This window comes from Hafnia sp., assembly GCF_036648275.1.
Lineage (GTDB): Bacteria > Pseudomonadota > Gammaproteobacteria > Enterobacterales > Enterobacteriaceae > Hafnia > Hafnia alvei.
Genome location: NZ_JAVXIQ010000026.1, coordinates 1 through 52,498, shown reverse-complemented (window position 1 = coordinate 52,498; position 52,498 = coordinate 1). Strand labels below are relative to the sequence as shown.

Below are 52,498 nucleotides of genomic sequence, written 5' to 3'. Positions count from 1 at the left end.
TGTACACCATGTCTCCAAACATCCGTCTACTATGTCTCCGGTCTGAACACCCTTCACAGGGGAGGGAACTGTTCGGCGGTGCTTAGAAGATCCTCGATCTGCCCCTCCCCCTGCGAAGGGGGAGGTTGGGAAGGGGTCAATTCCCCTTAGCAGGGGAGGGAACTGTTCGGCGGTGCTTAGAAGATCCTCGATCTGCTCCTCCCTCTGCGAAGGGGGAGGTTGGGAGGGGGTCAGTTCCTCTTCACAGGGGAGGAAACTGTTCGGCGGTGCTTAGAAGATCCTCGTTCTGCTCCTCCCCCTGCGAAGGGGGAGGTTGGGAGGGGGTCAGTTCCCCCCTCACAGTTCCCATTCAGATCGGACACTCCTGCATCTTATCCGCATCCGTCATCTTATCGACCTGTAGCAATTCCAGCATACTGTTCGCAATTTCGCGTTCACCCATTACCACCTGATTGGCGCCACGATCTGAAATGTAGGCCACTTCATCGTCGTAGTGCGCACGGGCAATAATATCCAGCGTATCGCGTTTAGTTCGGGCGAAGGCCACAATCTCACCGGCTTCATAGCCGTTTGGAATGGTGAGCAGCAGCCAGCGCGCGCAGTCAATTCTCGCCAACTCCATAATTTCAGGATTAGCCGCATTCCCTAGCACGGCATGAATACCTTGCTCACGCAGCGCTTCAACGCGTGGACGTGAATTCTCGATAACCACCAAAGGAACGCCGGCATCGTGTAGCTTAGCCCCAATTAGGCTGCCTACGCGCCCGTAACCAACCAACAGCACGTGGTTGCATAGGTCAACGGGGATCTGCTTCTCTTCTTCCTCTGTGACCTCTTGCAGGCTCTGGTCTTCGATAGTCTCGGTTTTGGCGAGATAGCGCTCTAACAGTGTAAAGAGCAGCGGGTTGATCATGATGGACAGGATCGCACCCGCCAGCACCAAATTCCGTCCTTCTGGCGATAGCATATTCAACGAGATGCCTAATCCCGCCAAAATAAAGGCGAACTCACCGATCTGCGCCAAGCTCACTGAAACGGTCAGGGCAGTACGCTTGGAGTGACCAAACATTTTTACTAAGAAGAATGCGGCAAGGGATTTACCAAAGACGATAATCGCCAAGCAGCCTAACACCGCCAACGGCTGTTCAACCAGAATCATCGGGTCAAACAGCATGCCCACGGAAACGAAGAACAGAACCGCAAAAGCATCGCGCAACGGAAGCGTGTCGTGAGCAGCACGATGGCTAAGCTCAGATTCGTTCAGAACCATCCCGGCAAAGAACGCGCCCAGCGCAAAGGAAACGTCGAAGATCGCCACGGCACCATACGCCACGCCCATCGCCAGCGCTAAAACGGAGAGCGTGAACAGTTCGCGTGAACCGGTACTGGCGGTTTTCGCTAAAATCCACGGCACCAAACGGCGACCCACCACAATCATAATGGTGATAAAGGCAACGACTTTACCCAGCGTAATACCCAGCTCGATCAACAAGTCTTTGAGCTGCATATCTTGGCCTTCGCCCATAATCCCGGCAAAAGCAGGTAGCAGAACCAGCGTAAGCACCATGGCCAGATCTTCAACGATCAGCCAGCCAATAGCTATTTGGCCACGTTGGCTGTCAATCAACTGCCGCTCTTCCAGAGCGCGCAGCAACACCACGGTACTCGCGGTGGATAAACATAGGCCAAACACTAAACCGGTGACTAAATCCCAACCCAACAACGACGAAAGCCCCATACCCAATAACGTCGCCACTGCAATTTGTGCAATAGCGCCGGGTATGGCGATGTTTTTAACCGCCATCAAATCTTTTAGAGAGAAATGCAAACCAACACCGAACATCAGCAGGATGACGCCAATTTCGGCCAGTTCAGGGGCAAGCGAGGTGTCTGCCACAAAACCGGGGGTGAATGGGCCAGCAAGCACGCCTGCGACGAGATAGCCCACCAGTGGGGATATTCGCAGACGATTCGCCAGCATACCTAAAAGAAAGGCGAGAACTAAGCCTCCAACGATTGTCGTAATAAGCGGGGTTGAGTGATGCATCTAGACTCCTTCTAGCACTGCACGAACAGCTAAATAATTAATACCCTTCTTAACTTGAAGCAGCGCTGGATAGCTCGCCGCAACTTCAATTAATGTGTGTATAAATCCGGCATTTTCCACTCTTTTATTGCAATCAATGTGTATTGGTTGAGTGAAACCCACCGGTATCTGTAATAAGTTTATTGTATTTATCGGAATTCTGCTGAGTTAATTTTGGGAAATAGGTCTGAATTTAGAAAAAAAACGCGCCAACGGCGCTAAAGAGAGGTTTTGTGATACAACCGCATGCAGCACGCGGCTTTGAGGAAAAGCAAACCCGACCAATCCTACAGGATAAGTCGGGTTATTAAGTCTAATTAGCGTCTTTATGTTCTATATTTGGCAATAACGCAGTCAAGATGCCGAGTAATGGTAGGAATGCGCAGATCTGATAAACCAAGTCAATGCTGGTTAAATCGGCAACATAGCCTAAAACTGCGGCACCTAAGCCACCCATACCAAAGGCAAAACCAAAGAAGAGGCCTGATACCATCCCAACTTTGCCAGGAATCAACTCTTGCGCGTAAACCAAGATGGCTGAAAACGCCGAGGCCAGAATCACACCGATGATCACGGTTAAAACCCCAGTCCAGTAAAGCGATGCATAGGGTAAAGCCAGCGTAAACGGTGCGACACCCAGAATAGAGCCCCAAATAACATATTTACGCCCTATCTTATCGCCCAGAGGCCCGCCAATAATGGTTCCGGCGGCAACGGCAAACAGGAAGGCAAACAAATGTATTTGCGCACTTTGTACCGAAACGCCGAACTTATGGATGAGATAAAAGGTGTAATAGCTACTAATACTGGTGAGATAGAAGTATTTCGAGAAAATCAGCACTAGCAGTATGGATAAAGAAACCACTACGGTGCGGCGTGGAAGCACTTTCACGTTGCCGTGGCCTTTAGGCTTACCTTTGCTTTGTCGGGTTTGCTGCTGATACCACTTGCTGACCTGAAGCAAAACAACAATTGCCAACAGCGCCGCCAGAGAGAACCACGCAATATTTGCCTGACCATAAGGTGCAATGATCGCTGCAGCTAGCAAGGGGCCGAGCGAGCTACCGAAGTTACCACCCACCTGAAACACCGACTGCGCGAGGCCGTGGCGTCCACCTGAAGCCATACGCGCGACACGGGAGGACTCAGGATGGAAAATAGACGACCCCGTACCCACTAATGCGGCGGCGATCAGCACAATTTCAAAACTAGGCGCAACGGAAAGCAGTAAAAGCCCCGCTAAGGTGAATCCCATACCGATTGGCAGAGAGTAGGGTTTCGGATGTTTATCGGTGTACATACCGATCAACGGTTGCAGCATAGAGGCAGTCAGTTGATAGGTCAGAGTGATAAGACCTATCTGTGCAAAATTCAGTGAAAACTCACCGCGCAGAATAGGGTAGATCGCCAGAATCAGCGATTGGATCATATCGTTTAGCAAATGGGACACGCTGATAGCGCCCAGTATGGAAAACGAGGTGCGATTGACAGGCTTTTGTGTCACGTAGTCGGACACCGGATCGATGCGGTCAGTCATAGTCTGTTTTTATGATTTAGTCAGTTAAGGAGCTATTTATGCAGGCAGATAAATAGGGATAGACATCACGCTAACAATGACAAAGTTTATCATTCTTGGTCAACCGTTGTTTTGCCTTCATATGGACTATTTACCGGTTATTGACGCAAAACGGACTGCGTAATTTGAAATGGCTCGCAAAAAAATGAAAAGATCTCCTTATCTTGCCGTTAGAATTTTAGACTTGGTATCAAGCACAGTGATTTGAATTTGATAATCATAATAATGAGAAAGTCTTTGGGATGATGAATATGACGACACGGAGAATCCGTATGAAATTGGCTTTAAAGGGTAGCGCATGTGCGTTAGCGGTCACTTTGGCACTGGTGCCTACGTGGGCGGCAGCATGGGAAAAAGATAAAACCTATAACATCACCATTCTGCATACTAACGATCATCACGGCCATTTTTGGCAGAACGCCAACGGTGAATATGGCTTAGCGGCACAAAAGACGCTGGTGGATCAGATTCGCCATGAAGTGGCTGCGCAGGGCGGCAGTGTTTTATTGCTTTCTGGCGGCGACATTAATACCGGTGTTCCTGAATCTGATTTACAGGATGCCGAGCCTGATTTCCGTGGCATGAACCTCGTGGGTTATGACGCGATGGCTATCGGTAATCATGAATTCGATAACCCACTGTCGGTCCTGCGCCAGCAGGAAAAATGGGCTACGTTCCCATTACTTTCCGCCAATATTTATCAGCAAGGCACGGAAAAGCGTCTGTTTAAGCCGTATGAAATTTTCGATAAGCAGGATATCAAAATTGCGGTAATTGGCTTAACGACCGACGATACGGCCAAAATTGGTAATCCTGAACTGCTGAAAGGTATTGAGTTCCGCGATCCCGCCGTGGAGGCCAAAACGCTGATCCAGCAGATCAAACAAAACGAAAAGCCGGATGTGATTATTGCCGCCACCCATATGGGACATTATGACAACGGCAACCACGGTTCGAATGCGCCGGGCGACGTTGAAATGGCGAGAAAATTGCCAGCCGGGTATCTTGATATGATCGTCGGTGGTCATTCACAGGATCCCGTGTGTATGGCATCCGAGAACAAAAAACAGGCTGATTATGTACCGGGAACGCCGTGTGCGCCCGATCGTCAAAATGGAACGTGGATCGTACAGGCGCATGAGTGGGGGAAATACGTTGGGCGCGCTGATTTCAGCTTCCGTAACGGTGAGCTGACTTTGCAACACTACCAGCTCATTCCGGTCAATTTGAGTCAGAAAGTGACGAAAAACGATGGCACTACGGAACGCGCTTACTACACCCACAAGATTGACGAAAACCCGCAGATGCTCAAGCTGCTAACGCCGTTTGAAGAGAAGGGTAAAGCGCAGTTAGAGGTTAACGTTGGCAGCGTAGACGGCAAATTGATGGGCGATCGCAGCAAAGTTCGCTTCGAACAAACCAATATGGCGCGTTTACTGCTTGCCGCTCAGATGGAGCGCACACAGGCAGATTTAGCCGTGATGAGCGGTGGCGGTGTGCGGGATTCAATTGAGCCGGGCGATATCACCTACAAAGATGTGCTGAAGGTTCAGCCTTTTGGCAATTTGGTAGCCTACGTCGAGTTGAACGGCCACGACCTTGAAAAATATCTGGCGGTAGTTGCCAATAAAAAAGTCGATTCTGGTGCGTATGCGCAGTTTGCTAACGTGAGCCTCGTTGCCGACGGGCAAGGCGTAAGCGATGTGAAAATCAAGGGCGAATCTTTGCAGGCAGACAAAACGTATCGTTTAGCTTTGCTGAGTTTTAACGCCACCGGCGGTGATGATTACCCGATTGTGAGCGATCGACCAAGCTATGTGAACACGGGGTTTGTCGATGCAGAAGTGCTAAAACAGTACATCGAAAAACACTCTCCGCTTAAAGTTGCTGACTATGAGCCGAAGGGTGAGATTGTTTATAAATCGGCGAATTAATCTGTAGAAACTACGCTGATTCAGAGGGCAGATTTCTGCCCTCTGAGCGGTGCAAACATCGTCCTCATCTAAACTTCCACCAGTCTAGCCGTCTAGATGAGAAAATTATTATTTGAAAATAGTTCTTGATAAGCAAGGGTGGGTGTGAGTAAATAGCGTCATCGGTTTGAAACACAGACCTTATGAACGCAGTTTTAGTAAAGCAGTCCTCAGTTCAAGCGTTATCCGCATAGATACCTCTTCTTCTTGTGAGTCTTCTCCTAAGTGCTAAGTAAGAACTTTTCAATAAGTAACTCTTTGAAGACGACCACCTTCGCTGCACGATTTATTTGAATCATGGCGGCACACAAAACAAATAAAGGAAGTATCTATGTCTAATAAAATGACTGGTTTAGTAAAATGGTTTGACGCTGGTAAAGGTTTCGGTTTCATCTCTCCTGAAGATGGCAGCAAAGATGTATTCGTACATTTCTCTGCAATCCAGAGCAATGATTTCAAAACTCTTGATGAAGGCCAAAAAGTTGAGTTCTCTATCGAGAACGGCGCTAAAGGTCCATCAGCAGTAAACGTTGTTGCGCTGTAATAGCCAACAGCCATCGCAGTAACCTCTGAGTTACCGCGAACCAAAAACCCGCCTTGTGCGGGTTTTTGCGTTTCAAAGGATTGTACTCTTCTGTTCAACGGTACTTTTACTCTAGTTATCAAATATCTATTCTCATTTGTGGCGCAAATGTTATCGCTGTCACGGTCAGACAATAGAAGAGTGATTAAGATGCCAAACAGGAGGAAACACACTGATGAAGAAAATTGTTTTAGCGACGTTAGTTGGTTTATTAGTTTCTGGTTACGGCATGGCTGCCGACGATCACTATCTTAAATATGAACAAGCCCCTGACAGCTTAAAGCTGTTACCACCGCCGCCGTCTTATACCAGCATTGATTTCTTGAGCGATAAAGCTCATTACGATGAAGGTAAGGCGCTGCGTAGCACCGAGCGTGGTAAACAGGCTTATGATGATGCTGATGTATCTAAAGATAGCTTGGCGAGAAATTTCTCCACCGCTTTTGGCATTCCTATTTCTAAAGAAAAAACACCTGAAACGTTCACGCTGATCACGACGATGAAAGAAGATGCGGGTGAATACGCAACGCGTTCTGCGAAGCAGCACTATAATCGTGTGCGTCCTTTTGCTTTCTATAAAGAAGCAACCTGTCGCCCAGAAGATGAAAAAGAGCTCTCCACCAATGGTTCATATCCTTCGGGCCATACCACGATCGGCTGGTCAGTGGCGCTGGTGTTAGCGGAAGTGAACCCAGCAAGACAGAATGAAATTCTCAAGCGTGGCTATGAGCTTGGGCAAAGCCGTGTGATCTGCGGTTATCACTGGCAGAGCGACGTCAATGCTGCGCGTGTAGTTGGAAGCGCGGTTGTTGCCACTCTGCATAATAATCCAGCGTTTGAAGCTCAGTTGGCGAAGGCCAAGGCTGAAGTGCAAAAGCTAAATACTCAAAACTAATCCTGCCTTAAATATTTAACGAGCCTTGCCGCATGCGGGGCTCGTTAATCTCGCTTGGCAATCTCCGCAAAGCTGCCGCTGGTCATACGGCTAAGATCCTGAGCTGCAAGTTCGATATCCAGACCGCGCTTTCCGCCTGAAATAAAGATCGTGGCAAACTCTTGAGCGCCGCTGTCGATCACGGTAGGCAAGCGTTTCTTTTGCCCAAGTGGACTAATGCCGCCGACCAGATAGCCTGTTACGCGCTGAGCAATCTGAGGATCGGCCATGTCAGCCTTTTTAGCCGATAACGCTTTGGCGACCTTTTTTAAATCCAGCATTGAAGCAACCGGTGTTACCGCCACGGCTAAATTCTTGCTATCACCGTTGAGCGAAACTAACAGCGTTTTGTAGACTTGTTCGGCGTTTAAACCCAATTTACGGACAACTTCATCGCCGAAATTAGTTTCGTCGCTATCGTGGTGATACTGATGGAGGGTAAAAGGAACCTTGTTTTTTTCAAGAAGAAGAACTGCGGGAGTCATTTTCTAAGCCTCTACGATGACGAATCACGCAATGATAGCGCTGTTATTTCGCGGAGTCAGTTTCGGAGAGTTATTTATTCGTGCGTTATATGCATACGCGAGACACCATCTGGCGAATAACCATTGCCAGAATCACTGCTGGATTGTTAATCTATGTGTGAAACTGTAAGAGTAAACGCCATGTTTGCGCTTACAGCATAACGATAATAATGAAATTCCTCTTTGACTGGCCAATAGAAATATTGGCCATTTTTTTCGTCTAATGAATCACATACGGCGTCAGCAGCTCGGGCAGGTTTCCTTCACTGTAAAGATGCAATGCGCCTACCGCCACCACATAATTTCCTGCCGGTAGGGCGAGCAACATTTTTTGCCATTTGCGATTTCGTTCGCCCATCAGAACCTGATAAAGATCGTCACTAAAGGTCGCGGGTAGGTCTGTCGTTGCTATAGATTCCGTCGGTGAAATCCACCAGCCGATCAGCGTTTGCAGCAGGCGAGCGTTGGTATGCCAGTGCGCCAAGGTGTCTTTTAACAAGACGATCCCGTTATCGGGCAGCGCATGCAGCAGGGCCATTTGAGTATCGGCGCCTTCCAACTCAATGGTTTTTAGCGACGTTTGCTGGGCAAAACGCAGCATTTGATAGTCGATACCATATTCAGAGCGCAAACCGAGCTGATGTGCCTGCTGTGCCTGTAGGGTCAACGCCGTACGCCACGCCGGATAATGTTGAATCGCGTTAGCGGGAATACCGGTTTCCTGACAGCGCTGTAAAACTTGCTGCCAAAGTTCAGGCGAAAGCTGTGACTCCAAAGCCTCAGCAACTTCAGCAGTATCAAACGAAGGTGATGCTTGGGTTATGTCTGCTTCAACAATCAGCGCATCCGCGCGTTTAAGGCGCTGAATTAATGCCGCGGGCAGGGGCGACATGTTTTCAGTGCCCATATGAATACTTCCCACCAGATGCAGATGAATGCCGCCTTGCAGATGGATATCAAGCGCGGGATAGGCATAGGTGGTCGTCGGAATAATTCCCAACCAGAGAGCGAGTTTTCTCAGCCATTGAGTCATAAGTCACCTTTGCCTTTTTTTTCTATGCTACGTGCAGTGTGGAGGTAAAGGCAAAAAAAAAGCACTGAAACTTCGGTGCTTTTTGTGTCTTTTCATTGCCCCCGTTCCTTTTCATTGTCCTTTTCATTGTCCATTTCATTGCCCATATAGTTGAATCGTGAACTGGCCAAAAAAGGTGAAAGACCTCGCGTCAGACTCAACGTGGTTACAGCGGCTACACAAAATGTGAAGCCCAACTAGCCTGAATATGATAAAAGTTATCATTATCAAAAAATGTTCAGAGAGGGAATATTATGCCTGGATACCGCTATCGCATCACCGTAGAGCCGATCGCCGACCGCAAAGGCGATCCGATTGATAAAGCGCCAATCAGCTTTGAAGTTGAAAACCATGATGAGATTTTATCTATCGTCGAAAGATTGGGTGCCCGAGACGATTTGCCGTTCACCGGCGATAAATCGAAGGCCTTTGCCGTTGGGTTAAAACTGTTTTCTGAATCGCTGTTGGAGAACCGCAAACATCCGCTGTTTGACGATTTGCGTGATTCATTCCGCGCTTTTATGATGACCTTAAAAGGCATCAAGCGCGGTGAGAGCCCCGAAGATGCAAAAGAAGAGCAAAAAGAAGGCTAAAAATTACAGCATAAACCGGTAACCCACGCCGGTTTCAGTCAGTAAATGCTTGGGGCGTGCTGGTTCTGCTTCTAGTTTCTGCCGTAAATGCCCCATATAGATCCGCAGATAGTGGCTGTGCTCAACGTAGTTTGGCCCCCAAACCGTGCTAAGCAGTTGGCGCTGAGTAAGCACTTTCCCCGCGTTGGCAATAAGCTCAGTCAGTAAACGGAACTCCAACGGGGTGAGATGCAAATCCTCACCGGCTCGAGAGACTCGACGGTTAATCAAATCCACCTCAACGTCTGAGAATTGAATCAGCGGACTTTCCTGATTTTGCTGAGCATGGCGGCGCAAAGAGACGCGTACGCGTGCCAATAATTCCGCAACGCCAAAGGGTTTACTCAGATAATCATCGGCTCCGGCATCTAGCGCCAGCACCTTGTCCGACTCCTCGCTGCGCGCAGAAAGCACAATCACCGGAATTGAACTCCACTGGCGCAAATCGCGGATAAAATCCAGACCATCTCCATCCGGCAGGCCTAAATCGAGAATAATGAGGTCCGGTTTGCGTGTACCCGCTTCGATCAGCCCACGCTGCAATGTATCGGCGTCAAAAACCCGCCAGCCCTCACTCTCAAGCGCAGACCGGACAAAGCGGCGGATCTCTTTTTCATCTTCAACGATGAGCACATTTATCGGAGTCTGATTCACGTTATCTCTCTGTTTTGCCGCTCTCTATTTCTCAAGAACTGGGATGATTAAGCTCATCTTCAATATCAGGCGGTGCTTCGAGCGGTAGGGTGAAGTGGAAGCAGGCCCCGCCTTGGGCAATATTTTCCGCCCATATTTTACCATCATGTACTTCTATAATGGCACGACAAATGGCTAAGCCCAAACCTACTCCAGGAATCGCCGACTCTTTATCGCCGCGGGTAAATTTATTGAATATGAGCTGTAGCTGCTCGGCAGGAATACCGTTGCCGCGATCTTCAATTTCGACTTCTAACCAATCTTCTGAGGCTCTGGCCCGAATCGCCAACGGTGATTCTAATCCGGCATATTTGCCCGCGTTTTCTAGCAGGTTTTGTATCACTCGTTCAATCAAGCTGCCGTCGCAATTCACCAAGGGAAGATCCGCGGGTAAATCAATCGTGAGTGGGTGCGAATTCAACATTGGTTCCAGCGTATTAACGGCGCTGCCCACGATTTCTTCCAGTGATTGCCACTCTTTGCGCAGGTTAAATCCGCCGGACTGAATGCGCGCCATATCCAGTAAATTATTGACCAGCCGCGTGGTATTAAGGATCTGCTGGCGGATTTGATTAGCCTGCTGGGCATGCGGCGATTTTTCAGCGGCCAGATCGAGCGTTAGAATTTCAGCCTGACCAAACAACACGGTGAGCGGAGTACGCAGGTCGTGCGAAAGGGCGGCCAACAGCGAGTTTCTGAGCTGTTCGCGCTCGGTGTCCATACGAGCGCTCGCCGCCGTTTGGGCCAGATGCAAACGTTCAAGCGCGCTGGCAATCATCACCGCATAGGTTTGTAACAGACGTTGCTGTTCCGGCACCATTAATTGACGCATATTCATGGGTTCGATAGCTAGCACGCCAAAGGTCTGTTGTGAGGTGCTCAGGGGCAATAGCTGATAAGGAACACCGGGTAGCGTATCGGTGCCTGCTCCTGCCGGTTGCTGCTTATCGAAACACCAGTGCGCAATAGCAAAGTCAACGCCTGATACCCCTTCCTGCGGCGGCGTCACCTGAACTAACGGCGTATCATCGCTGGGAATTAATACTGATGTCCGTGCGTTGAAACTGCTGTTAAGAAAATAGCTGCCGCTGCGAGCGATATCTTCATTAGTGATGGCATTGCTCAGGGCTTTGGACAGTTCATACATATGGCGCGCACGTTGCTCGCGATAACGTGCAACCCGCGCCTGATAGCGAACACCGGCGGTCAGATTACCAATCACGATCCCGACGGTCAGCATCACGCCAAAGGTCACGAGATATTGAACGTCGGTAACGGCGAACGACCACTGAGGTTGGATGAAAAACAGATCGAAGCTGGCAACGCTAACTACGGCGGAAAGCACAGAAGGCCAACGGCCATAAAACAGCGCCACAATCACGACCCCCAGTAGATAGACCATGACGATATTGGCCTGATCGAAATTGGGGAAAATCATTCTCGCCAGCAGTGTAATTAACGCACATAGAGCAATGGCAACCAGACATCCGCGAATTTGTATCCGCCACTTTTCGCTGAAAGGGCGGTTATCGGACTCTTTGCTGGTGGTGCGAGGCTTATCCTCAACGGCGACGATAATTAAATCCAGATCCGGCCCGAGTTTAGCTAGCCGGTCAGCAAAGCTTTCATGCCACCACCAACGCCGCTCTTTCTTATTGCGTCGGCCAATAATAATTTTGCCGAGATTATGCTCACGGGCGTAGCGCAGGATGGCTTTTTCTTCATTGGGATCGGATAGCGTGGTGGTTTCTGCACCTAATTCTTGTGCCAGCTTAACGCTGCGCAAAATAGCTCGTCGCTGATTTTCAGGTAATCGATGCAGGCGCGGTGTTTCTACATAAACCGCATGCCAAATACAGCCAAGGCGAGCCGCCAATCGAGACGCGGTGCGAACCAGCTTGTCGTTATCAACGTTGTGACCAATACACAGTAAAATGGCATCTCGAGTATGCCAAACGCGTTCTTTATCTTGGCTATTACGAAACTCGCGCATTTGCTCATCAACGCGGTCTGCGGTGCGACGCAGCGCCAATTCACGCAAGGCAATCAAATTCCCTTTACGGAAGAAGTGCTCGATGGCGCGTTCTGCCTGCCCGGGGATGTAGACTTTTCCTTCGTTGAGACGTTGACGTAAATCGTCTGGCGGTAAGTCCACCAGCACGATTTCGCTGGCGTCATCGAAGATGCGGTCGGGCACGGTTTCGCGCACGCGAATGCCGGTGACGGAACCGACGACATCATTAAGGCTTTCAAGATGCTGCACGTTCACGGTGGTGAGTACGTCAATGCCCGCATCCAGCAGCTCTTCGACGTCTTGCCAGCGTTTAGGATGACGCGAACCGGCGGCGTTACTGTGCGCCAACTCATCCATCAGGATCAGCGCAGGGTGGCGAGCCAGCGCCTGATCGAGTGCGAACTCCCGTACTTGACGCCCACGATGATGAATCCGCTTGAGGGGCAGGATATCCAGTCCCTCAAGCTGCGCGGCCGTTTCCGCTCGGCCATGGGTTTCCACCACGCCAACCAGCACGTCTAAGCCTTGTGCACGAAGACGCTGCGCTTCTTGCAGCATCGCGTAGGTTTTTCCAACGCCAGCGCAGGCGCCGAAAAAGACTTTTAGTTTTCCGCGTGGCTTTTCACAAACCTGAGCCAGTAAGGTATCTGGATCGGGGCGGCGCAGCTCTTCATCGTCTAGCATGTCGTTCTCTTTATGATCGGGCTGGTGGCGTTATGAATGCGTGTTAGATGCATTGTGGGGCAATAATGCATCCAGTGCCATGTTCAGTTCTAATACGTTAACCACCGGCTGACCAATAAACTGCGGCAGGCTGTATTTTGTGTTAGCGGCGATCAGCTTCTCAACGCTGGCCTGCGGCAAATTGCGAACCTTGGCGATGCGTGCTGCCTGATAATAAGCTGCCTGCGGTGAGATGTGGGGATCTAATCCACTGGCTGAGCTGGTCATTAGATCGACCGGAATCGCCGTTGGCGCTGAAGGATCTGCCTGACGCAATAACGCTGCACGCTCCTGCAAATTTTTATCCAACTGCGGATTGGATGCCGCCAAATTGCTGCCGCCGGAAGCCTGTGGGTTATAGGCTGCGTCAGCGGTCGCTGATGGGCGATCCCAAAAGTATTTAGGCTGAGTAAAGTTTTGGCCAATCAAACGGGAACCCACGATGACGCCATCGTGTTCGATCAACGATCCTTCAGCCTGAGAGTGAAACATCACCTGCGCTAACCCCGTGGTTAGCAACGGGTAGGCAATGCCGGTGATGGCGGTCAATATCAGCATCATCATGATAGAGGGGCGTAGTAACGACATTATTCATTCCTTAAAACATTATGTACTTCATATGCTTAGCTAAGAATGTCTTCAGCAAATAATAGAACTTTCTGAAGCCTGATTTTAGGGGAAGTACACCGATGGGGTCGTAGCGGCGAAGCCGCCGGAGCGCCCCGCGGTGTGCTAGCCCCGTGTATCTCGATCTTATAAACGGCTGGCGTTAACTCATGAGCGTATTAAGCCAAACCACAAACGGTCAGCAACATATCGATCAATTTGATCCCGACAAACGGCACTAACAGCCCGCCTGCGCCATAAACCCATAAATTTCGACGCAGCAATGCGCTGGCGCTTAGCGGTTTATAGCTCACGCCTTTCAACGCCAGCGGGATCAAGAACACAATGATCAACGCGTTGAAAATGACCGCTGACATAATGGCCGACGCCGGTGACGTTAGGTGCATGACGTTGAGCGCATTCAACTGAGGATAAGTGGCTGCAAAGGCCGCAGGAATAATGGCGAAATATTTCGCCACGTCATTGGCGATGCTAAAGGTGGTTAGCGAGCCACGCGTCATCAGCATTTGTTTGCCGATATGCACCACTTCAATCAGCTTGGTTGGGTTAGAGTCTAAATCAACCATGTTGCCCGCTTCTTTGGCGGCCTGAGTACCTGAGTTCATGGCGACCGCCACGTCAGCCTGTGCCAGCGCTGGCGCATCGTTGGTGCCGTCACCGGTCATTGCCACTAAGCGGCCTTCGGCCTGATACTGGCGGATCAGCGCCAATTTGGCTTCGGGCGTCGCTTCCGCCAGAAAGTCATCCACGCCCGCTTCGGCCGCGATAGCCGCAGCGGTTAAGCGGTTATCCCCGGTAATCATGACCGTTTTGATACCCATGCGGCGTAGCTCAGAGAATCGCTCTTTAATACCGCCTTTGACGATATCTTTTAGCGCCACCACGCCAAGAATGCGGCCATCTTCTGCAACCACCAGCGGTGTGCCGCCGGTGCGTGCAACGCTTTCCACGCGTTCATCAACCGCACGTGGGAAGTGGCCTTGGTTAGATTCAACGTGGCGGCGTATTGCGTCCACCGAACCTTTACGAATCATTCTTCCCTGCACGTTAACGCCGCTCATGCGGGTTTGCGCCGAGAAGGGCACAAAGGTTGCACCTAGGCTTGCCAAATCACGTTCGCGTAAATTAAAACGCTGCTTTGCCAGCACCACAATGCTGCGGCCTTCAGGCGTTTCATCTGCTAGCGAAGCGAGTTGCGCCGCGCTGGCAAGCTCTTCCTCACTCACGCCGGGGACGGGTAAGAATTCGGTAGCCTGACGGTTACCCAACGTGATGGTGCCCGTTTTATCCAACAGCAGCACATCGACGTCACCGGCGGCTTCCACGGCGCGCCCGCTGGTAGCAATGACGTTTGCGCCCAGCATGCGGCTCATACCCGCCACGCCAATGGCTGACAGCAGGCCGCCAATGGTGGTTGGGATTAAACAGACCAACAGGGCAACCAGCACGGTAATGGTGACCGGAACCCCAACGTGGCTGGCCTGCGCGCTAAATAGCGAGAAGGGGTAAAGCGTTGCCGTTGCCAGTAAAAACACCAGCGTTAAGGCAATAAGTAAAATGGTTAGCGCGATTTCGTTCGGGGTTTTGCGCCGCTTAGCGCCTTCAACCATCGCAATCATGCGGTCGAGGAAGGTTTCACCCGGGTTAACGGTGCATTGGATCACCAGCCAATCCGACAGGATACGCGTGCCGCCGGTGACGGAAGAAAAGTCGCCGCCAGATTCGCGAATGACCGGCGCGGATTCACCGGTAATCGCGCTTTCGTCAACGGAGGCACCGCCTTCCAACACTTCACCATCGCAGGGAATAGTGTCACCGGCTTCAACCAGCACAATATCGCCTTTGCGCAGAGAGTCCGCAGACACTTTTTCCTGCTGTGAATCATGTTGCTGTGAGGCCAGTTTTTTAGCCCAGCTGGTTTTTTTCACTCCTTTCAGGCTTTCGGCCTGAGCTTTACTGCGCCCTTCAGCCAGAGCTTCGGCAAAGTTAGCAAACAGAACCGTGAACCAAAGCCAAATCGTCACGCTTCCGGTAAATGCGGCGCTACCATCACTTTGCCCGCTGAGAATGGAGGCCCAGATAATGGTGGTGAGAATGCTGCCCAAATACACCACAAACATTACAGGATTGCGCCACTGCACGCGGGGATCGAGTTTTTTAACAGCATCTTTGATAGCGGTACGGACCAGTTTTGGTTCGAACAACGCGCGTTGTTTACGAGTCATTATTTTATCTCTCAACGTGTTAACCAAACTTGCAGGTGTTCAGCTACCGGCCCCAGCGCCAGCGCCGGAATAAACGTTAATGCGCCGACCAATAAAATGGTGCCAACCAATAGTCCAATGAACAGTGCACCTTGAGTCGGTAGCGTTCCGTTTCCGGCGGGTTGGCGTTTTTTCGCGACTAAAGAACCCGCAATCGCCATCACCGGAATGATGACGCCGAAGCGACCAAGGAACATGGCAATCGCCAATAGAACGTTATAGAACGGCGTATTCACACTTAGACCCGCGAAAGCACTGCCGTTGTTGTTAGCCGCTGAAGAAAGGGCATAAAGCACCTCGCTAAACCCATGCGCGCCTGGGTTAAGAATGCCGGCGCGGCCTGCATCGCTCATCAGCGCGATGGCAGAGCCAATCAGCACCAGCGCAGGGGTAACCAAAATGGCCACCGCGGTCATTTTCATATCGAAAACTTCGATTTTCTTGCCCAGATACTCAGGCGTACGGCCAATCATCAGACCGGCAATAAATACCGTCAGCAGCACGAAGAGCAGCATGCCGTAGAGACCAGAGCCCACGCCGCCAAAGACGACTTCACCGATCTGCATCAGCCACATCGGCACCATACCGCCGAGCGCCGTGAAGGAATCATGCATGGCATTCACCGCACCGCAGGACGCGGCGGTAGTGACAACCGAATACATCGCCGTTGCCAGAATGCCAAAGCGAGTTTCTTTCCCTTCCATGTTGAAATTGCTGGTTGCGCCAAAGTCGGATAAATGCGGGTTTCCCTGCAGCTCGGCGTACATCACCACGATAACCGCCACCACAAAAATCAGGCTCATGGCCCACAGCAGCGTATGGCCTTGGCGGTTTTCTCCCACCGCTTGTCCGAAGGCAAAACAGAGCGCGGCGGGGATCAAGAAGATCGCCAGCATTTGCACCATATTGCTCAGTGCGGTTGGGTTTTCGAATGGGTGCGCTGAGTTTGCACCAAAGAAACCGCCGCCGTTGGTGCCGAGTAATTTAATGGCTTCCTGTGAAGCCACTGGCCCCATAGGTAGCAGCTGAGTACCGCCTTCCAGCGTATGCACTGTGATATAGCTATGCAGGTTTTGCAGCACGCCTTGGCTGACGAAAAACAATGCCAGAATGATCGACAGCGGCAGAAGAACGTAAAGCGTCACGCGGAACAAATCGACCCATGCATTTCCTAGCGTGCTTGCCGAGTGACGAGCAAATCCGCGGATCAACGCAAAGACCACGGCAATTCCCGTTGCGGCAGAAAGGAAGTTTTGTACGCTCAATCCAACCATTTGGCTGAAATAGCTCAAGGTGTTTTCGCCGCTGTATGCCTGCCAGTTAGTGTTAGTCACGAAACTGACCGCGGTATTAAGCGCGAGGTGCCAAGACATCCCCGGCATCTGCTGTGGGTTCAGCGGCAATATGCCTTGTGCCATGAGTAGAGCGAAGAGCAGCAAAATGCCCAGTAGGTTGAAGGCGATTATCGCGAGCAAATACTGTAACCAGCTCATTTCCTGCGGTTGAATCCCACAGCAACGCCAAAAACCATTTTCCACGCCGCGCAGAGCAACAAAGGGTTCGCCATCGATTAGGCGAGCCAATAGTCTTCCCAAAGGCAATGCCAAGGCAAAAAGCACCAGCAGAAATACCGCGATCATCAGAAACGCAGAAGCAGCCATCAGAATTCCTCCGCGTTAAATAATGCATAAATCAGATAAGCCAGCAGTAATACAACTAAGACTGCACAGGCAATCACCCCGATATTCATACAACCTCTCCAAAGGCATTTTTGATACTGCTTAGCCTAGGTAACTTAGGGAATAAATAGCGTAAAAAGGTAGGGGATGGGTGTAAAAAAAGTATAAAAATGATGGAAAAACAGTCGATATCTGAGTGTTTTGCAAGCGCAGTGTCGTTAAATGAAAAAGCGTGGAATGCGTTTCGCAAATCTTATTGGAGCCGCTGGCATCGCTTTTCATCTGCTACTAGGGTGATGCAAATTCGTGGAGTGATGAGGAAAGAAGGGATGCTGCCGGTTTATCAGATAAATACATTTTTATATGCGGTGTTGCAGCAGGCGCAGGCTGCTCTTCAACAACAGGATATCCAACGCTTTGTGTGTGATGCTGCGGAGGCTTCTCGACATGGCGCTGTTGCTGAACGTTCGCCAACGGCGCAGTTGCTGTCTGCGTTACCTTTTAACCGACAGCTGAAAAGGCTACAGGCAAGCGGCAAAGAGCAGGCCTTTTTTGTATGGAAAATGCTGTGTCTGCCTTTGAAGCAATTCCCGAGTTCAGGAAGGCTGGTTTTAAATCAGCAAACGAATGAACCTGAATTAAATCGGCGGTTAAAAAATCTTGCGGCAGAGCTGGGACCCGTTGAGTTACGTATCCTCCGGGGCTATCCATGGCTCGTGCTGTATTTATTTAATGGCCGCGAAGTGTGTTTGCTGCGTTTGCTTGATGCGTCGTTGTTTAGTGAAGCTTTTCTGAATGGCTATTTTTCATAGTGAAATAAAAAGCGAAATAAAATGTTAAATAAAAGTATTAGTAAAATAACTAATGTTAAGTTTTTATTTAACTATAAAGTAACAAAATTACATAAAGGCACAATAAAGGCGAAAAAAACAGCAAATATAGTGGTCGGATGAGTGGTAAACTTTCAGCGGATGGGGTAATATTTTGTTCAGATTACAGGCAAACTTAAATTTGAATCATTTTAATTTATAACGTCCGCTGCTTTAGTGATCCCTTTGGGGAAACAGCTACGTTTTAAGGAGGACTCAATGTACCAACAGTATTCATTATCTCGCATTCTCCTGCGTCGTTGTGGCGTTGTTATTGCCGGTGTTTTGGCACTGCCAGTGATGTTATTCCGCAGCGATCGCGCACGTTTCTATAGCTATCTGCACCGCGTTTGGTCTAAAACCAGCGATAAGCCGGTTTGGTTGGCGCAGTCGGAGCAGGTCACCGCTGATTTTTATTAATCGCTGCTAGCGAAACGGTAAACGTGAAGAAACCACCTCAATGCAGGTGGTTTTTTGCTATCTGGAACCATTAAAAGCAATTTTCTGCATCTGGTTTAACTTCGATTGTCCATATCCCTATCTTTTCTTGGTGTAATTCCTTCTCTTCTGCACCTACACTGAAAGTGCACAACCCATAAATATCAATAAATAGAGGTGCGCGATGTCAGATAAAATACCCGTTGGTGTGAGTGCCTGTTTGCTGGGCGAAAATGTTCGTTTTGATGGTGGCCATAAACGATTACCGTTTGCGGTGGATGAGCTGTCACCCTTTGTGCGCTTCGAAGCCGTGTGCCCTGAAATGGCGATTGGTTTACCGTCGCCGCGCCCAACGCTTCGTTTGATAAAACAGGGCGATGATGTGGCACTGGTGAACAGCCGCGATGGGGAAGGGGATGTGACGCAAAAAATGCGTGATTTCTCCAAACAGAAAGTGGCGAGTCTTGAACATCTGTGCGGCTATCTGGTCTGTGCGAAGTCGCCCAGCTGTGGCATGGAAAGAGTGAAGGTGTATACCGAGCATGACGCGCGTAAAAGCGGGGTGGGAATTTTCACCCAGCAGCTGATGGCGCATATGCCTTGGCTGCCGGTAGAAGAGGACGGCAGATTATATGACCCCGAACTACGAGAGAATTTTGTTGAACGTATTTACGCGCTACACGAGTTTAACCAGCTTTGGAAAAGCGGTTTAACCCGTGGTGCGTTAGTGGCTTTCCACAGCCGCTATAAGCTCTCTCTGCTGGCTCATTCACAGCCAGAATATCGCGAACTGGGGCGTTTTGTTGCGGCGATGGAGCAGTGGGAATCCTTAGATGAATACGCGCACGAATACCGAAATCGTTTTATGGCTTTGCTCAAGCATAAAGCCTCGCGTCGTAATCATACCAACGTGTTACAGCACGTTCAGGGCTATTTCCGTCGCCAGCTCACCAGCAGTCAGCGACAGGAGCTGGCCGATCTGATCCTGCGTTATCGGCAGGGAACCCAACCGTTGTTGGCACCGATCACGCTGCTACGCCATTATCTCAAAGAATATCCAGACAGCTATTTAGCCGGGCAGCGTTATTTTGACCCTTACCCTGAAGTACTGCGTTTGCGGTATGGCCACTAGCATTGACAAGGAAAGGTAATGACTGCCACACATTTAGTTTGGTTTCGTAACGATCTACGGATAACGGATAATCGTGCGCTGCATGCGGCCTGTCAGGATATTCACGCTAAGGTGATCGCGGTTTATATCGCGACGCCTGAGCAGTGGCAGCAGCATGATATGGCACCGCGTCAGGCGGCGTTTATTCAGCAAAATCTGCACTGCCTAGACGCCTCGCTAGCAGAAAAAAACATCACTCTTTTCTCTCATCAATGCGCTGATTTTGCCGAGAGCGTTGAGTGGCTCAGTGATTTTTGCCAGAAAAACCACGTCACCGACCTGTTTTACAACCGCCAATATGAACTGAATGAGCGACACCGTGACGACCGTGTAGGTGAGTTATTGCAGGGAAAGTGCACGCTACATGTCTTTGATGACAGTTTGCTTCTGCCACCCGGTAGCGTGGTGACCGGTAGCGGCGAAATGTATAAGGTGTTTACTCCCTTCCGTAAGTCTTTCCTACAACGCGTAAGCCATTCAGATACACGCTGTTTGCCTGTCCCCAAACCGAGAGCAGATAAGGCTGAACGGTTGCCGGTCGTGCCTTTTGGTTATCCCTTAGAGCAACCCGACCCGTCACTATTCCCTGCGGGAGAGGACGCCGCGTTACAGCGTTTGCGGAGTTTCTGCCGAGAACGCGTGCAGGATTATCAGCAGCAGCGTGATATTCCGGCCATTGATGGCACGAGTTGCCTATCGCCTTATTTGGCTATCGGCGTGCTGTCGCCACGTCAGTGTTTTAACCGGCTTTTGGCTGAGTGTCCGCAAGCGCTGGAAGACGATCAAAGCGGTGCCTTTGTTTGGCTCAATGAGCTGGTTTGGCGCGAGTTTTATCGCCACCTGCTGGTGGCTTATCCCAAGCTCTGTCGGCATAAGACATTTATTACGTGGACCGACAATGTGCGCTGGAGCGGTGACGCCGATCATTTAGCGGCATGGAAAGCAGGGAAAACCGGTTTTCCGATTGTGGATGCTGCGATGCGGCAATTAAACCAAACGGGGTGGATGCATAATCGGCTGCGCATGATTGTCGCGAGCTTTTTAGTTAAAGATCTGCTGATAAACTGGCGGGCGGGAGAGCGTTACTTTATGTCTCAACTGCTGGACGGAGATTTGGCGGCGAATAACGGCGGTTGGCAGTGGGCGGCATCTTCGGGAACCGATGCAGCACCCTATTTTCGTATTTTTAACCCGACTACGCAGGGAGAGCGCTTTGACAAAAAGGGCGATTTTATTCGTCGCTGGCTGCCAGAGCTTGCGGATGTACCAGACAGTGATATTCATCACCCCCATCAATGGGCGATTAAACAAGGTCGCGTGTTAGACTACCCTGAACCACTGGTGGATCATGCCGTTGCGCGTAAGCAAACCCTTCAAGCTTTTGAAGAGGCTAAGCGAGGCGCGGGCTGATATTTCCAGCCGCTTTTACTGCAAGGAGCACATAACAAATGCGAAAGACACTCATAGCTGTGGTGCTGGCGGGCTATTCCGCATTTACCTGGGCCAGTTTTGACGTAGTCGCGTTAGGCACCCAGGGAGGATTATCGGGAGATAACCTGACTTCCTACCTTATTCGCACCGAAGGGGATGCCCGCTATATTGCGTTAGATGCGGGCAGCACTTTACCCGGCATTGCGAAGGGTATTGAAAAAGGGAGTTTCCCAGACGTCACGCCAGAAAAAGCCGCACCGCTCACGCCGCAGGGCTACATTTTCCGTGAGCAGATTAACGCTTACTTCATCAGCCACCCTCATCTGGATCACGTTGCCGGTCTGATTTTGGGCTCGCCCGATGACAAAAAGAAGACTATCTATACCCTTGCCGACAGTGCGAATACGCTGCATAACCACTATTTCAACTGGAAAAGTTGGCCAAATTTCAGCGATGCAGGCAACGGTGAACGATTAGGCACTTATCGAATTAATTCGCCGCGCGTCGGTCAGACCTTTACCCTAGGCGTAACGCCGATGCGCGGAGTAATTTATCCGCTGAGCCATAATGGAACGGCATCGTCGATGCTGTTGATTAGCGCGCGCGGGGAGTCTTTTGCCTACTTTGGCGATACCGGCGCTGATGCCGTAGAACGCTCTAAAAATCTAGATGCAATTTGGCGTGTTTTAGGGCCTCTCATCCAGCAAAAAGCGCTTAAAGGGATGATTATTGAAACGTCCTATGATGACGCGCAGCCTGACAATAAACTGCTTGGACATCTGACGCCAAAATTACTGCTTTCCGAACTGACTCAGTTGGAGAAATACAGCGGCGGCGCAGGTTCGTTGAAAGATTTACCGATTGTGATTAGCCATATTAAACCCACGCTGGTGGCGGGGAAGGATCCGCAAGCGTTGATTCAGCAACAGCTGAGCGCAGGGAATTCATTAGGCGTGAAGTTTATGTTTATGCAACAGGGCGACAAAGCCGTTTTCTAATGATTAATCAAAATTTTTGTGACTAGACACTATGAATAATATTGAACTGGAAAAACTGCTCGATCAGCATCTTAGCGTTAATGATTTCCGTGACTATGCACCCAATGGTTTGCAGGTTGAGGGGCGACAGGAAATTAAGAAAGTCATTACCGGTGTGACCGCCTGTCAGGCGTTGCTCGACGCCGCCGTGGCAGAGCAGGCCGATGCTATTTTGGTGCACCACGGTTATTTCTGGAAAAACGATGCGCCAACCGTGCGCGGTATGCGTCGTCATCGTTTGAAAACTCTGCTGATTAATGACATTAACCTGTATGGCTATCATCTGCCGTTGGATGCCCACCCGGTGCTGGGCAACAATGCGCAGCTGGCGCGTGTGATGAACATTAAGCCATTAGGGATGATCGACCCTTTACTGCCTTACGGTGAGTTTGAGCAACCGATGAGCGCGGGTGAGGTGATTGGTCGCTTAGAGCGTAAGTTACAGCATGCCGTGTTACACAGTGGAGACAATGCGCCACAGGAGATCCGTCGCGTTGCGTGGTGTACCGGCGGTGGTCAGAGCTATATTGAACAAGCCGCTGAGTTTGGCGTTGACGCGTTTATTAGCGGTGAAGTTTCAGAGAAAACCATTCATATCGCACGTGAGATGGGGCTGCATTTCTTTGCGGCGGGTCATCATGCGACAGAACGTGGTGGCATTCGTGCGTTAGGCGAGTGGTTAGCGGCGGAACATGGATTAGACGTGAAGTTTATTGATATCCCTAATCCAGCGTAAAAGCGTTATGCAGTAATGAAAACACTCCGTTGCTATCGGTATTTGTCTGATAACAACGGAGGTAATAATTTTAGCTCTTTTTCACAAACTCAGATTTCAGCTTCATTTGGCCGAAACCGTCGATTTTACAATCGATGTTGTGGTCGCCTTCAACCAGACGAATTCCCTTCACTTTGGTGCCGATCTTCAGCATAGACGAGCTGCCTTTTACCTTCAGATCTTTGATTACGGTGACGGAATCGCCATCAACCAGCAGATTGCCGTTGGCGTCTTTCACCACCAGTTCATCGCTTTCTTCTGCCGGTGCGCTGTCATTCCATTCGTAAGCACATTCAGGGCAAATGTACATATCGTTGTCCTGATAGGTGTATTCAGAGTTGCACTTCGGGCAGTTTGGTAATTGCATGCTAAGGTCGCCTTTAACAGAAAATAAAAAAATGCAGCGCTGCTATTGTGATGATTGATACCCACGGTCTTGGTGTCGTCTCAAGTCGGCTAGGGATCTAACAGTGATTCCGCAGGGCGGATCTGCAAAGCGCGCGATCATACAACTTTTGACCAATATCGAAAATGATTTATGTTAAAAAGATCGCAATTAGAGCACTTCTTATAACCTAAATAGCGTAAAGAGTCTATTTTATCGCCGTTAGGCCGCAATGTGTCCGAGCGCCTGCAGAAAGGCGTGCGCAATCGGTGATTGGAGTTCGCGATGATAGAGCGCATAGAGATCGGCGGGGATCGGCTGTTTTAGGGGAACAAACGTTACGCCTGGCCAGTGAATAAGCGAGCAGGTTTCCGGTAATAGGGCGATGCCCAAGCCTGCGCTGACCAGCGCCAGCACCGTTTGCGGCTCCATGGCCTGTTGGGCAATGAGCGGATAGAAACCAGTTTGTACACAGTAATCATAAAGCTGCTGGGCAAAATCGCTGTGGCTGAATGAGAGTGAGATAAACGGACGTTCGGCAAGCTGCATAAGGTCGAGGCTAGGAAACTGGCATAGAGGATCGTGCTCGAGCAACGCAACCATGACTGATTCGCGTGCAATATGCTGGTAGCAGATATTGGGCGTGGACTCTACGGCTACATTTCGGTTGATGCCGATATCAATGGTGTGCTGCATGATCTGCTCAATTTGGCGCTGCTGTGGCAGTTCATGTAACGTCCACGTGGCGTGGGGATAATCAGTGCGAAATGATTTCAGTGCGGGTAGCAGTGCGCCCCACAGTGCGGTACCGATAATACCGATATTCAAGTGTTGGTTTTCATTGCGTCCGATCTGACGCACATAGTTCAATGAGGTTTCGGTGGCATTCAAAATGCGATCGACCTCGGTCTTGAGCACGCGCCCAGCGTGCGTTAGCGCCACTTTTCGGCTGTTACGTTCGAGCAGCTTAACCTCAAGAATATCTTCCAGCTCTTTAATCTGCGTGCTGAGCGGCGGCTGGGAAATATTCAGCAGTGCGGCAGCGCGGCCAAAATGCAGTTCATCCGCCAACACCTGAAAATAGCGCAACATGCGCAGACTGATACGGCCGTTGCTGTGTACGTGATGGGTAAGTTGAGCGATGGGCGTGGTTGGCATGAGGCACCTGAAGGAAAAAAGGCAGTACTGCATGATGCAGACCGCCTTGGAGGGAGTCAAATAATCAGAAAAATATCGTTAAGCCGAGGCTTGGGTTGCTTTGGCATGAGAGATTTTTTCAGCACGGCTGAGTGCGATGGCGGCCAATAACGCAATCAGCAATAAACCATATGAAATTGCCGCAGTTCCCAATGCCCAATGCAGCCCGTAGTAGGAATTCATCAGCGATGACACGGTTGCAAACAGCAATGTCCCCACGGTGCCACAGGTGAGTAGGGCAGAGATAAGGGTTGGCGGGCTGTGGCGCACCTGAAGTGAACCATAGCTCATCAATCCAGAGAATAATCCGGAGTTGAAGAAGCCAAATACGCCGCAGGCCACCATGATGAGCTGGGTATTAGTGCTGGTGGTAATCACTAAAATGGAGGCCATTCCGATCAGCGCGCAAACCAGCAGGAAGGTGCGTAGCTTCATCAACTTGACGGTGAACTGATTAACGAACAGACCCGTGGCTTTCGCCCACCAGTAGCAGGCCGTGAACAGCGCAGCGTTTTCCGGCGTGATGTGGAAGCGATCTTGCAGATAGGTGGGTGTCCACATGGTGAAAATAGGTTCAGCCAATAAGAAGGCGAACAGCGCAAAGCAAAGCAGATAAATAGCAGCTCCCCAAGGTTCTGCCGTGGTTTGGACGGCGTGTGTTGAGGTCTCAGCCGGTGCTTCGGTGGTTGGGAAGCGGCTGCGCAAGGTGATGGACAACATTAAGGCACCGATTGCGCCCATAATCGCGTACATGGCTAACCAGTTTGCACCGAGTTTAAACATCCATGCGAGCACGACCGAGAGCGTTGCCCCCGCTAAACTGAAGAAAAAATCGGTAAAAATCAGGCTGGAAGAACGTTTTTTCTCTTCAGGATTGATACGAACCACCAAATAACTACCGATAGTCATAAATACGCCACCACAGGCACCAATCAAGGTGACGGCGACGCTGAATACGGTGAGCGTTGGGCTGAGAAATAGCACGATGCTGACGATCACGGTGATGGCAGAGGCGATCACCAATGGCTTTTGCAGACCCCATTTTTTCATCAGGATCCCGCCGAGCATGATCGGTAGGAACATCCCCAGATTCATCAGCGTAAAAACCTGACCAATGAAACTGTAGTCTTTGTGAAATGCGTCGCACAGCGGGCCGAGAACGATACCCAAGGTAGAAACCAGTGCGCCCACAAAATAGTAACTGAGGTAGGAAATCGCGTTCATATTCACGCGAGAGAAAGATGACTCTGTCATAGCGAAACTCCAAGCAGGAGAATGAATAAGGCGGGCTTATGCTGCCCGCTATTGGCCTAAATTACTGCGCATAGCCCGCAACAAATGTGCCGATCAGGCGGACAAAGTCGTCTGTCACCATCGCCGCGCATTTCAACGTTTGTTCGTGCGAAAGCTCGACGTCGCTCAGACCCTCTGCCATGTTAGTGATGGCGGAAACCGCCAGCACTTTCAGGCCGCAGTGACGAGCAGCAATCACTTCAGGCACCACCGACATCCCTACCACGTCGCCGCCGATCATTTGCATCATGCGTATTTCAGCGGCGGTTTCGAAATTAGGCCCCGGATAGGAAACGAATACGCCTTCGTGCAGTTTTAGTGATAAAGACTCGGCGGTTTGATGTAAGCGGCTACGCAGGTCGGCGTCATAGGCGTTGGCAAGGCTGAAGAAACGTGGGCCAAAGCGCTCATCATTGGGACCCACCAGCGGCGTAGAAGGCATGGTATTAATGTGATCGTTGAGTGCCACCAGACTCCCTGCTGCAATCCCCGTATTCAGAGAACCGGCCGCGTTGGTGCAAAATAGGAATTCACACCCCAGAAGTTTGAAGGTACGTACCGCTGGCGTCATGATCCCCATGCCTTTGCCTTCATAGAAATGGCCGCGCCCTTTCATACAGACAACGTCTACGCCGTTGATGGAACCCAACACTAACTCTCCGGCATGGCCGACGACGGTGCTCACGGGAAAACCAGGCAGATCCTGATAGGAAATAGCAACTTTGTTATCAAGCTGGTCGGCAAATACGCCTAAACCAGAGCCGAGAATGAGCGCAATGCGTGGTTTGAATCCGGGCTTAGCCGCGCGGATGATCTCTGCGGCATGAAAAGGGAAATTATCACAATGTGAGAAAGACATAGTCGACTCCAGAACAGGAAAGGTATGCCCGCATTGTGTGTATGGCTTCGATTGGCAATCCAATATTAAAAATGCTTTGATTGATACGAAAATCGAATTGATAGTGCGTTTAGGCAATTTATATTTCAGATTCAGCGCATTGTGAAAGCGCCGAGGAAGAGGTGCTCGCGGATGGGTGCCAACTCAAATTGCCATTCTGTGATCGGAATCTCACTGGCGGATTTATTGACGGCAGTGTTGTCTTTGCGCATAAGTTAACGTAGTGATTGATTATTTGTGGGTGAAATCCATAGGGAGGCGGTCTTGCAAAAAGCACGATGTTATCTGTTAGGTGAACGCGCGGCGGTGTTAGAACTTGAGCCCCCTTTGTCTTTAGAGAGTCAAAAGCGTATTTGGTCGTTAACCACGCGTCTGCGCGAGTATCCGAACGTAGCGGAAGTGATCCCCGGCATGAACAACATTACGCTGCTGCTATCGGTACCGCAGGCCGATCCGGTTGAAGCGCTGGAAAAACTACAGCAGTGGTGGGAAGAGAGCGAGTCTGCCCAGCCAGAGGTGCGCCACATTGATATTCCCGTGATTTATGGGGGAGCAGAAGGGCCCGATCTCGAAGAGGTGGCTCGGTTGCATAATCTGACCGCACGTCAGACCGTCGAGCTGCACAGCAGCGCCGAATATGTGGTCTATTTCCTCGGTTTTCAGCCGGGATTTGGCTATTTAGGCGGTTTGCCTGAGGCGTTGCATACGCCACGGCGCGCTGTTCCCAGAGTTAAAGTACCGCAGGGCTCGGTGGGTATCGGCGGCAGCCATACCGGCGTTTATCCGTTAGCCTCTCCCGGTGGTTGGCAGATTATTGGCAATACGCCGCTGGCGTTATTTGATCCTCAGGCTTCGTCATCAACCTTGCTACGTCCCGGTGATAGCGTGCGCTTTGTACCGCAGAAGGAGGGAGTATGTTGAAAATTATTCGTGCGGGTCTACAAACGACGGTACAGGATCAGGGGCGTCATGGCTTTCGTGGACAAGGCGTGAGTTTAGGCGGTGCCTTGGATGCGCCCGCGCTGTACGCCGCGAATATCTTGGTAGGAAATAAAGGCACTGACGCAGGGCTTGAGATCACCCTAGGTGAATGTACGGTGGAGTTTGCCCGTGATGGCTGGATGGCGTTAACCGGTGCGGGGTGCGATGCCTATCTGGACCAGCAGCGTATTTGGACCGGCTGGAATTATCCGGTTCGGGCAGGACAGCGTTTGGTGTTACACCGTCCTAAGCGCGGCATGCGCAGCTATCTTGCCGTCAGCGGAGGGATTGATGTGCCCGAAGTGTTGGGATCGCGAAGCACCGATCTCACTGGGGGATTTGGCGGATTGGAAGGGCGTAAATTAAAGGATGGCGATAGCTTGCCTTTAGGTGACATTCACTTTGTGCCGAAAAAATCCCAAGGTATTAAGCAACTACTTTTCAACAACTATATCCGTGTGTTGCCGGGGCCAGAGTTTCAGGAGTTTAGCCCGCAGGAGCAGGACTTTTTCTGGCGTACACCGTGGCATCTGAGTCCGCAAAGTAATCGTATGGGCTATCGCTTAACCGGACATTCGTTGAAGCGCGAGAGTTCACGCGAGATGTTTGCACATGGTCTATTGCCCGGCGTTATTCAGGTGCCGCACGGCGGTCAGCCGATTGTGCTGATGGCTGATGCGCAAACCACCGGCGGATATCCGCGTATTGCCTGTGTGATCGAAGCCGATCTCTATCATTTGGCACAGATCCGCCTCGGTGAGCCGATTCACTTTATTCGTTGCACGCTGGCACAGGCGCAGCAGGCGTATAAAGAACAGAGAATTTATCTGCGCCAGCTTGAGCGAGGGATTCAGGGTGATTGATCTCAATGCGGATTTAGGCGAAGGCGGGGCGAACGACTACGCGCTGCTAAAGCTGGTTAGCTCAGCCAATATCGCCTGTGGATACCACGCCGGTGATGATGCAACCATGCGACAGTCGGTTATTTGGGCCAAGGAGTTGGGCGTCGATATCGGCGCGCATCCGAGTTTTGCTGACCGAGAAAACTTTGGCCGCAGCCGTCAAAATCTGCATCCCGATGAGGTTTATCAGTTGGTCACTGAACAGCTTCATGCGCTCAATCGACATTGTTTGGCGCTGGGTGCCACCCTGCGGCACGTTAAACCCCATGGCATGCTCTACAACCAAGCTGCGGTTGACCCCGCGCTGGCGCATGCCATTGCGCGTGCCGTGCTGGATTTCAACCCCGCGCTGCGGTTGGTTGGTCTGGCGGGAAGCGCGCTGATAAGTGAGGGGCAAGCATTAGGCTTAACCACATGGCAGGAAGTTTTTGCCGATCGCAACTATCAGGCTGATGGTAGTTTAGTTCCGCGTAGTGAACCTGATGCGCTAATCACCGACGATCAACAAGCGCTGCGCCACACCCTGATGATGGTGCAGCATCATCAGGTTGTTACCCCTCAGGGCGATATTGTGCCTGTTCAGGCTGACACCGTGTGTTTGCACGGCGACAATGCACATGCGTTGGATTTCGCACGTTTGTTACGCGCCCATTTTTCACAGCAAGGGATTAAGGTCAGCGCTGAGTGAGGTTTGGCACGCTATGCCGATCGCGCTATTCTGGCCTTAGGTTTTAGCCAGATTAAGAGAGTTCAGATGCCAGAAGGCCCAGAGATTCGTCGCGCTGCGGATAAGCTCACCGATGCCGTAGTAGGCAAAACGCTGACCGAAGTATGGTTTGCGTTTCCGCAGTTAAAGCATTATCAATCACAGCTGGTCGGCGAAAAAATAGAAGATATTGAAACGCGTGGCAAAGCGCTACTGACACACTTTTCCAATGGCTTAACCATGTATAGCCATAATCAGCTGTATGGGGTGTGGAAAATCGTTGATGCGGGCGAAACGCCGGATACCAAACGCGATCTGCGCGTTCGTCTTGAAACTGAAGATAAAGCCATTTTGTTGTATAGCGCGTCGGATATCACCATCGCACCGCGCGAGGAGATTGCGCAGCATCCGTTTTTACAACGCGTTGGACCGGATGTTTTAGATTTGCGACTGAATGCGGCGCAGGTCAAAGAGCGTTTGATGCAGCCTGCGTTTCGCCGCCGTCAGTTTGGCGGGTTATTACTGGATCAGCGTTTTTTGGCGGGCTTAGGTAACTATCTGCGGGTTGAGATTTTGTGGGATGCTGAACTGGCTCCAACGCATAACGCTCAGTCGCTGCGTGAAGATCAGCTTGAGCACTTATCCCATGCGCTGTTGGATATTCCTCGCCTTTCGTATAACACCCGTGGAACGATGGATGACGACGTGCATCATGGTGCACTGTTTCAATTCAAAGTCTTTCACCGCGCCGGTGAACCTTGTCTGCGCTGCGGTGAGATGATTGAGAAAACGATGATTTCGTCTAGACCGTTTTATTGGTGCCCGAATTGCCAGCGGTGATGGTTAGGAATAATACGCCATCCCAGTCCTCCCCTTGGTCGGGGAGGGAGCAGATCGAAATAGGTTCTCGGTATGCTTATCCCCCTGAAAAGGGGGAGTCTGGGAGGGCGTTTTAGCTAAATTATTTCTTCAACTGAGACGCAAACGGACGTTTGTCGTAACCGGTGTACAGCTGACGAGGACGCGCAATTTTAATGCCGTCGTCGTGCATTTCGTTCCAGTGGGCAATCCAGCCTACGGTACGTGCCATAGCGAAGATAACGGTAAACATTGAAGACGGAATACCCATAGCTTTCAAAATGATGCCTGAGTAGAAGTCGACGTTTGGATACAGTTTTTTCTCGATGAAGTACGGGTCGTTCAGCGCGATGTGTTCCAGCTCCATCGCCACTTCCAGCAGGTCATCTTGCAGGTTCAATTCTTTCAGCACTTCGTGACAGGTTTCACGCATGACGGTAGCGCGTGGGTCATAGTTTTTATAAACACGGTGACCGAAGCCCATCAGGCGGAAAGAGTCGTTTTTGTCTTTGGCACGACGAACAAACTCTGGAATGTGATCAACTGAGCTGATTTCTTCCAGCATCTTCAGTGCCGCTTCGTTTGCACCGCCGTGCGCAGGTCCCCACAGCGAGGCAATACCCGCAGCGATACAGGCAAATGGATTAGCGCCGGAAGAGCCCGCGGTACGAACGGTTGAGGTTGAAGCGTTTTGTTCGTGGTCAGCGTGCAGGATCAAAATACGATCCATCGCGCGCTCAAGAATTGGGTTGACCACATATTCTTCACATGGCGTTGAGAACATCATGTTCAAGAAGTTGCCGGAGTAAGACAGGTCATTCCTCGGATAAACAAACGGTTGGCCGAGTGAATACTTGTAGCACATCGCCGCCAGCGTTGGCATTTTTGACAACAGACGATAAGCCGCAATCTCACGATGGCGCTCGTTATTAACGTCTAAGGAGTCATGGTAGAACGCCGCCAGAGAGGCGGTAACACCGCACATCACCGCCATTGGGTGAGAGTCACGACGGAAACCGTGGAACAGACGGGTAATCTGTTCGTGGATCATGGTGTGGCGAGTGACCGTGGTTTTAAAGGTTTCGTACTCTTTTGGCGTTGGTGCTTCGCCGTAAAGCAGGATGTAGCAAACTTCCAAATAGTTGGAGTTTTTTGCCAGCTCATCGATAGGGAAACCGCGGTGTAGCAGGATGCCTTCGTCACCGTCGATATAGGTGATTTTAGATTCGCAAGAGGCCGTGGAGGTAAATCCTGGGTCAAACGTGAAGTAGCCCTTTGAACCGAGGCTACGAATATCAATCTCATCCGCACCTAACGTGCCCGAAAGTACATCAAGTTCAATTGTTTCGGAATCGAGCGTCAGCGTCGCTTTCTTGTTAGCCATTACAGTCTCCTTAGCGCCTCTAGATTTAAGAACCATTAACGACCGACACACCGTTAGTGGGTACCAGCCTCCCTGTTAGCGGTTCTTCGCGCTCTGTTGACCACCGTCGAATGTCGTGGGGGTCTTAAATTATAGGGTACAGAGTGCAATTTATCCTGCTAACGGCCAGTTTGTCGTTCGACGACTACTCGCTCGTCGATGTTTAGAATGTTAATGATTCGTTGGTATTCTTTATAACATAATTAATTATTGCCTACGCTAAACCTATGGGTATTCACATATCCCACTGTTGCATAACTTTGCATTTGGGGAAAGAGTTTGCTCATCAATAGTACAACGTAGGTCTATTTGCCACCCTGTTGTAACGGAAATGTTGATTCCTTGTCAAATCATGTAATTAATTTTGGCGTATTTGTTACTTTCGTGACTCATGTCACTGTTCCGGTCAAATGTCTTTAATCAGGTTGTATTCGAATTGTAATCAAATTGTGATACTTCTATACTGCCGCCAGGTCTCCGGGACTTATTGTTTTTTAGGGTTGTACCCTCTAAGAAACTGCCCTGAAGTAGGAGCACCCAGCGTGAATATGAAGCGCGCCGTTTTAGCACAGTGGAAGCTGTAGGCGCGTGACGTGATGGATTACCCAACTTATTGGGTTGCGATAGGTAAACGCCGAAGCAACTTTAATCAGACAGGTAAAGCGCTGCTTGACCCCGCCCAGGCCCGGAGGAAGGAAAAATAATAAAAGAGCTGTGTGGGCGCTATGATAAAAAATGTCAAAAAGCTTTCAAAAAAACAAAGACCCGTCAATCTGGATCTGCAAACGATCCGATTTCCCGTCACTGCGATAGCCTCCATATTACACCGCGCTTCAGGTGTGATTACCTTTGTATCACTCGGTATTCTGCTTTGGTTACTGGGACTTTCTCTTTCTTCTCCAGAAGGGTTTGTTCAGGCCGCAGCGGTTATGGATAGCTTTATCGTTAAATTCATTGTGTGGGGCATCCTCACCGCATTGGCGTACCACATCTGTGGTGGTATTCGTCACATGTTGATGGATTTTGGCTACATCGAAGAGAGTTTCGCCGCAGGTAGTCGCACAGCTTATGTTTCATTTGCGATCACCGTCGTACTTTCTATTTTAGCTGGAGTCCTCGTATGGTAACCCCAAACTCAAAAACCAGTGCATCAGCCTTAGGCCGTAATGGTATTCATGATTGGTTACTGCTGCGTGCGGCGGCCATCGTTATTACCTTATATGTCCTCTACATTCTCGGTTTTATCTTCACCGCAGATTCTCTGACCTATGAAATCTGGCGCGGATTCTTCGCCTCTAACATCACTAAAGTCTTTACCGTGCTCACGTTGGTATCAATTCTGGCTCACGCTTGGATTGGTATGTGGCAAGTGTTAACGGATTACATTAAACCGCTGGCATTACGGCTGATTTTGCAGCTGATTATCGTTGTCGCGTTAGTGGTTTATTTGGTTTATGGAACATTAGTTGTGTGGGGTGCCTAACATGAGTCAGTCAGTTAGTGGTCTTGAAGTAAGAGAATTTGATGCTGTTGTTATCGGTGCGGGTGGCGCAGGTATGCGTGCCGCGCTGCAAATTTCCCAGATGGGACTGTCTTGCGCTCTGTTATCTAAAGTATTCCCGACGCGTTCTCATACCGTATCCGCTCAGGGCGGTATTACGGTTGCACTGGGTAACACCCATGAAGATAACTGGGAATGGCATATGTATGACACGGTGAAAGGCTCCGACTATATCGGTGACCAAGACGCCATTGAATATATGTGTAAAACCGGCCCAGAGGCGATTCTAGAATTAGAACACATGGGGCTGCCATTCTCGCGTTTAGACGATGGCAAAATTTATCAGCGTCCGTTTGGTGGCCAGTCTAAAAACTTTGGCGGCGAGCAAGCGGCACGTACCGCAGCGGCGGCTGACCGTACCGGTCATGCGCTGTTGCATACGCTTTATCAGCAGAACCTGAAAAACCACACCACGATTTTCTCCGAGTGGTATGCGCTGGATCTGGTGAAAAACCAAGACGGCGCCGTGGTTGGCACAACGGCTATCTGTATCGAAACCGGTGAAGTGGTTTACTTCAAAGCGAAAGCCACAATTTTGGCGACCGGCGGTGCAGGGCGTATTTACCAGTCAACCACTAACGCGCATATCAACACCGGTGACGGCGTGGGTATGGCGCTGCGTGCCGGGGTTCCGGTGCAGGATATGGAAATGTGGCAGTTCCACCCAACCGGTATCGCCGGTGCGGGGGTTCTGGTTACAGAAGGTTGCCGTGGCGAAGGCGGTTATTTGCTGAATAAACACGGTGAGCGTTTCATGGAGCGTTATGCGCCAAACGCGAAAGACCTTGCTGGTCGTGACGTGGTTGCACGCTCCATCATGATTGAAATTCGTGAAGGCCGTGGCTGTGATGGCCCTTGGGGGCCGCATGCCAAACTGAAACTGGATCATCTGGGCAAAGATGTGCTTGAAGCGCGCTTGCCGGGGATCTTGGAACTGTCGCGTACCTTTGCGCACGTGGATCCGGTGAAAGAGCCGATTCCTGTTATCCCAACCTGCCACTATATGATGGGTGGGATCCCAACCAAAGTCACCGGTCAAGCATTAACCGTGAATGAGAAGGGTGAAGACGTCGTGATCCCTGGGCTGTTTGCGGTTGGCGAAATTGCCTGCGTATCGGTCCATGGGGCTAACCGTCTAGGCGGTAACTCACTGCTCGACCTCGTGGTATTTGGCCGTTCTGCTGGCCTGCATTTGCAAGAGTGCCTGACCGAGCAGGGTCCAAGCCGCGATGCGAGCGAATCTGATATCGAAGCTTCTCTGGATCGTATGAATCGTTGGAACAACACCCGCAGCGGTGAAGATCCGGTTCAAATCCGTAAAGATCTCCAGTCTTGCATGCAGCACAACTTCTCGGTATTCCGCGAAGGTGATGCGATGGCGAAAGGCTTGGAAGAACTGAAAGTGATCCGTGAGCGTCTGAAAAGCGCGCGTCTGGACGATACTTCTAGCGATTTCAATACCCAACGCGTTGAGTGCTTGGAATTGGATAACCTGATGGAAACTGCTTTTGCGACCGCAGTTTCAGCGAACTTCCGTACCGAAAGCCGTGGCGCACATAGCCGCTTCGACTTCCCAGATCGTGATGACGCTAACTGGCTGTGCCATAGCCTGTATCTGCCGCAAACCGAGAGCATGACACGCCGCAGCGTGAACATGGAACCTAAGCTACGTCCGGCGTTCCCGCCGAAGATCCGTACTTATTGATTGTTCCATCAATCACTCGGTTAGTTACCCATTTTTTGCGGAGAAACGGTCATGAAAGTAGAGTTTTCTGTATATCGCTATAACCCGGACGTCGATAACGCGCCACGGATGCAAGATTACACCCTAGAGGCCGAAGAAGGCCGCGACATGATGCTGCTCGATGCGCTGATTTTGCTTAAAGAGCAAGATCCAACGCTGGCCTTCCGTCGCTCTTGTCGTGAAGGGGTTTGCGGTTCTGACGGTGTGAACATGAACGGTAAGAACGGGCTGGCTTGTATCACGCCGGTTTCAACCCTACAGCGTTCAGGCAAAAAAATTGTGATCCGTCCGCTACCAGGTTTGCCCGTCGTGCGCGATCTGGTGGTCGATATGGGGCAGTTTTACACCCAATACGAAAAAATTAAGCCTTATCTGCTTAACGACGGTAAAAATCCTCCGGCACGTGAGCATTTGCAGATGCCGGAACAGCGTGAGAAGTTAGATGGTTTGTACGAATGTATTCTTTGTGCATGCTGTTCAACCTCATGCCCATCGTTCTGGTGGAACCCTGATAAGTTTATCGGCCCAGCGGGTCTATTGGCATCGTATCGTTTCTTAATCGATAGCCGTGACACCGAAACGGATAGCCGTTTAGACGATTTAGACGACGCTTTCAGCGTATTCCGCTGCCATAGCATTATGAACTGCGTCAATGTGTGTCCAAAAGGCTTGAACCCGACCCGTGCAATTGGTCATATTAAGTCTATGTTGCTTCACCGCAGCGCGTAAGGCTTACCCCGTCATACTTCAAGCTGCATGGGTATTGGCTGCGTTTGTTTATCCTAGTCACATAGTTATCTCTGTGACTAGGGCTTCACAAACTTGCCGCTTACATGCAACTCGAATTATTTAGGGGATATTTATTTAAAATTCCAGCGCTTAGCGTTGGATTTATGCGAACCTCTCCCTCCTTGAAAAGGGAAGATGAGAGGGGTTGCAATAGGTAGTACTAAGACGTAAGACACATTTTTGCAACAGGTGATGTATCTTCGTCACAAAAAGCACATAGAGTCATCTGACGATAGGTGCAATTACTATAAGATAGTTACGGTAAAGTAATTGCGATGTATGTAATTACGATAAATGTTTTTAATAACACTCGGTTGGATGCGAGAATTTGTTAAAAGCATGATGTTTATCACGGCGAAAACTAAAGCTGAAAACAGCTTAAGGGATCATGATGCAGAACGGCGCAATGAAGGCCTGGCTGGATTCCTCCTATCTGGCGGGCGCAAACCAGTCCTACATAGAGCAGCTCTATGAAGACTATCTCACCGATCCTGACTCGGTGGATCTGAGCTGGAAGGAAATTTTCCAACAGTTGCCGACGATCGGCCTGAAATCGGAACAATTCCACTCTCAAACACGAGACTACTTCCGTCGTCTGGCGAAAGACCCGTCCCGGTTTAATCTCTCTCTAAACGACCCTGATACGGATGCTAAGCAGGTCAAGGTGTTGCAGATGATCAACGCCTTCCGTTTCCGTGGTCATCAACAAGCCAATCTGGATCCATTAGGTTTGTGGAAGCAGGATGCGGTGCCCGATCTGGAACCGTCCTACCACAGCCTGACCGAAGAAGATTTTGATCAGACGTTCAACGTTGGTTCTTTTGCCATCGGCAAAGAGACAATGAAGCTGTCCGATCTGTATCAGGCGCTTAAGCAGACTTATTGTGGTTCCATCGGTGCAGAATATATGCACATCACCAACACGGAAGAAAAACGTTGGATTCAGCAACGTTTGGAATCTGTTGTCGGTCAGCCTTCCTTTACTCAAGAAGAAAAACAGCGTTTCCTGCGTGAGTTAACCGCAGCGGAAGGGCTGGAGCGCTATCTGGGAGCAAAATTCCCTGGCGCGAAACGCTTCTCACTGGAAGGCGGCGACGCGTTGGTGCCTATGCTCAAAGAGCTGATCCGTCATGCCGGTAAGAACGGCACGCGTGAAGCCGTTCTCGGGATGGCGCACCGTGGCCGTCTGAACGTGCTGATTAACGTGCTGGGTAAAAAACCGCAGGATCTGTTCGACGAATTTGCCGGTAAACATAAAGAACACCTCGGTGCCGGTGACGTTAAGTACCATATGGGCTTCTCGTCAGACGTTGAAACCGAAGGCGGTCTGGTGCATCTGGCGTTGGCGTTTAACCCGTCGCATCTGGAAATTGTGAGCCCGGTGGTCATGGGTTCGGTACGTGCCCGTCGCGATCGTCTGGACGAAGCGCGTAGCAATATGGTTCTGCCAATCACCATTCACGGTGATGCGGCAATCGCAGGCCAAGGCATTGTGCAGGAAACGCTGAACATGTCTCAGGCGCGTGGTTACGAAGTGGGCGGTACCGTTCGCATCGTTATCAACAACCAAATCGGGTTTACCACCTCTAATCCGAAAGACGCGCGTTCAACTCAGTACTGTACTGACATCGCGAAAATGGTTCAGGCGCCGATCTTCCACGTTAACGCGGATGATCCTGAAGCCGTTGCCTTTGTAACGCGTTTGGCCCTCGATTTCCGTAACACCTTTAAACGTGATGTGATGATCGATCTGGTGTGCTACCGCCGCCATGGTCATAACGAAGCTGATGAGCCAAGTGCAACCCAGCCGGTTATGTATCAGAAAATCAAAAAACATCCGACCCCGCGTAAAATTTACGCTGATAAGCTGACCGAGCAGAGCGTTGCCTCTCTCGAAGATGCCACGGAAATGGTTAACCTGTATCGTGACGCGTTGGATCGCGGCGAGTGTGTGGTGGACGAGTGGCGTCCGATGAACATGCATACCTTCACATGGTCTCCTTACCTGAACCATGAGTGGGATGAAGTTTATCCAAGCACCGTTGAGCTGAAACGTTTGCAGGATTTAGCTCGTCGTATCAGCCGTGCACCAGAATCGGTTGAAATGCAGTCGCGTGTGGCCAAAATTTATGGCGACCGTGCCGAGATGGCTGAAGGTAACAAACTGTTTGACTGGGGCGCGGCTGAAAACTTGGCCTACGCCACCTTAGTGGATGAAGGTGTTCCAGTACGTATTTCTGGCGAAGACTGCGGGCGTGGTACGTTCTTCCACCGCCATTCAGTGATTCATAACCAGAAAGATGGCTCCGTTTATATTCCGCTAGAAAACGTGCATAACGGCCAAGGTGATTTCAAAGTTTGGGACTCCGTGCTGTCTGAGGCCGCTGTTTTAGCCTTTGAATATGGTTATGCCACCGCAGAGCCTCGCACGCTGACCATCTGGGAAGCGCAGTTTGGTGACTTTGCCAACGGTGCGCAGGTGGTGATTGACCAGTTCATCAGCTCCGGCGAGCAGAAGTGGGGTCGTCTGTGTGGCTTAGTGATGCTGTTGCCACATGGCTATGAAGGCCAAGGTCCTGAGCACTCCTCTGCGCGTTTAGAACGCTATCTGCAACTGTGCGCTGACCAGAATATGCAGGTTTGTATTCCGTCTACGCCGGCTCAGGTTTATCACATGCTACGTCGTCAGGCGCTGCGCGGAATGCGTCGCCCTCTGATTGTTATGTCGCCTAAATCCTTGCTGCGCCATCCGTTAGCGGTATCTTCTTTGGAAGAACTAGCAAACGGCAGCTTCCAGCCGGTGATTGGCGAGATTGATGAAATCGATCCAAAAGACGTTAAGCGTGTGGTGATGTGTTCCGGTAAGGTTTACTACGACCTGTTGGAACAACGTCGCAAAAACGAACAGAAAGACGTGGCGATTGTGCGTATCGAACAGCTGTATCCATTCCCTCACCAGGCGATTCAGGATGCATTTGCCCCTTATGCCCACGTACACGATTTTGTCTGGTGTCAGGAAGAACCACTGAACCAAGGTGCTTGGTACTGTAGCCAGCATAACTTCCGTGAAGTGATTCCTTTTGGAGCATCGTTGCGTTATGCGGGGCGTGCGGCATCGGCTTCGCCGGCTGTGGGTTATATGTCGGTTCACCAGAAACAGCAGCAAGATCTGGTTAACGACGCGCTGAACGTGGAATAAGAGTCTGGGCGCATAAGCGCCCAGTTCTGCAAAAAAATTGGTTATAAAAAAGGATATAGCATGAGTAGCGTAGAAATTCTGGTCCCTGACCTACCTGAATCCGTTGCCGACGCTACGGTTGCAACGTGGCACAAAAAACCGGGCGATACCGTTGCCCGCGATGAAGTGATCGTTGAAATCGAAACCGACAAAGTTGTTCTGGAAGTGCCAGCGCCGGAAGCCGGCATTATGGATGCCATTCTGGAAGAAGAGGGTGCAACCGTACTTTCTCGCCAGCTGTTGGGGCGTTTGCGTCCGGCTGATGTATCCGGCAAACCGACCACTGACAAAGCGCAATCGTCTGAATCAACCCCGGCTTCACGCCATACGGCGGATCTGGAAGACGGTAGCAGCGATGCACAAGGCCCAGCCATTCGTCGCCTGTTAGCCGAGCATTCTCTGAATGCCGCTGATATCAAAGGCACCGGCGTGGGTGGCCGTCTGACCCGTGAAGACGTTGACAAACATTTAGCTTCAGCACCAAAAGCTGCCAAAGCGGCTGAGCCTGAAGCACCTGCTGCGGCTCCGTTAGGTGCTCGTACTGAAAAACGCGTTCCGATGACTCGCCTGCGTAAGCGTGTGGCTGAGCGTTTGCTGGAAGCGAAAAACAGCACCGCGATGTTGACGACCTTTAACGAAGTCAACATGAAGCCAATCATGGACATGCGTAAGCAGTACGGCGAAGCGTTTGAGAAACGCCACGGTGTGCGTCTGGGCTTTATGTCTTTCTACATCAAAGCGGTGCTGGAAGCGCTGAAACGTTACCCAGAAGTGAACGCCTCTATTGATGGCGAAGATGTGGTTTATCACAACTACTTCGACGTCAGCATTGCCGTATCCACGCCGCGTGGCTTGGTAACGCCAGTGCTGCGCAACGTTGATACGTTGGGTATGGCTGACATTGAGAAAAATATTAAAGAACTCGCGGTGAAAGGTCGTGATGGCAAACTGAAAGTTGAAGAACTGACCGGCGGTAACTTCACCATTACCAACGGCGGCGTATTCGGCTCACTGATGTCTACTCCGATCATCAACCCACCGCAGAGCGCGATTCTGGGCATGCACGCGATCAAAGATCGTCCGATGGCGGTGAATGGTCAGGTTGTGATCCTGCCAATGATGTATCTGGCTCTGTCTTACGATCATCGCCTGATCGATGGACGCGAATCCGTAGGCTTCTTGGTTACGGTGAAAGAGATGCTGGAAGATCCGGCTCGTCTGCTGCTAGACGTATAAGCCAAGTCTCCTCCCCGTGCTCCTTTCAGGTGTGCGGGGAATGGAGAACCCCTACTGAAGTAAAGACGCTATGCACTGATTCGCTAACAGCGGGTCATATCCACAAATATAATTAAATGGATAGAACATCATGAATCTACACGAATATCAGGCCAAACAACTGTTTGCTCGGTATGGTCTACCGGCACCGGTCGGTTATGCCTGCACCACACCTCGCGAAGCAGAAGAAGCAGCATCCAAAATCGGTTCCGGCCCGTGGGTGGTGAAATGTCAGGTTCACGCTGGTGGCCGCGGTAAAGCGGGCGGCGTTAAGCTGGTTAAATCTAAAGAAGAGATCCGTGCTTTTGCTGAGAACTGGTTAGGTAAGCGTTTAGTGACTTACCAGACAGATGCGCTGGGTCAGCCGGTTCACCAGATTCTGGTGGAAGGCGCAACGGACATTGATAAAGAGCTGTATCTGGGCGCGGTTGTCGACCGTGGCACGCGTCGCGTGGTGTTCATGGCATCCACCGAAGGCGGCGTGGAAATTGAGAAAGTGGCTGATGAAACGCCACACTTGATCCATAAAACTGCACTGGATCCACTGACTGGCCCACAGCCTTATCAGGGGCGTGAGCTGGCATTCAAACTGGGTTTGACGGGCAAACAAGTCGGTCAATTCACCAAAATCTTTATGGGCCTGGCGACGCTGTTCCTTGAGCGCGATCTGGCTTTGGTTGAGATTAACCCGCTGGTTATCACCAAGCAGGGCGATCTGATCTGTTTAGACGGCAAACTGAGCGCTGACGGCAATGCGCTGTTCCGCCAAGCTGAGCTGCGTGAAATGCGCGATCCTTCTCAGGAAGATGCGCGTGAGTCTCAGGCTGCACAGTGGGAACTGAACTACGTTGCACTAGACGGCAACATCGGTTGCATGGTGAACGGTGCTGGCTTAGCGATGGGTACCATGGACATCGTTAAATTGCACGGCGGCGAACCTGCTAACTTCTTAGACGTTGGCGGCGGTGCAACCAAAGAGCGAGTGACCGAAGCGTTCAAAATTATTCTCTCCGACGAGAAAGTGAAAGCGGTGCTGGTCAATATCTTCGGCGGCATTGTGCGCTGTGACCTGATCGCTGATGGGATTATCGGTGCCGTAGCTGAAGTGGGCGTTAACGTACCGGTTGTGGTTCGTCTAGAAGGTAACAACGCTGAGCTGGGTGCGAAAAAACTGGCTGACAGTGGTCTGAATATTATTGCAGCGAAAAGCTTAACGGATGCTGCGCAGCAGGTTGTTGCTGCCGTGGAGGGGAAATAATGTCCATTTTAATTAATAAAGATACCAAAGTGATCTGCCAAGGTTTTACCGGCAGTCAGGGCACCTTCCATTCTGAACAGGCTTTGGCCTACGGTACCAAATTAGTTGGCGGTGTTACGCCAGGTAAAGGCGGCACCGAACATCTGGGTCTGCCGGTATTTAATACCGTGCGTGAAGCGGTTGAAACGACAGGTGCAACGGCGTCGGTTATCTATGTTCCTGCGCCTTTCTGCAAAGATTCCATTCTGGAAGCGATTGATGCAGGCATTAAGCTGATCATCTGTATCACTGAAGGCATTCCGACGCTGGATATGCTGGTGGTGAAAGCGAAGCTGGAGCAGAGCGAAGCACGCATGATCGGTCCAAACTGCCCAGGCGTTATCACTCCGGGTGAATGTAAGATCGGTATCATGCCTGGTCACATCCATCTGCCGGGTAAAGTGGGTATCGTGTCTCGTTCTGGCACCTTGACCTATGAAGCCGTTAAGCAAACGACAGATATCGGTTTTGGCCAGTCTAGCTGTGTCGGTATCGGAGGTGATCCAATCCCAGGTTCTAACTTCATCGATATTCTGAAATTGTTCCAGGAAGATCCGCAGACTGAAGTGATTGTGATGATTGGTGAAATCGGCGGTAACGCTGAAGAAGACGCTGCTGCATACATTAAAGAGCATGTGACTAAGCCAGTTGTAGGCTACATCGCGGGTGTTACTGCGCCTAAAGGTAAACGTATGGGCCACGCTGGCGCCATTATTGCCGGTGGGAAAGGCACTGCGGACGAAAAATTTGCAGCGTTGGAAGCGGCTGGGGTGAAAACCGTGCGCAGCTTGGCCGAAATTGGCAACGCAGTGAAAACAGTATTGCGTTAAGTCTTGTTCAAACATCACGTTTGAACGCTGTTTATTGAAAGAAACAGAAAAGTTTCGACATGTTGGGTCACTTCGGTGGCCCTTTTTTATACTCAAAGCAACGACATTCCGTATCGCGGTTAAATGACCGCTGCAATTCCTTCGCCACGCGGAGAAAAATGGCGATATTTTATGCTACATCAACTCTACGCTATTGCTTCTTTCGCCATTAACTTCTTACCTGTTTGCGTAACGTTTCCGCTTTGCTTACTGACGATTTGTCACGTTGCTTTATTACTCTGTTATTGAAAATAGCGTGCAATGAAAATAAAAAATCACGGAAAAGAAACAGCATGCCGAATAAATAACAATCAATTAACAATAAGTAACCATGAATACGTTTATGATACTTTTACTTAACATAGATCAATGAAATTCCTATAAAAAAATGCCAGAAATAGTGCCTTAAACAGAGTGTTTTGCTAATCTTGTCGCAGATCAATTTTGGGTAATTATAACCATTTGCCTAAAACGTGACCTAAATACACAAATCTAATTCCTAACATGAAAATACCTATTTATTGTGTGGGAATGGCGGGGTACTATTTACTCGTCTGTAATACTGAGTCGTTTTTATTGTTATATTTGTTATCTTCCTTCGGTTTTTCGTTTCAAACGTTTTCTGAACTATGCTGATGGAGAGGTTTTTACCTCAACACCCGTTGCTAAGATTTGGAAAGCGTAGGCTGCCGAGAATTGGGGGAGGTTCCAATTTGTTGTTGAAGGGCATTCACTGCTGGTAGTTATGTGACTTCCGTACTCGAACGGGAGCCGTGTTGCCGCAAGTCGGAGTCTTCCTGCGAGGAGCAAGGAGTCAAGATGTTGGATATTGTCGAACTGTCACGGTTACAGTTTGCCTTAACGGCGATGTACCACTTCCTGTTTGTGCCACTAACGCTAGGTATGGCGTTCTTGTTGGCCATTATGGAAACGGTATACGTTCTTACGGGCAAACAAGTTTATAAAGATATGACTAAGTTCTGGGGCAAGTTGTTTGGTATCAACTTTGCGCTTGGGGTTGCCACGGGTTTAACCATGGAATTCCAATTCGGGACTAACTGGTCATACTATTCCCATTACGTTGGAGACATCTTTGGTGCGCCGCTGGCCATTGAAGGGTTGATGGCGTTCTTCCTTGAATCTACCTTTGTTGGTCTGTTCTTCTTTGGCTGGGATCGTCTGGGCAAAGTGCAGCACTTAGCAACAACATGGTTAGTCGCGCTGGGTTCTAACCTGTCCGCACTATGGATCTTGGTTGCTAACGGCTGGATGCAGAACCCAATCGCTTCGGATTTCAACTTCGAAACCATGCGTATGGAAATGGTGAGCTTCTCTGAGCTGGTATTAAACCCAGTTGCTCAGGTGAAATTCGTTCACACCGTTTCTGCGGGCTACGTGACCGGTGCCATGTTCGTTCTGGGTATCAGTTCCTACTACTTGCTGAAAGGCCGTGATTTCGCCTTTGCTAAGCGTTCATTTGCTATCGCCGCGGCGTTTGGTCTGGCTGCGTCTCTGTCTGTTATCGTTCTGGGTGATGAATCCGGTTACGAGATGGGTGACGTACAGAAAACCAAACTGGCAGCGATTGAAGCAGAGTGGGAAACCCAACCGGCTCCAGCATCGTTTACTCTGTTTGGTATCCCTAATCAGGAAACCATGACCAACGAATATGCGATTCAAATTCCTTACGCACTGGGTCTGATCGCGACGCGTTCGCTTGATCAGAAAGTGACTGGCCTGAAAGAGCTGATGGCTCAGCATCAGGTTCGTATCCGTAATGGTATGAAAGCTTACGAGTTGCTGCAGGAACTACGTACCGGTAACACCGATCCTACCGTGCGTGATGCCTTCAACAAATCCAAGCAGGACTTGGGCTACGGTATGCTGCTGAAGCGTTATACTGATAACCCATCTCAGGCAAGTGAAGAGCAGATTCAGGCCGCAACCAAAGACTCTATTCCTAAAGTTGCTCCGTTGTACTTCGCCTTCCGCATCATGGTGGCATGTGGCTTTGCGCTGTTGCTGATCATTGCACTGTCCTTCTGGAGTGTTGTTCGCGGTAACGTGGGTAAAAAACGCTGGCTGCACCGTGCGGCATTGCTGGGTATTCCTTTACCTTGGATTGCCTGTGAAGCGGGCTGGTTTGTTGCTGAGTATGGCCGTCAACCATGGGCTATCGGTGAAGTATTGCCGACCGCGGTGGCGAACTCTTCTCTGACAACGGGCGATCTGCTGTTCTCCATTATTCTGATCTGCGGTCTGTACACGCTGTTCTTAGTCGCAGAAATGTATTTGATGTTCAAATTTGCTCGCTTGGGGCCAAGCAGCCTGAAGAGCGGTCGTTATCATTTTGAACAGACGAATGCAGTAGAAGCGCGCTAACAGGAGTCCACGCTATGTTTGATTATGAAGTATTGCGGTTTGTCTGGTGGCTGCTCGTTGGTGTGCTGCTGATTGGATTCGCAGTCACCGATGGTTTTGATATGGGGGTAGGTGTGCTCTCCCGTATCATCGGTAAGACCGATACCGAACGCCGTATTATGATTAACGCGGTTGCCCCTCACTGGGAAGGTAACCAAGTTTGGCTGGTAACCGCGGGTGGTGCGCTGTTTGCTGCATGGCCAATGGTTTACGCGGCTGCATTCTCCGGCTTCTACGTTGCTATGATTTTAGTGCTGGCATCATTGTTCTTCCGTCCGGTTGGCTTTGATTACCGCTCTAAGATCGAAAGTACACGCTGGCGTAACATGTGGGACTGGGGCATCTTTATTGGTAGCTTCGTGCCTGCATTAGTTTTCGGCGTGGCATTCGGTAACCTGCTGTTGGGTGTTCCATTCCATATTGATGAATACCTGCGTCTTTACTACACAGGCAACTTCTTCCAACTGCTGAATCCGTTTGGTCTGTTGGCGGGTGTGGTTAGCTTGACGATGCTGCTGGCTCAGGGTGCAACCTATCTGCAAATGAAAACCACGGGCGAAGTGCACTTGCGCTCTCGTACGGCGGCGCAGATTTGTTCACTGGTCATGGCAGTAGCGTTCTTGCTGGCAGGCGTTTGGCTGGTGAAAGGCATTGATGGTTATGTGATTACTTCTGCTATCGATACTGCGGCACAGTCTAACCCGCTGCGTAAAGAAGTCGCTCATCAGGCCGGTGCATGGCTGTTGAACTTCAACAAGTATCCAATCCTGTGGGCTCTGCCTGCGCTGGGTGTGGTACTGCCGTTGCTGACAACATTGTGCTCACGCGTTGAGAAAGGTGGCTGGGCGTTCCTGTTCTCCTCTCTGACCATTGCCTGTGTGATCCTGACCGCCGGTGTGACCATGTTCCCGTTCGTGATGCCTTCTATCACCAACCCAAGCATGAGTCTGACCATGTGGGATGCGACGTCTAGCTTGCTGACTCTGCAAGTGATGACCGTGGTTGCGATTATTTTTGTTCCAATTGTGCTGCTGTACACCATCTGGTGTTACTACAAAATGTTCGGCCGTTTGGACAAAAAATATATCGAAGAAAACACGCACTCACTTTATTAAGGAGCGATAACCATGTGGTATTTTGCCTGGATTTTAGGAACGCTTCTGGCTTGTTTCTTCGCTATCATCACTGCGATGGCGATTGAAAACAGCGAAGCCAAGGCAACGGCGAAAGACGCCGAGTAATGGCTAACTTATCTGATAAGCTCTATCAGATCATGGACAAGGGCCCGTTACGGGCCCTTTCACTGGTTCTGGCATTAGTGGTGGCGTTTTGTGTTTTTTGGGACCCATCGCGTTTTGCCGCCAAGACCAGTGAGCTTGAGATTTGGCAAGGGCTATTAATTATGTGGGCGGTTTGCGCTGGTGTGATACATGGCGTAGGTTTTCGTCCTTACCGCAGTCTATGGAAAGCTGTGTTCTCTCCATTGCCTGCCGTAATTATTCTGCTGGCCGGTTTGTTACACTTCTTCAGTTAACGTCAAGAACGGTTAGTAATTCTTCAAAATAATTATGGGTCCATGATTGATCCATAATTATTTTCGTTCTCATCTACCTCCCCCATTCCCAACCCGTTTTCAAGTGAGTATAGTAACCGCGTTAATTTGCATTTCTGAGATGTAGAGTGAGTATTATGATCTTCCGATGGCCGGTACGTGTATATTACGAAGACACGGACGCCGGGGGCGTGGTTTATCACGCACGATACGTCGCTTTTTATGAAAGAGCGCGCACAGAGATGCTGCGCCAACATAATTTCAGTCAGCAACAATTGCTGAGTGAGCATGTCGCTTTTGCTGTCCGTCGCATGACGGTAGAGTATCTGTCGCCTGCACGTCTGGATGACATGCTAGAGGTAGAGACTGAGATTACCGCCATACGAGGGGCTTCTCTCACGTTTGCCCAACGTATCATCAATTCGCAAGGCAAAATTTTAAGCCAAGCTGATGTGTTGGTTGCATGCATCGATCAAAACCAAATGAAGCCTATTGCGCTTCCCAAGTCTATTGTCGCGGAGTTTAAGCAGTGACTGACATGAACATGTTCGATTTATTTTTGAAGGCGAGCCTGCTGGTAAAGCTTATCATGCTGGTTTTGGTGTGCTTCTCTATCGCCTCTTGGGCCATCATCATCCAGCGTACCCGCATCTTGAATGCGGCCACGCGTGATGCTGAAGCCTTCGAAGATAAATTCTGGTCGGGAATTGAGTTATCTCGTCTGTATCAGGAAAGCCAAACTCGCCGTGATAGCCTGACTGGCTCGGAGCAAATCTTCCATTCTGGTTTTAAAGAATTTGCGCGTTTACATCGTGTAAACAGCCACGCTGCGGATGGCGTGATTGAAGGCGCAACGCGTGCGATGCGCATTTCATTAAATCGCGAAGTTGAAGGTTTGGAAACGCATATCCCGTTCTTGGGTACCGTTGGTTCAATCAGCCCGTATATCGGCCTGTTCGGTACCGTTTGGGGGATTATGCATGCCTTTATCGGTTTGGGTGCTGTTAAACAGGCAACCCTACAAATGGTTGCTCCAGGTATTGCAGAAGCATTGATCGCAACGGCGATTGGTCTGTTTGCTGCAATCCCAGCGGTTATGGCCTACAACCGTCTGAATCAGCGTGTGAATAAGCTTGAACAGAATTACACCAATTTTATGGAAGAGTTCATTGCCATTCTGCACCGTCAGGCTTTTGCTACCGAATCTAAATAAGTAGGAGGTTAGCATGGCGAGATCAAGTGGCCGTCGCGAGCTCAAATCTGAAATTAACATCGTTCCATTACTGGACGTGTTATTAGTTCTGGTACTGATTTTTATGGCGACAGCGCCGATTATCACCCAGAGCGTTGAGGTTGATTTACCCGACGCAACGGATTCAAAAACGGTAAGCACCAACGACAACCCACCGGTTATCGTTGAAGTGTCTGGCATTGGCCAATATGCGGTTGTGGTTGATCATAATCGTATGGAACAGCTGCCAGCGGAGCAGGTTGTTGCGGAAGCGCAATCTCAGCTTAAAGCTAATCCAAAAACCGTATTTTTGATCGGTGGTGCTAAAGATGTACCTTATGACGAAATCATTAAGGCGCTGAATCTTTTGCATCAAGCAGGTGTAGCCTCTGTAGGGTTAATGACGCAGCCGATCTGATTGCTGCAAAAAAGCATGAAATCCGTGTTGGAATTCCTGTACTAAAGCGCTAGCATGCAGCCTGTTTATAGGCTGCGTGTTGCATTTTGCGCAGAGGATATTTGGCACTTAATTTGTTTAACTGAGCTTTTGGAAACCGGCTCCGGGATACTGGCTCTTGGAAACTGAATCGTGGTAAAGGCATCTGAGAAAAACGATAAGCTAAATCGCTCTGTCATCGTTTCAATCATTTTGCATATTGTCCTGATAGCGTTATTAGTCTGGGGCTCAATGATGCAGGATTCAACGATAAGTGCTGGCGGCGGCGGTGGCGGCGGTTCTGCCATTGATGCAGTCATGGTTGATTCCGGTGCAATGGTTCAACAGTATAATGATCGCCAGCAACAGCAGCAAAGTGATGCGCGTCGTGCAGAACAGCAGCGTAAAAAACAAGCCGAAAAGCAGGCTGAAGAACTACAACAAAAACAGGCTGAGGAACAGCAGCGTCTAAAAGAGCTGGAAAAAGAGAGAATTCAGGCGCAGGAAGATGCTAAGCAAGCGGCAGAAGACGCCAAACAGGCGGCTGAAGAAGCTAAAAAGCAGGCTGCGGACGAAGTGAAAAAGGCAGCAGAAGACGCTAAGAAAGAGGCTGCCCTAGCAGCAGCTAAAGCGAAGCAGGAAGTTGCCAAAGAGGCGGCTGTTGCTGCTGCCGCTGCGAAGAAACAAGCGGAAGAAGAAGTGAAGAAAGCGGCAGCAGAGGCGAAGAAACAGGCCGAAGCTGAAGCGAAAAAACAAGCTGCAGCTGATGCTAAGAAAGCCGCTGAAGAAGCCAAAAAACAGGCTGCTGATGAGGCGAAGAAGGCGGCTGAAGACGCTAAGAAAGAAGCCGCAGCTGAAGCGAAAAAACAAGCTGCCGCGGATGCTAAAGCGAAAGCCGATACTGAAGCTAAAGCTGCAGCCGCTGCGAAAAAAGCCGCAGATGCCAAGAAAAAGGCCGATGCCGCCGCCGCTGCGAAAGCCGCAGAAGGCGTTGACGACCTGTTTGATGGCCTCGCTGATGGCAAAAACGCGCCGAAGGGTGGGGGAGCCGCAGGTGCTGCGGGGACTTCTGGCAAAGCTGGCGCGGCAGGAAAAGGTAATAGCAAAACGAGTGGAGCTTCTGGCGCGGATATCAGTAACTACGCTGGACAGATTCAAGCGGCGATTGAAAGTAAGTTCCATACAGATCCGAGCTTTAGCGGCAAAGTATGTAACCTGCGTATTAAGCTCGCGTCAGATGGCATGCTGCTAAGCGTGACTTCTGAAGGTGGCGATCCTGCGCTTTGTCAGGCGGCGGTTGCAGCAGCGAGAATGGCGAAATATCCTAAGCCGCCAAGTGACGCCATTTACCAGATATTTAAAAATGCGCCTGTTGATTTTAAACCGAACTGATTGTCTGGTTTTGTTTGAATAACAGTGCATTAGAAAAAGCCCAAGTAAAGCAACATATAGTGTACGTAAAGTTTCGGAATTATATGATGGTTCTACTGGGCAATATGTAGTTTTGTGTGCGTTGGTTTGTTAAAATTCTGCTAAATTATCGTGGCCATCGGGGTCAGATAAGGGAGATATGATGAAGCAGGCGTTTCGTGTAGCGATGGGGCTATTAATCCTGTGGGCCAGTGTGCTCCACGCGGAAGTCCGAATAGTGATTACTCAGGGTGTCGATACCGCTCGTCCGATCGGTGTAGTGCCTTTCAAATGGATGGGACCGGGTTCTGCTCCTGAAGATATCGGTGGGATTGTCGCGGCTGACTTACGCAACAGCGGTAAATTCAATCCGATTGACACCAACCGTATGCCGCAGCAGCCAACTACGGTTGCTGAAGTGACTCCGGCAGCGTGGACGGCATTGGGTATTGATGCGGTCGTGGTGGGTCAGGTTCAGCCAAGCGCAGATGGCGGCTATATGGTTTCTTATCAGATGGTTGATACCTCTGGTAACCCTGGCAGCGTTCTGTCTCAGAATCAGTACAAAGTGACCAAGCAGTGGCTACGCTATGCGGCACATACCAGCAGCGATGAAGTTTTTGAAAAGCTGACCGGTATTAAAGGCGCATTCCGTACCCGTATTGCCTACGTTGTGCAGACTAACGGCGGCCAGTTCCCTTATGAACTGCGCGTTGCTGACTACGATGGCTATAATCAGTTTGTTGTTCACCGTTCACCACAGCCATTGATGTCTCCAGCTTGGTCTCCAGACGGTAGCAAACTGGCTTATGTGACTTTCGAAAGCGGTAAATCAGCGCTGGTGATTCAGACTCTGTCTAACGGGGCAATCCGTCAGGTAGCGTCATTCCCACGTCACAACGGTGCGCCATCGTTCTCTCCAGATGGCAGCAAGTTGGCGTTCGCGCTGTCTAAAACAGGCAGCTTGAACCTGTATGTTATGGATTTGGGCTCTGGCTCAATTCGTCAGGTTACTGATGGCCGTAGCAACAATACGGAGCCTTCATGGTTCCCGGATAGTCAAACTTTGGCATTTACATCTGACCAAGGTGGACGTCCACAGATCTATAAAGTGAATATTAATGGTGGTGCGCCTGAACGTCTGACCTGGGAAGGCTCTCAGAATCAGGATGGCGACGTAAGTTCTGACGGCAAGTTCCTTGTCATGGTTGGCACAAGCGGCGGTTCACAGCACATCACTAAACTGGATCTCGGATCGAATGCGAATCAAGTTTTGACCAGCACGTTCCTAGACGAAACGCCGAGTATCGCGCCAAATGGTACCATGGTTATCTATAGTTCTACTCAAGGACTGGGTTCCGTGTTGCAGCTAGTCTCGACCGACGGGCGTTTCAAAGCGCGTCTTCCGGCAACCGATGGTCAGGTGAAATTCCCTGCCTGGTCGCCGTATCTGTGATGCATGTATAAAAAGATATGTATAGCAAATTATAAAAGGATCAAAGAGATGCAACTGAACAAAGTTCTGAAGGGGCTGATGTTGGCACTGCCTATCATGGCTGTAGCTGCTTGTAGTTCACATAAAAATGCGAACGACGATCAATCAGCAATGGGTGCTGGCGCTGGTAACGGTATGGAAAACGGCAGCAGCAACCTGTCTTCTGAAGAACAGGCTCGTCTGCAGATGCAAGAACTCCAGAAAAACAACATCGTTTACTTCGGTCTGGACAAGTACGATGTAAGCTCTGACTACGCTCAGATGCTGGATGCGCATGCTGCTTTCCTGCGTAACAACCCATCTTACAAAGTGACTGTAGAAGGTCATGCGGATGAGCGCGGTACTCCTGAGTACAACATCGCCCTGGGCGAACGTCGTGCTAACGCAGTTAAGATGTACCTGCAAGGTAAAGGCGTAGGCGCTGATCAGATCTCTATCGTTTCTTACGGTAAAGAAAAACCAGCAGTACTGGGCCACGACGAAGCAGCCTATGCTAAAAACCGTCGTGCCGTACTGGTTTACTAATAGTTAGTAAGACGAGTATCGCATGAGCAGTAACTTCAGACTTCACTTGTTGAGTCTGTCGTTACTGGTTGGAATAGCGGCCCCTTGGGCCGCTATTGCCCAAGCCCCAATCAGTAGCGTCGGCTCCGGCTCGGTTGAAGACCGAGTCACTTCACTTGAGCGTATTACCAATGCTCAGGGTCAACTATTTTCTCAGCTCCAACAGCAACTCTCCGATAACCAGCGCGACATTGATTCTCTTCGTGGCCAAATCCAAGAAAGTCAGTATCAACTGAATCAGGTTGTTGAACGTCAAAAACAGATCCTCTTGCAGTTAGACAGCCAAGGTAGTGCTAATAGCAGTGCCAATACAGGCGCCGCAGCCGCAGATTCAGCCGCCTCAGCCTCGACGGCTTCTGATGCTTCTAGCACTGCAGCAGCCCCTGTAGCGAGCACTGCACCAGCTAGCAGTGGTGATGCCAACACGGATTACAACCGTGCGGTAGATTTGGTGTTGGTGAAAAAGCAGAACGATCAGGCGATTACGGCCTTCCAAAGCTTTGTTAAACAATATCCAGATTCAACCTATCAGCCAAATGCAAATTATTGGCTGGGGCAGCTGTTTTACAACAAAGGTAAAAAAGACGACTCGGCTTATTATTTTGCCGTAGTTGTCAAAAATTACCCTAAATCCCCGAAAGCGCCTGACGCGATGTACAAGGTTGGGGTGATCATGCAGGAGAAAGGGCAGGCTGATAAAGCCAAAGCCGTTTATCAGCAGGTCATTAAGCAGTACCCAACGAGTGATGCTGCAAAGCAGGCTCAAAAACGTATTGCTGCATCATAAGCGTATTTTCAGGCTCAGAAGTAGACGATTTGTTTAATTTATGGGCCTGAACGTACGAAGTGCAATCAATTGAACTGATTATTAA

The 52,498-nt window shown here is 50.2% G+C and carries 48 protein-coding genes; 33 read left to right on the top strand and 15 right to left on the bottom strand.

Going from position 1 to position 52,498, the window contains the following annotated elements:
• Nucleotides 1–349 precede the first annotated feature (349 nt).
• Together ybaL and RSC70_RS17665 are read right to left on the bottom strand one after the other, a co-directional pair.
• Nucleotides 350–2,047 (bottom strand): YbaL family putative K(+) efflux transporter, encoded by a 1,698-nt coding sequence (gene ybaL, locus RSC70_RS17670; protein ID WP_025799911.1) that lies wholly within the window; start codon nucleotides 2,045–2,047, stop codon nucleotides 350–352.
• Between the two features lie 352 nt (nucleotides 2,048–2,399).
• Nucleotides 2,400–3,623: an MFS transporter gene (locus RSC70_RS17665; RefSeq protein WP_332543098.1), complete on the bottom strand. Its 1,224-nt coding sequence runs from the start codon at nucleotides 3,621–3,623 to the stop codon at nucleotides 2,400–2,402.
• Nucleotides 3,624–3,934: 311 nt separating this feature from the next.
• Between RSC70_RS17665 and ushA the strand changes: the two genes are divergently transcribed.
• From ushA to RSC70_RS17650, 3 genes are all read left to right on the top strand, one after another.
• Nucleotides 3,935–5,596, top strand: a complete 1,662-nt coding sequence (ushA, locus tag RSC70_RS17660; protein ID WP_332543097.1) for a bifunctional UDP-sugar hydrolase/5'-nucleotidase UshA — start codon at nucleotides 3,935–3,937, stop codon at nucleotides 5,594–5,596.
• Nucleotides 5,597–5,966: 370 nt separating this feature from the next.
• Entirely contained in the window at nucleotides 5,967–6,179 is a 213-nt protein-coding gene (gene cspE, locus RSC70_RS17655; RefSeq protein WP_004091792.1) for a transcription antiterminator/RNA stability regulator CspE, read from the top strand.
• A 214-nt stretch (nucleotides 6,180–6,393) separates the two neighbouring features.
• Nucleotides 6,394–7,113, top strand: a complete 720-nt coding sequence (locus RSC70_RS17650; RefSeq protein WP_025799904.1) for an acid phosphatase — start codon at nucleotides 6,394–6,396, stop codon at nucleotides 7,111–7,113.
• Between the two features lie 44 nt (nucleotides 7,114–7,157).
• On the opposite strand, the gene ybaK is transcribed toward RSC70_RS17650, so the two are convergent.
• Together ybaK and RSC70_RS17640 are read right to left on the bottom strand one after the other, a co-directional pair.
• Complete coding sequence (gene ybaK, locus RSC70_RS17645; protein ID WP_025799902.1) at nucleotides 7,158–7,637, bottom strand: Cys-tRNA(Pro)/Cys-tRNA(Cys) deacylase YbaK; 480 nt, start codon at nucleotides 7,635–7,637, stop codon at nucleotides 7,158–7,160.
• Nucleotides 7,638–7,896: 259 nt separating this feature from the next.
• Nucleotides 7,897–8,709, bottom strand: coding sequence for a TraB/GumN family protein (locus RSC70_RS17640; protein WP_332543096.1), 813 nt, complete (start codon nucleotides 8,707–8,709; stop codon nucleotides 7,897–7,899).
• Nucleotides 8,710–9,002: 293 nt separating this feature from the next.
• On the opposite strand from RSC70_RS17640, the gene RSC70_RS17635 reads away from it, so the two are divergent.
• Nucleotides 9,003–9,341, top strand: a complete 339-nt coding sequence (locus RSC70_RS17635) for a DUF3861 domain-containing protein (RefSeq protein ID WP_103009194.1) — start codon at nucleotides 9,003–9,005, stop codon at nucleotides 9,339–9,341.
• A 3-nt stretch (nucleotides 9,342–9,344) separates the two neighbouring features.
• Here the strand turns inward: RSC70_RS17635 and kdpE are convergent, their stop codons facing one another.
• From kdpE to kdpF, 6 genes are all read right to left on the bottom strand, one after another.
• Nucleotides 9,345–10,034 (bottom strand): two-component system response regulator KdpE, encoded by a 690-nt coding sequence (kdpE, locus tag RSC70_RS17630; protein ID WP_043491891.1) that lies wholly within the window; start codon nucleotides 10,032–10,034, stop codon nucleotides 9,345–9,347.
• 31 nt (nucleotides 10,035–10,065) lie between these two features.
• Complete coding sequence (kdpD, locus tag RSC70_RS17625; protein ID WP_282813943.1) at nucleotides 10,066–12,771, bottom strand: two-component system sensor histidine kinase KdpD; 2,706 nt, start codon at nucleotides 12,769–12,771, stop codon at nucleotides 10,066–10,068.
• Between the two features lie 30 nt (nucleotides 12,772–12,801).
• The gene (gene kdpC / locus RSC70_RS17620) at nucleotides 12,802–13,398 is read right to left on the bottom strand and encodes a potassium-transporting ATPase subunit KdpC (protein WP_130998792.1); all 597 of its coding nucleotides are present in this window, start codon (nucleotides 13,396–13,398) and stop codon (nucleotides 12,802–12,804) included.
• A gap of 197 nt (nucleotides 13,399–13,595) precedes the next feature.
• Entirely contained in the window at nucleotides 13,596–15,662 is a 2,067-nt protein-coding gene (gene kdpB / locus RSC70_RS17615) for a potassium-transporting ATPase subunit KdpB (RefSeq protein ID WP_063585641.1), read from the bottom strand.
• Between the two features lie 11 nt (nucleotides 15,663–15,673).
• Nucleotides 15,674–17,362 carry a potassium-transporting ATPase subunit KdpA gene (kdpA, locus tag RSC70_RS17610; RefSeq protein WP_234619105.1) on the bottom strand — a complete coding sequence of 563 codons (1,689 nt, stop codon included), beginning with the start codon at nucleotides 17,360–17,362 and terminating at the stop codon, nucleotides 15,674–15,676.
• Entirely contained in the window at nucleotides 17,362–17,451 is a 90-nt protein-coding gene (kdpF, locus tag RSC70_RS17605; protein WP_038502049.1) for a K(+)-transporting ATPase subunit F, read from the bottom strand. Before kdpF ends, kdpA begins: the two co-directional genes overlap by 1 nt.
• Nucleotides 17,452–17,550: 99 nt before the next feature.
• On the opposite strand from kdpF, the gene RSC70_RS17600 reads away from it, so the two are divergent.
• The 6 genes from RSC70_RS17600 to RSC70_RS17575 all read left to right on the top strand — a co-directional run bounded on the left by RSC70_RS17600 (nucleotide 17,551) and on the right by RSC70_RS17575 (nucleotide 23,062).
• On the top strand, nucleotides 17,551–18,192 hold the full coding sequence (locus RSC70_RS17600) for a hypothetical protein (protein WP_332543095.1): 642 nt from the start codon (nucleotides 17,551–17,553) through the stop codon (nucleotides 18,190–18,192).
• Between the two features lie 276 nt (nucleotides 18,193–18,468).
• A complete protein-coding gene (locus RSC70_RS17595; protein WP_004096533.1) occupies nucleotides 18,469–18,669 on the top strand; it encodes a YbfA family protein in 201 nt (66 codons plus the stop codon).
• Nucleotides 18,670–18,871: 202 nt separating this feature from the next.
• The gene (locus RSC70_RS17590) at nucleotides 18,872–19,819 is read left to right on the top strand and encodes a YbgA family protein (protein WP_061554075.1); all 948 of its coding nucleotides are present in this window, start codon (nucleotides 18,872–18,874) and stop codon (nucleotides 19,817–19,819) included.
• Between the two features lie 18 nt (nucleotides 19,820–19,837).
• Nucleotides 19,838–21,268 (top strand): deoxyribodipyrimidine photo-lyase, encoded by a 1,431-nt coding sequence (gene phrB / locus RSC70_RS17585; protein ID WP_332543094.1) that lies wholly within the window; start codon nucleotides 19,838–19,840, stop codon nucleotides 21,266–21,268.
• A gap of 38 nt (nucleotides 21,269–21,306) precedes the next feature.
• Entirely contained in the window at nucleotides 21,307–22,287 is a 981-nt protein-coding gene (locus RSC70_RS17580) for an MBL fold metallo-hydrolase (protein ID WP_043491874.1), read from the top strand.
• A 31-nt stretch (nucleotides 22,288–22,318) separates the two neighbouring features.
• Complete coding sequence (locus RSC70_RS17575) at nucleotides 22,319–23,062, top strand: type 2 GTP cyclohydrolase I (protein ID WP_332543093.1); 744 nt, start codon at nucleotides 22,319–22,321, stop codon at nucleotides 23,060–23,062.
• A 70-nt stretch (nucleotides 23,063–23,132) separates the two neighbouring features.
• Here the strand turns inward: RSC70_RS17575 and RSC70_RS17570 are convergent, their stop codons facing one another.
• The 4 genes from RSC70_RS17570 to xapA form a co-directional block, all read right to left on the bottom strand.
• Nucleotides 23,133–23,468: a zinc ribbon domain-containing protein YjdM gene (locus tag RSC70_RS17570; RefSeq protein WP_025800696.1), complete on the bottom strand. Its 336-nt coding sequence runs from the start codon at nucleotides 23,466–23,468 to the stop codon at nucleotides 23,133–23,135.
• A gap of 240 nt (nucleotides 23,469–23,708) precedes the next feature.
• Entirely contained in the window at nucleotides 23,709–24,644 is a 936-nt protein-coding gene (locus RSC70_RS17565) for a LysR family transcriptional regulator (RefSeq protein WP_063585636.1), read from the bottom strand.
• A 78-nt stretch (nucleotides 24,645–24,722) separates the two neighbouring features.
• Complete coding sequence (tsgA, locus tag RSC70_RS17560) at nucleotides 24,723–25,937, bottom strand: MFS transporter TsgA (RefSeq protein ID WP_332543092.1); 1,215 nt, start codon at nucleotides 25,935–25,937, stop codon at nucleotides 24,723–24,725.
• A 61-nt stretch (nucleotides 25,938–25,998) separates the two neighbouring features.
• Complete coding sequence (gene xapA, locus RSC70_RS17555; RefSeq protein WP_025800699.1) at nucleotides 25,999–26,835, bottom strand: xanthosine phosphorylase; 837 nt, start codon at nucleotides 26,833–26,835, stop codon at nucleotides 25,999–26,001.
• 303 nt (nucleotides 26,836–27,138) lie between these two features.
• Between xapA and pxpB the strand changes: the two genes are divergently transcribed.
• The 4 genes from pxpB to nei all read left to right on the top strand — a co-directional run bounded on the left by pxpB (nucleotide 27,139) and on the right by nei (nucleotide 30,303).
• Nucleotides 27,139–27,795 (top strand): 5-oxoprolinase subunit PxpB, encoded by a 657-nt coding sequence (pxpB, locus tag RSC70_RS17550; RefSeq protein WP_046360562.1) that lies wholly within the window; start codon nucleotides 27,139–27,141, stop codon nucleotides 27,793–27,795.
• Nucleotides 27,789–28,718: a 5-oxoprolinase subunit PxpC gene (pxpC, locus tag RSC70_RS17545; RefSeq protein WP_130998801.1), complete on the top strand. Its 930-nt coding sequence runs from the start codon at nucleotides 27,789–27,791 to the stop codon at nucleotides 28,716–28,718. Before pxpB ends, pxpC begins: the two co-directional genes overlap by 7 nt.
• Nucleotides 28,711–29,445, top strand: coding sequence for a 5-oxoprolinase subunit PxpA (gene pxpA / locus RSC70_RS17540; protein WP_332543091.1), 735 nt, complete (start codon nucleotides 28,711–28,713; stop codon nucleotides 29,443–29,445). The genes pxpC and pxpA overlap by 8 nt, the downstream gene beginning before the upstream one ends.
• Before the next feature lie 66 nt (nucleotides 29,446–29,511).
• Nucleotides 29,512–30,303 (top strand): endonuclease VIII, encoded by a 792-nt coding sequence (nei, locus tag RSC70_RS17535; protein ID WP_025800703.1) that lies wholly within the window; start codon nucleotides 29,512–29,514, stop codon nucleotides 30,301–30,303.
• Nucleotides 30,304–30,424: 121 nt separating this feature from the next.
• Here the strand turns inward: nei and RSC70_RS17530 are convergent, their stop codons facing one another.
• Nucleotides 30,425–31,705 carry a citrate synthase gene (locus RSC70_RS17530; RefSeq protein ID WP_304185802.1) on the bottom strand — a complete coding sequence of 427 codons (1,281 nt, stop codon included), beginning with the start codon at nucleotides 31,703–31,705 and terminating at the stop codon, nucleotides 30,425–30,427.
• A 764-nt stretch (nucleotides 31,706–32,469) separates the two neighbouring features.
• Here RSC70_RS17530 and sdhC point away from each other — a divergent pair.
• The 19 genes from sdhC (at nucleotide 32,470) to cpoB (ending at nucleotide 52,413) form a co-directional block, all read left to right on the top strand.
• Nucleotides 32,470–32,871, top strand: coding sequence for a succinate dehydrogenase cytochrome b556 subunit (gene sdhC / locus RSC70_RS17525; RefSeq protein WP_025800705.1), 402 nt, complete (start codon nucleotides 32,470–32,472; stop codon nucleotides 32,869–32,871).
• Nucleotides 32,865–33,227 (top strand): succinate dehydrogenase membrane anchor subunit, encoded by a 363-nt coding sequence (gene sdhD, locus RSC70_RS17520; protein WP_332543090.1) that lies wholly within the window; start codon nucleotides 32,865–32,867, stop codon nucleotides 33,225–33,227. The genes sdhC and sdhD overlap by 7 nt, the downstream gene beginning before the upstream one ends.
• A 1-nt stretch (nucleotide 33,228) precedes the next feature.
• On the top strand, nucleotides 33,229–35,010 hold the full coding sequence (gene sdhA / locus RSC70_RS17515) for a succinate dehydrogenase flavoprotein subunit (RefSeq protein WP_025800707.1): 1,782 nt from the start codon (nucleotides 33,229–33,231) through the stop codon (nucleotides 35,008–35,010).
• A gap of 51 nt (nucleotides 35,011–35,061) precedes the next feature.
• A complete protein-coding gene (locus RSC70_RS17510) occupies nucleotides 35,062–35,778 on the top strand; it encodes a succinate dehydrogenase iron-sulfur subunit (protein ID WP_025800708.1) in 717 nt (238 codons plus the stop codon).
• A gap of 451 nt (nucleotides 35,779–36,229) precedes the next feature.
• Nucleotides 36,230–39,037 (top strand): 2-oxoglutarate dehydrogenase E1 component, encoded by a 2,808-nt coding sequence (sucA, locus tag RSC70_RS17505; RefSeq protein ID WP_332543089.1) that lies wholly within the window; start codon nucleotides 36,230–36,232, stop codon nucleotides 39,035–39,037.
• 60 nt (nucleotides 39,038–39,097) lie between these two features.
• The gene (gene odhB, locus RSC70_RS17500; protein WP_025800710.1) at nucleotides 39,098–40,312 is read left to right on the top strand and encodes a 2-oxoglutarate dehydrogenase complex dihydrolipoyllysine-residue succinyltransferase; all 1,215 of its coding nucleotides are present in this window, start codon (nucleotides 39,098–39,100) and stop codon (nucleotides 40,310–40,312) included.
• Between the two features lie 130 nt (nucleotides 40,313–40,442).
• Nucleotides 40,443–41,609 (top strand): ADP-forming succinate--CoA ligase subunit beta, encoded by a 1,167-nt coding sequence (gene sucC, locus RSC70_RS17495; RefSeq protein ID WP_025800711.1) that lies wholly within the window; start codon nucleotides 40,443–40,445, stop codon nucleotides 41,607–41,609.
• Complete coding sequence (gene sucD, locus RSC70_RS17490) at nucleotides 41,609–42,478, top strand: succinate--CoA ligase subunit alpha (RefSeq protein WP_040045727.1); 870 nt, start codon at nucleotides 41,609–41,611, stop codon at nucleotides 42,476–42,478. The genes sucC and sucD overlap by 1 nt, the downstream gene beginning before the upstream one ends.
• A gap of 858 nt (nucleotides 42,479–43,336) precedes the next feature.
• A complete protein-coding gene (cydA, locus tag RSC70_RS17485; RefSeq protein ID WP_332543088.1) occupies nucleotides 43,337–44,899 on the top strand; it encodes a cytochrome ubiquinol oxidase subunit I in 1,563 nt (520 codons plus the stop codon).
• Nucleotides 44,900–44,913: 14 nt separating this feature from the next.
• A complete protein-coding gene (gene cydB, locus RSC70_RS17480; protein ID WP_040045729.1) occupies nucleotides 44,914–46,053 on the top strand; it encodes a cytochrome d ubiquinol oxidase subunit II in 1,140 nt (379 codons plus the stop codon).
• Between the two features lie 12 nt (nucleotides 46,054–46,065).
• Entirely contained in the window at nucleotides 46,066–46,179 is a 114-nt protein-coding gene (gene cydX / locus RSC70_RS17475) for a cytochrome bd-I oxidase subunit CydX (RefSeq protein ID WP_020303871.1), read from the top strand.
• Entirely contained in the window at nucleotides 46,179–46,472 is a 294-nt protein-coding gene (gene ybgE / locus RSC70_RS17470; protein ID WP_025800715.1) for a cyd operon protein YbgE, read from the top strand. Before cydX ends, ybgE begins: the two co-directional genes overlap by 1 nt.
• A 146-nt stretch (nucleotides 46,473–46,618) precedes the next feature.
• The gene (gene ybgC / locus RSC70_RS17465; protein WP_025800716.1) at nucleotides 46,619–47,023 is read left to right on the top strand and encodes a tol-pal system-associated acyl-CoA thioesterase; all 405 of its coding nucleotides are present in this window, start codon (nucleotides 46,619–46,621) and stop codon (nucleotides 47,021–47,023) included.
• 5 nt (nucleotides 47,024–47,028) lie between these two features.
• On the top strand, nucleotides 47,029–47,703 hold the full coding sequence (gene tolQ / locus RSC70_RS17460) for a Tol-Pal system protein TolQ (RefSeq protein ID WP_202209954.1): 675 nt from the start codon (nucleotides 47,029–47,031) through the stop codon (nucleotides 47,701–47,703).
• Between the two features lie 13 nt (nucleotides 47,704–47,716).
• A complete protein-coding gene (gene tolR / locus RSC70_RS17455; protein ID WP_004096609.1) occupies nucleotides 47,717–48,139 on the top strand; it encodes a colicin uptake protein TolR in 423 nt (140 codons plus the stop codon).
• A 171-nt stretch (nucleotides 48,140–48,310) separates the two neighbouring features.
• On the top strand, nucleotides 48,311–49,549 hold the full coding sequence (gene tolA / locus RSC70_RS17450; RefSeq protein ID WP_130971620.1) for a cell envelope integrity protein TolA: 1,239 nt from the start codon (nucleotides 48,311–48,313) through the stop codon (nucleotides 49,547–49,549).
• 181 nt (nucleotides 49,550–49,730) lie between these two features.
• Nucleotides 49,731–51,023 carry a Tol-Pal system beta propeller repeat protein TolB gene (gene tolB, locus RSC70_RS17445; protein ID WP_025800718.1) on the top strand — a complete coding sequence of 431 codons (1,293 nt, stop codon included), beginning with the start codon at nucleotides 49,731–49,733 and terminating at the stop codon, nucleotides 51,021–51,023.
• A 48-nt stretch (nucleotides 51,024–51,071) separates the two neighbouring features.
• Nucleotides 51,072–51,587, top strand: coding sequence for a peptidoglycan-associated lipoprotein Pal (gene pal, locus RSC70_RS17440; protein WP_025800719.1), 516 nt, complete (start codon nucleotides 51,072–51,074; stop codon nucleotides 51,585–51,587).
• Between the two features lie 22 nt (nucleotides 51,588–51,609).
• A complete protein-coding gene (gene cpoB, locus RSC70_RS17435; protein WP_063585627.1) occupies nucleotides 51,610–52,413 on the top strand; it encodes a cell division protein CpoB in 804 nt (267 codons plus the stop codon).
• The last annotated feature ends 85 nt before the right edge of the window (nucleotides 52,414–52,498 follow it).

Bases quoted from the DNA above. Each gene is read 5' to 3' on its own strand.
- ybaL (WP_025799911.1), bottom strand. From the start codon at position 2,047: ATGCATCACTCAACCCCGCTTATTACGACAATCGTTGGAGGCTTAGTT.
- RSC70_RS17665 (WP_332543098.1), bottom strand. From the start codon at position 3,623: ATGACTGACCGCATCGATCCGGTGTCCGACTACGTGACACAAAAGCCT.
- ushA (WP_332543097.1), top strand. From the start codon at position 3,935: ATGAAATTGGCTTTAAAGGGTAGCGCATGTGCGTTAGCGGTCACTTTG.
- cspE (WP_004091792.1), top strand. From the start codon at position 5,967: ATGTCTAATAAAATGACTGGTTTAGTAAAATGGTTTGACGCTGGTAAA.
- RSC70_RS17650 (WP_025799904.1), top strand. From the start codon at position 6,394: ATGAAGAAAATTGTTTTAGCGACGTTAGTTGGTTTATTAGTTTCTGGT.
- ybaK (WP_025799902.1), bottom strand. From the start codon at position 7,637: ATGACTCCCGCAGTTCTTCTTCTTGAAAAAAACAAGGTTCCTTTTACC.
- RSC70_RS17640 (WP_332543096.1), bottom strand. From the start codon at position 8,709: ATGACTCAATGGCTGAGAAAACTCGCTCTCTGGTTGGGAATTATTCCG.
- RSC70_RS17635 (WP_103009194.1), top strand. From the start codon at position 9,003: ATGCCTGGATACCGCTATCGCATCACCGTAGAGCCGATCGCCGACCGC.
- kdpD (WP_282813943.1), bottom strand. From the start codon at position 12,771: ATGCTAGACGATGAAGAGCTGCGCCGCCCCGATCCAGATACCTTACTG.
- kdpC (WP_130998792.1), bottom strand. From the start codon at position 13,398: ATGTCGTTACTACGCCCCTCTATCATGATGATGCTGATATTGACCGCC.
- kdpB (WP_063585641.1), bottom strand. From the start codon at position 15,662: ATGACTCGTAAACAACGCGCGTTGTTCGAACCAAAACTGGTCCGTACC.
- kdpA (WP_234619105.1), bottom strand. From the start codon at position 17,362: ATGGCTGCTTCTGCGTTTCTGATGATCGCGGTATTTCTGCTGGTGCTT.
- kdpF (WP_038502049.1), bottom strand. From the start codon at position 17,451: ATGAATATCGGGGTGATTGCCTGTGCAGTCTTAGTTGTATTACTGCTG.
- RSC70_RS17600 (WP_332543095.1), top strand. From the start codon at position 17,551: ATGATGGAAAAACAGTCGATATCTGAGTGTTTTGCAAGCGCAGTGTCG.
- RSC70_RS17595 (WP_004096533.1), top strand. From the start codon at position 18,469: ATGTACCAACAGTATTCATTATCTCGCATTCTCCTGCGTCGTTGTGGC.
- RSC70_RS17590 (WP_061554075.1), top strand. From the start codon at position 18,872: ATGTCAGATAAAATACCCGTTGGTGTGAGTGCCTGTTTGCTGGGCGAA.
- phrB (WP_332543094.1), top strand. From the start codon at position 19,838: ATGACTGCCACACATTTAGTTTGGTTTCGTAACGATCTACGGATAACG.
- RSC70_RS17580 (WP_043491874.1), top strand. From the start codon at position 21,307: ATGCGAAAGACACTCATAGCTGTGGTGCTGGCGGGCTATTCCGCATTT.
- RSC70_RS17575 (WP_332543093.1), top strand. From the start codon at position 22,319: ATGAATAATATTGAACTGGAAAAACTGCTCGATCAGCATCTTAGCGTT.
- RSC70_RS17570 (WP_025800696.1), bottom strand. From the start codon at position 23,468: ATGCAATTACCAAACTGCCCGAAGTGCAACTCTGAATACACCTATCAG.
- RSC70_RS17565 (WP_063585636.1), bottom strand. From the start codon at position 24,644: ATGCCAACCACGCCCATCGCTCAACTTACCCATCACGTACACAGCAAC.
- tsgA (WP_332543092.1), bottom strand. From the start codon at position 25,937: ATGACAGAGTCATCTTTCTCTCGCGTGAATATGAACGCGATTTCCTAC.
- xapA (WP_025800699.1), bottom strand. From the start codon at position 26,835: ATGTCTTTCTCACATTGTGATAATTTCCCTTTTCATGCCGCAGAGATC.
- pxpC (WP_130998801.1), top strand. From the start codon at position 27,789: ATGTTGAAAATTATTCGTGCGGGTCTACAAACGACGGTACAGGATCAG.
- nei (WP_025800703.1), top strand. From the start codon at position 29,512: ATGCCAGAAGGCCCAGAGATTCGTCGCGCTGCGGATAAGCTCACCGAT.
- RSC70_RS17530 (WP_304185802.1), bottom strand. From the start codon at position 31,705: ATGGCTAACAAGAAAGCGACGCTGACGCTCGATTCCGAAACAATTGAA.
- sdhC (WP_025800705.1), top strand. From the start codon at position 32,470: ATGATAAAAAATGTCAAAAAGCTTTCAAAAAAACAAAGACCCGTCAAT.
- sdhD (WP_332543090.1), top strand. From the start codon at position 32,865: ATGGTAACCCCAAACTCAAAAACCAGTGCATCAGCCTTAGGCCGTAAT.
- sdhA (WP_025800707.1), top strand. From the start codon at position 33,229: ATGAGTCAGTCAGTTAGTGGTCTTGAAGTAAGAGAATTTGATGCTGTT.
- RSC70_RS17510 (WP_025800708.1), top strand. From the start codon at position 35,062: ATGAAAGTAGAGTTTTCTGTATATCGCTATAACCCGGACGTCGATAAC.
- sucA (WP_332543089.1), top strand. From the start codon at position 36,230: ATGCAGAACGGCGCAATGAAGGCCTGGCTGGATTCCTCCTATCTGGCG.
- odhB (WP_025800710.1), top strand. From the start codon at position 39,098: ATGAGTAGCGTAGAAATTCTGGTCCCTGACCTACCTGAATCCGTTGCC.
- sucC (WP_025800711.1), top strand. From the start codon at position 40,443: ATGAATCTACACGAATATCAGGCCAAACAACTGTTTGCTCGGTATGGT.
- sucD (WP_040045727.1), top strand. From the start codon at position 41,609: ATGTCCATTTTAATTAATAAAGATACCAAAGTGATCTGCCAAGGTTTT.
- cydA (WP_332543088.1), top strand. From the start codon at position 43,337: ATGTTGGATATTGTCGAACTGTCACGGTTACAGTTTGCCTTAACGGCG.
- cydB (WP_040045729.1), top strand. From the start codon at position 44,914: ATGTTTGATTATGAAGTATTGCGGTTTGTCTGGTGGCTGCTCGTTGGT.
- cydX (WP_020303871.1), top strand. From the start codon at position 46,066: ATGTGGTATTTTGCCTGGATTTTAGGAACGCTTCTGGCTTGTTTCTTC.
- ybgE (WP_025800715.1), top strand. From the start codon at position 46,179: ATGGCTAACTTATCTGATAAGCTCTATCAGATCATGGACAAGGGCCCG.
- tolQ (WP_202209954.1), top strand. From the start codon at position 47,029: ATGAACATGTTCGATTTATTTTTGAAGGCGAGCCTGCTGGTAAAGCTT.
- tolR (WP_004096609.1), top strand. From the start codon at position 47,717: ATGGCGAGATCAAGTGGCCGTCGCGAGCTCAAATCTGAAATTAACATC.
- tolB (WP_025800718.1), top strand. From the start codon at position 49,731: ATGAAGCAGGCGTTTCGTGTAGCGATGGGGCTATTAATCCTGTGGGCC.
- pal (WP_025800719.1), top strand. From the start codon at position 51,072: ATGCAACTGAACAAAGTTCTGAAGGGGCTGATGTTGGCACTGCCTATC.
- cpoB (WP_063585627.1), top strand. From the start codon at position 51,610: ATGAGCAGTAACTTCAGACTTCACTTGTTGAGTCTGTCGTTACTGGTT.